This window comes from Curtobacterium sp. PhB170 (assembly GCF_003752345.1).
Lineage (GTDB): Bacteria > Actinomycetota > Actinomycetes > Actinomycetales > Microbacteriaceae > Curtobacterium.
In genome coordinates, this window is sequence record NZ_RJUM01000012.1 from 323,613 (window position 1) to 380,128 (window position 56,516).

A 56,516-nucleotide genomic window follows, 5' to 3' on the forward strand; every position below is an offset into this window, starting at 1 on the left:
ACTCGGTGTTCGACGAGGGCCTCGCACTCCTCGACCCGGTGCGCGCCCGCATCGTGCGCCAGGAGTTCCACGCGATGCGCCTCGACGTCACCGCGGGCCAGTACCTCGACGTGCACGAAGAGACCGCCTGGCCCGTCATCGACGAGTCCGAGCACCTGCTCCGCGCCCAGCGCGTCATCGTCTTCAAGTCCGCGAAGTACTCGATCGAGGCACCGCTCGTCATCGGCGCGCTGGTGGCCGGCGCGAGCGACTCGCAGCTCGAGGGCCTCCGCGCCTTCGGGCTCCCCCTCGGCGTCGCCTACCAGCTGCGCGACGACATGCTCGGCGTGTTCGGCGACCCCGAGGTCACCGGCAAGCCCGCCGGCGACGACCTGCGCGAGGGCAAGCGGACCGTGCTCATCGCCTCGGCCCGCAAGGCGCTGGCCAGTGGCCCGCGACAGCTGCTCGACGAGCTCCTCGGCGACCCCGACCTCGACGAGGAGCAGGTGCAGATGCTCCGCGCCACCCTCACCGAATCCGGTGCGGTCGCCGCGGTCGAGCGTTCCATCGACCGGCACGTGCAGCGTGCGAAGGCGGCGCTCGACGCGTCGCCGTTGACACCGTCGGCACGGGAGCAGCTCGCGTCGCTGGCCGACACGGTCAGCCGCCGGTCGTCGTAGACGCGACACCAGGACAGACGGGAGGCCCGGTGCCAGCTGGCACCGGGCCTCCCGTCTGCTCGGAACGCGTCTAGAGCAGCGACTGGGCCACGCGACGCACCTCGGCCTTGCGACCGGCGCGCAGCGCCGCGATGGGCGAGACGCCCATCGAGTCGTCGACGGTGAGCATCCAGCGGACGGCTTCGTCGTCGGTGAAGCCGTTGTCGCTGAGCACGGTCAGGGTGCCACGCAGCTCGGGCATGGGCTCGCGGTCCTCGAGGAACTCGCTCGGCACGCGCAGGACGCCGCCGACGCGGGCCGCCAGCAGGGTCTTCTCCTCGAACAGGCGGTGGATCCGGCCGGGGCTGGTGCTGAACAGGTCCACCAGTTCGGGGACGGTCAGCCAGCGCTCGGAGAGGGAGAGGTCGTCGACGGGTGCAGCACTCACACGCCCATGGTGCCAGAGCGAGGCACCGAGTGAGTACGTACCGTTCGTCACATTCGTCACACGCACCACATCCGGCTCTCTGGTTGACTTGGGAATCACACCATGCCAGCGTTGTGCCACCTGTGAGTGCGCGCATGCACGCGCACGGGACAGTCGAGATCAGGAGAAACCGTGGACAACGCTGCAGACGAAGCCGCCCGGCGCGCACGATCCGCCCGGTTCGCGACCATGCCCATCGTCCTCGCGGGCACGATCGCGGTGACCGCCGGCCTGACCGGCCCCATCGCGCACGCCGAACCGCGACACGACGACGCGGACTCGAACCACAAGCGCCACGTCGACCAGGACCGCAACGTCGGCAACCGTCCGGTCTTCGGCACCGCGGTCGCACGTCCGTCGCAGACCGTCGTCACGACGGTCGCCGCGACGACGACGGCAGCCGCCCCCACGACGTACACCGTCCGTCAGGGCGACACGGTCTCGGGCATCGCCGCCCGCTTCGGCCTGTCGGCGCAGGAGGTCCTGGTACGGAACGGCCTCGGCTGGAACACGATCATCCACCCCGGGCAGACGCTGCACCTGGCGTCGACGCCCGCGGTGACGACGGCGCGCACGACCACGAGCGCCGGATCGACGTCCGGGTCGGGGTCGGGGTCGGGGTCGAGTACCTCGAGCTACCACGTGAAGTCGGGCGACACCGTGTCCGGCATCGCGTCGCGGGTCGGCGTGTCGACGACAGCGCTCCTCAGCGCCAACAAGCTCTCGCAGCGCAGCGTGATCTACCCCGGTCAGACGCTCCGGGTGCCGCACGGCTCGTCCGGTGGCGGCTCGGTGTCCACGGCCGCAGCGTCGTCGGGTTCGTCCGGTTCGTCGAAGTCGAGTGTGAAGATCTCCTCGGGCGACACGATCGGCTCGATCGCTGCGTCCCACCACGTCTCCGTCGCCTCGCTGCTGTCGGCGAACGGCCTGACGTACACGAGCACGATCTACGCGGGCAAGACCCTCGTCATCCCGTCGTCGAGCACTGCTGCGACGACCGCTGCGGCGCCGTCGCGTGCCGCGGTGAGCGCCGCCGTCGGACTGAGTGCCGAGCAGCGCCAGAACGCGGCCACCATCGTCGCCGTCGGCCGCTCCCTCGGGGTGTCCGACCGCGGCATCGTGGTGGCCCTGGCCGCCGCGATGCAGGAGTCGAGCCTGCGCAACCTGCCCCACGGCGACCGCGACTCGGTCGGCCTGTTCCAGCAGCGGCCGAGCCAGGGCTGGGGCAGCGCGGCGAAGCTGCAGGACCCCGCGTACGCGACGAAGCTGTTCTTCGGTGGTCGCAGCAACCCGAACGTCGGCAAGACCCGCGGGCTGCTCGACGTGCCCGGGTGGTCGTCGATGAGCATCACCGACGCCGCCCAGGCCGTGCAGCTCTCCGCCTACCCCAAGGCCTACGCCAACTGGGCGAGCGCCGCCCAGGGCTGGCTGGCCACCCTCTGAGTCTCATCCGGAAGATCGAGATTGGGTCACGACCGGTGCGCCGGTGCGGTCCCGTGCAGTCTCGATTCGTAGAATGCCGCCGATGACCACCAACGCCGCCACGGATCCGATGATCGGTCGCATGATCGATCAGCGGTACCGCGTCCGCTCCCGCATCGCGCGCGGGGGCATGGCGACCGTCTACCTCGCGACCGACGTCCGCCTCGAGCGACGCGTCGCGATCAAGATCATGCACGGGCACCTGGCCGACGACCAGGCCTTCCGTGAGCGTTTCATCCAAGAGGCGAGGTCCGCCGCGCGGCTGTCCCACCCGAACCTGGTCGGCGTCTACGACCAGGGCGCCGAGGACGACACCGCGTACATCGTCATGGAGTACATCCCGGGCATCACGCTGCGGGACCTGCTGCAGGAGCACCACGCCCTGACGCCGGAGCAGGCGACCGACATCCTGCGCGCCGTGCTGGCGGGCCTCGCGTCGGCCCACCGCGCCGGCATCGTGCACCGCGACCTGAAGCCCGAGAACGTCCTGCTCGCCGACGACGGCCGCATCAAGCTCGGCGACTTCGGCCTGGCCCGGGCGACGACGGCGAACACCGCGACCGGGGCCGCCCTGCTCGGCACGATCGCGTACCTCTCCCCCGAGCTCGTCACCCGTGGCGCCGCCGACTCGCGCAGCGACATCTACGCGCTCGGCATCATGCTCTACGAGATGCTCACCGGCGAACAGCCCTACAAGGGCGAGCAGCCGATGCAGATCGCCTACCAGCACGCGAACGACACGGTGCCCGTCCCGAGTGCCGCGGTGTCCGGCGTCCCGCCCGAGCTCGACGAGCTCGTCGCCTGGTCGACCGCCCGCGACCCCGAGGACCGCCCGCGCGACGCGCGCGAGATGCTCGACCACATGGCGGGCAACCAGCAGCGCGCCACGGGCCAGTACCGGACCGCCGTGCTGCGGCCCGAGAACGCGACCGCCATCCTGCCGTCCGGCGGCGGGACCGCTGCCGGTGTCGGCGCTGCTGCCGCTGGTGCCCATGCTGCCGCCGACGCACCGGCGGCCACCGATGCCACGGCGATCATCGACAGCCCCGACCGCGGGCTTCCCACGACTCGAAACCGCAACACCGGTCCGGGCCCGCGCCGCACGGGCGCGCAGCCCGGGGTGCTCTCACCCGCGGGACAGCGCCTGGCCGACCTCTCCGCGAAGCGTCGCAAGCGCGGCTGGATCGCTCTGTCTGTCTTCGTCGTGCTCCTGCTCATCGGCGCGGGCTTCGGCTGGTACTTCGGGCCGGGGCCGGGTGGCAACGTGCGCATCCCCGAAGTGACGGGCAAGTCGGTCTCGCAGGCCCGGCAGCTGCTCGAAGCCCAGGGCCTGCACGCGGCGTCGAAGACCGGAACCCGGTTCGACGCCGTCGTCGCGAAGGGACAGGTGTCCATCACCAAGCCGGCCGCGAAGCGCGAGGTGCAGAAGGGCACGTCGGTGCAGCTCGTCGTGTCGAACGGGCCGAAGATGATCGCGCTGCCGGCCATCGTCGGGCAGCCGATCTCGACCGTCACCGCGGCGCTCGACGACGACTTCGAGCTGCAGGACAACCGGTACGAGTTCTCGGCCGACGCCGCGAAGGACACCGTCATCGCGGCGACCGGCCGGGCGTCCGGCGGCAAGGCGCTCGACCTGACGTCGGTCAAGGCCTACGGCGAGACCGGCCCGGTCACGCTCACGGTGTCCCTCGGCGCCGTGCCGGACGTCGTCGGGAAGACCGTCGACCAGGCCTCCACGGAGCTCGACGCGGTCGGCCTCATCCTCGGAGCCCGCACCGAGGAGTTCAGCGAGGACGTCCCCACCGGACAGATCGTCTCCGCGAAGGTGCAGGACTCCCCCGCCGTGCGCGGCAGCGCGATCGACGTCGTCGTCTCGAAGGGCCCGACGCCGATCACCCTGCCCGAGGACGGCGTCGTCGGCTCGACCATCAACGAGGCCACCGCGACACTCGAGGGCCTCGGGCTCAAGGTCGCCGTGCCCGACTGCACGAACATCCTGTGCGGGTTCTACGACTGGAAGTCGTCGCTGCCGGTGACCGGCACCGACCCGGGCGCCGGAGCCACGGTGTACCGCGGCGACACGGTGACGCTCTCCTACGACCAGTAGGCGCGCCCGCCCGACCGGTCCGGTCCGGTCCGCCGAAGCGACACCTGTCCGCTCGGCGTCGCCGAAGGCACCGCGAAAGCGACAGTGTGCCGTCGAACATCGGCGGCACACTGTCGCTTTCGCGAACCGGCGCGGGAAACGCGTCGCGGGGCGCGAAGTGGACGCAACCGGCACGCCGGACGGGAGGCGCGGGGCGGGGCCGCCACGGGCCTCCCGTCCGGTACGCGGAAGCGACAGAACCCCGCGAACAGTTCGCGGGGTTCTGTCGCTCTGGCGGGACTGATCCGACCCGCTGCGCGCTACGCGCGCACGTGCGGGTGCGCGCCGAGCTCCTCGGCCACGAGGAACGCGAGCTCGAGCGACTGCATGTGGTTCAGCCGCGGGTCGCACAGCGACTCGTAGCGGGTGGCGAGGGTGGCCTCGTCGATGTGCTCCGACCCGCCGAGGCACTCCGTGACGTCGTCACCGGTGAGCTCGACGTGCATGCCACCCGGGTAGGTGCCGACCTGCCGGTGCGCCTCGAAGAAGCCGAGGACCTCGTCCACGACGTCGTCGAACCGACGGGTCTTGTAGCCGGTGGGCGTGGTCAGGCCGTTGCCGTGCATCGGGTCGGTGACCCACAGCGGGTTGGCGTCCATCCCCTTGATCGCCTCGAGCAGCTTGGGCAGCTCGTCGCGGATCTTGCCGGCACCCATGCGCGTGATGAACGTCAGACGGCCGGGCTCGCGGTTCGGGTCGAGCTTATCGACCAGGGCCTTCATGTCGTCGACGCTCGTGGTCGGGCCGAGCTTCACGCCGATCGGGTTCCGCACCCGCGACAGGAAGTCCACGTGGGCACCGTCGAGATCACGCGTGCGCTCACCGATCCAGATGAAGTGGCCGGAGGTGTCGTACGCCAGACCGGACCGCGAGTCGATGCGGGTCATCGGGCGCTCGTAGTCCATGAGCAGACCCTCGTGCGACGCGTAGAACTCGACGTGCTTGAGCGCCTCGAAGTCGGCACCGCAGGCGTCCATGAAGCGGATCGCGCGGTCGATCTCCTTGGCGAGGTGCTCGTAGCGGGCGTTCGCCGGGTTCGACGCGAAGCCCTTGTTCCACGAGTGCACCTGGCGCAGGTCGGCGAAGCCACCCTGCGTGAAGGCGCGGACGAGGTTCAGCGTCGACGCGGCCGTGTGGTACCCCTGCACCAGGCGGCGCGGGTCGGCCGTCCGGCTCTCCGGCGTGAAGTCGTAGCCGTTCACGATGTCGCCGCGGTAGGCGGGCAGCGTGACGTCGCCGCGGGTCTCGAAGTCGCTCGAGCGCGGCTTGGCGAACTGCCCGGCCATGCGACCCATCTTGATGACGGGCATCGACGCGCCGTAGGTCAGGACGACGGCCATCTGCAGGATCGTCTTGACGCGGTCGCGGATGGAGTCGGCGGTCGCGCCGGCGAAGGTCTCGGCGCAGTCACCGCCCTGCAGCAGGAACGCCTTGCCCTGTGCGGCGGCGGCGAGCCGCTCGCGGAGCTTGTCGACCTCGCCCGCGAAGACGAGGGGCGGCAGCGTGGCGATCTCGGCCGAGGCAGCCTCGGCCGCTGCGGCGTCGGGCCACGTGGGCTGCTGCTTGATGGGGAGGGTGCGCCAATAGTCGAGGCCCTCGATGACGTCCGGATCCTGCAGGGCGACGAAGTCGGTCGACTCGAACAAGGGCGTTACCTCGGTGTTCTGTGCGGGCGGCCCGCCTGGCCGCCGGAAGGCGGCAGAACGGGCGTCCTGGCGGAGTGCCGGGACCATCAGAGCCTAACGTGCGGGCGACGACTTCCGTTCCCGCATGACTGCCTCGCGTGCGGAGCTCGCGCGTTCCTTGACGCTCGTCGCGTACACGTCGACGTACTCCTGACGGCTCAGCCCCGCGAGCTCGTGCATGACCTCGTCGGTGACGCTGCGCAGGATGAACCGGTCGGTCTCGAAGCCCTGGAAGCGCGAGAAGTCGAGCGGCTTGCCGAACACCACGCCGACGCGCTTGATCTTCGGGAAGCGCTGCCCGATCTGCTGCACTTCACGCGTGCCGACCATGGCGACGGGGACGACGAGCACCCGGCCCTCGAGGATCATCCGCGCGATGCCGGTGCGACCGCGGTAGAGCTTGCCGTCGGGGCTGCGCGTGCCCTCCGGGTAGATGCCGAGCTGCTCGCCGCGGGCCAGGACCTGCAGGCCGGTGCGGAGCGAGGCCTCGGACGCCTTGCCGCCGGAGCGGTCGATCGGCAGCTGGCCGATGGCGTTGAAGAACGTCTTCGTCGCCCAGCCCTTGAGCCCCCGCCCGGTGAAGTAGTCGCTCTTCGCCAGGAAGGACAGCCGCCGGTCGAGCACGGCCGGCAGGATCACCGAGTCGATGAAGGAGATGTGGTTGGACGCGAAGATGACCGGGCCCTTGGCGGGGACGTTCTCACGGCCGACCACCCACGGGCGGAACAGGGTGAGGATGAGCGGGCCGAGCAGGAAGTTCTTCAGCAGCCAGTAGGTCATCGACGACTCCAGGTGGTGGGGTGGGCCTGAGCGACCCTACGCCGTGCGGGCCGGTACGCGGTTACGCCGTGCGGGCGTGGATGCGGGCCAGGTCGGCGGCGCCGACGACTCCGGCGTCGTTCACCAGCTCGGCGATCACGAAGTCCGGCTCGGGGTGGTAGCCACGCGCCGGCAGGTTGTTGAGGTACGCCTGCTTGATCGGGTCGAGCAGCCGGTCCCCCGCGCTGGCGACCCCGCCGCCGAACACGAACAGCTGCGGGTCGAGCACCGCGGACAGCGAGGCGCAGGCCTCACCGAGGTGACGGCCGAGGCGGCGGAGCGCCGCGAGGGCACCCGGGTCGTCGGCCAGGATCAGGTCGCCCACGATGTGTCCGTCGAGCTCGCCGCCGTTGGCTTCGCGCGCGTCGGCCAGCGCGGATCCGATGCCGCCGGCGTCGGCGACGTCGTTCGCCATCCGCTGCAGGGCACGGCCGGAACCGTACTGCTCGATGCAGCCACGCGCGCCACAGCCGCACGGCAGGCCGTTCGGCACGATGCGCAGGTGGCCGATCTCGCCGCCAGTTCCGAACCCGCCACGGAACAGGCGGTCCTCGGTCACGATGGCGCCGCCCACACCGGTACCGATGGTGAGCATCGTCATGTCGGAGACGAGCCGGCCGGCGCCGAAGCGGAACTCGGCCCACCCGGCGGCGTTGGCGTCGTTGTCCACCGTGATGTGCAGGTCGCCGAGGCGCTGCTGCAGCTTCTGGCGCAGGGGCTCGTTCCGCCACCGGATGTTCGGCGTGTAGTAGACGATCGACTGCGAGGCGTCGATGAAGCCCGGGGCCGCGACGCCGACCGCGCCGACCTCGTGGCCGGAGCTGAGTCGCTCGACCATCGAGACGACGTCGTCGAGCATGGCGTTCGGGTCCGCAGCGTTGGTGGCCACGCGGTCCTCGGCGATGATCTCGCCGAGTTCCGTCACGACCGCTCCCGCGATCTTGGTGCCCCCGATGTCGATTCCGATGGCGTGCACGGTCCAAGAGCCTACCGGTTCACCGCGAACTCACGGAACGCCCGGTGACGCGTCCTATGCTGACTGTGTCGCCTCGCAGGATGAGGCGCCCTCGAATCGAACCGGCAGACAAGGGAGTCACCGTGAACGATCAGCGACCCGAACGCGCCAGTCAGGTCCCGACCGGGAGGCACGCCTCGCGTCCGACGAGCGGCCCCGTCGCTCCTGACCACGGCTCCGCAGCGCGGCTGCTCGGCGACCGCGCCCGTCTGACGCCGTCGCGTCCGATCCTGGCCCAGCGCCACGGCGACACGTGGACGACGATCACCGCCGGCGAGGTGCTCGCACGGGTCCGCGGCATCGCGAAGGGCTTCGTCGCCGCCGGCCTCGAGCCCGGCGCCCACGTCGCGATCCTGTCCCGCACCCGCCTGGAGTGGACCCTCGTCGACTTCGCGGTGTGGACGGCGGGCCTGGTCTCCGTGCCCGTCTACGAGACGAGCTCCCCCGACCAGGTCCGGTGGATCCTCTCCGACTCCGAGGCCGTCGCGATCGTCGTCGAGCAGGAGGAGCACGCGCGTCGGGTCGCCTCGATCGCCCCGGACCTGCCGCACCTCGGGCAGCACTGGACGATCGACGGCGGCGGGCTCGACGACCTGACCCGGCTCGGCGAGGACGTCACCGACGACGAACTCGACGCGCGGACGGCATCGGTGCACGGCCACGACGACGCGACGATCATCTACACCTCCGGTTCGACCGGACGCCCGAAGGGGTGCGTCCTGCGGCACGACAACTTCACCGCGACGGTCGAGAACGCCAGTGTCGCGATGCCCGAGGTCGTCGCGGACGGCGCCTCGACCCTGCTCTTCATCCCGATGGCCCACGTGTTCGCCCGCTTCATCGCGGCGATGTCCGTGTCGGCCGGGGTGCTGGTCGGCCACGAGCCGGACACGAAGGACCTCATGCACGCCGTGTCGTCGTTCAAGCCGTCCTTCCTGCTGGCGGTCCCCCGGGTGTTCGAGAAGATCTACAACGCCTCCGAGCAGAAGGCCGACCTCGGCGGCAAGGGGAAGGTCTTCCGGGCCGCTGCGGACACCGCGGTCGCCCACTCCGAGGCCTTGGCCGCCGGTCGGGTCCCGCTCGTGCTCGGCCTGAAGTTCAAGCTGTTCGACAAGCTCGTCTACGCGAAGCTCCGGAACGCCCTCGGTGGCCGCACCGAGTACGCGGTCAGTGGCTCGGCGCCGCTCTCACCGCGGCTCTCGCACTTCTTCCGCTCGATCGGCGTGCTCATCCTCGAGGGCTACGGACTCACCGAGACGACCGCGCCCGCCACCGTGAACCGCGCGGCGGACCTGCGCATCGGGACGGTCGGACCGGCACTCCCCGGGGTCGAGATCCGGATCGCCGACGACCAGGAGATCCTGATCCGCGGCGTCGACGTGTTCGACCGCTACTGGCGGAACGACGAGGCCACCGAGCGGGCGTTCACCGACGACGGCTGGTTCCGCACGGGCGACCTCGGACGGCTCGACGACGACGGCGTCCTGACGGTGACCGGACGCGCCAAGGAACTCATCGTCACCGCGAGCGGCAAGAACGTCGCACCGGCACCGCTCGAGGACGGCGTCCGCGAACACCCGCTCATCGGGCAGGTCGTGGTCGTCGGCGAGGGCAAACCCTTCATCGCCGCCCTCGTCACGCTCGACCGCGAGATGCTCCCGGGGTGGTGCGAGAGCCGCGGGATCACCCCGGCGCTCTCCGCGCACGAGGCCGCGTACGACGAACGCGTGCTCACCGCCGTGCAAGAGGCGATCGACGCCGCGAACGGCCGGGTCTCACGAGCCGAGTCGGTCCGGTCGTTCACGATCCTGGACACCGAGCTGACGGAGGGCTCCGGACACCTGACGCCGAAGCTGACGATCAAGCGGTCGGTCATCCTGCGTGACTTCGCGGCCGACATCGACCACATCTACTCGGGGTCGAAGATGCAGACGACTGCGACGCCCGTCATCGAGGAGCGTCGCGCGCGCCGCGCGTAGCGCGTAGCACCCCATCGTCTCGGCGTACCGGGACCGATCGGGCGTACCAGGTCGGTTATTCCGACCAGGTATGCCCGATTCCGCCAGGTGCGCGCGGGGTGCAGGCGCAACGGCCTGGAGGCCCGGTGCCGGTCCACGGGACCGGCACCGGGCCTCCAGGCGGTTGCGGTGCGCGCGGGGCGCGACCCCGTCGTCTCGGCGTACCGGGACCGATCGGGCGTACCAGGTCGGTTCTTCCGACCAGGTATGCCCGATTCCGCCAGGTGCGCGCGGGGTGCAGGAGCGCGCGGGGTGCAGGAGCGCGCGAGGCTCAGGCCTCCGGCGACTGCTCCGTCGCGGGGGCGTCGAGGACGGCGATCGAACCGGTGGCGACCGTGGTGTCGGCCGGACGACGGTTGGTGCGGGTGCGGTGCGAGCTCAGCTCGTCAGTCTGACTGGTCATGCGGGAGTCCTGGGGGGATGGGATGGTCGTCGGTGGGAGGCCGACGCCGATACGGTACCTCTTCGTCAGGACAAAGCGACAATCCCCCGTGGGGGTGTCATGAGCAGGCACTCATGACCGGCGGATCAGTGGAACCACTCCTGCGCCCGGATGTCCCGAAGCGCCTGCCGTCGGACCTCTGGTTCGAGGGTCATCACGTAGACGGTGCCGTCCAGGTGGTCGACCTCGTGCTGCAGCGCCTCTGCCATCAGCCCGGTGCCCTCGAGCACCACCTGGGCGCCGTCGACGTCGACGCCACGGACCTTGGCGTACGGGTGCCGCCGGGTCGGGTAGCCGAGCCCGGGGACGGACAGGCACCCTTCCTCCATGAGTTCGGGCTCCCCCGAGACCTCGACGACCTCGGGGTTCAGCACGTACCCGACCTCGCCGTCGACGTTGTACGAGAACGCGCGGAGTCCGACACCGATCTGCGGCGCGGCCACACCGGCGCGGCCAGGCTCCTTGACGGTGTCGATCAGGTCCTGCACCAGGTCGCGGACCCCGCTCGACCCGAGTGCCGCCGGAGCGATCGGGTCCGCAGGCGAACGGAGGACGGGGTCGCCGAACAGTCGGATGGGACGGACGGTCAATTTACTGCAGCACCACCAGGAGGTCGCCGGCGTCCACCTGCTGGGTCGCCGGGATCGCGAGACGGCCGACGGTGCCCGCCACGGGCGCCGTGATGGCCGCTTCCATCTTCATCGCCTCGATGCTCGCCACGGCCGCTCCGGCCTCGACGACGTCACCGACGGCGACCTTGAGCGTCACCACACCGGAGAACGGCGCGGCGACGTGCTTCGGGTCGGACTTGTCGGCCTGCTCGGCGACCTTCGTCTCGACCTCGATCGACCGGTCACGGACCGAGACCGGGCGGAGCTGCCCGTTCATCGTGGCCATGACCGTTCGGATGCCCTTGTCGTCGACCTCGCCGATCGCCTCGAGCCCGACGAACAGGTTGACGCCCTTGCCGAGCGGCACGACGTGCTCCTGCCCGGGGTGCAGCCCGTACAGGTAGTCGACGGTCGGCACCACGGACAGGTCACCGTACTGCTCGCGCACCCGCTCGAACTGGGCCGTGGGCTGCGGGAACAGCAGTCGGTTCAACGCCTGCTGGCGCTCTGGCCCCGCGGCGTCGAGGTGCGCGCGCTCGGCGTCCGGCACCGGGGTGATCTCGAGGCGGACGTCGCGGCCCGCCAGGACCTTCGTCCGGAACGGCTCCGGCCAGCCACCCGGCAGGTCACCGAGCTCGCCGGCCATGAACCCGACGACGGAGTCCGGGATGTCGTACTTGTCCGGGTTCTGCTCGAAGTCGGCCGGGTCGGCGTTCACCGCGGCGAGCTGCAGCGCGAGGTCGCCGACCACCTTCGACGACGGCGTGACCTTGGTCGGGCGTCCGAGGATCCGGTTCGCCGCGGCGTACCAGTCCTCGACCTGCTCGAACCGGTCGCCCAGGCCGAGCGCGATCGCCTGCTGGCGGAGGTTCGACAGCTGACCACCGGGGATCTCGTGCTTGTAGACCCGACCCGTCGGACCGGGGAGCCCGGACTCGAACGGGGCGTAGGCCCGACGGACCGCCTCCCAGTAGGGCTCGAGGTCGCCGACCGCGTCGAGGGACAGTCCGGTGTCGCGCTCCGTGTGGGCCAGGGCGGCGACCAGCGCGGACATGCTCGGCTGGCTCGTCGTGCCGGCCATCGGCGCCGAGGCGACGTCCACCGCGTCCGCACCGGCACGCGCGGCGGCGAGGAGCGTCGCGAGCTGCCCACCGGCGGTGTCGTGCGTGTGCACGTGCACGGGCTGGTCGAAGCGCTCGCGCAGGGCGCCGACGAGCTTCTCGGCGGCGCCGGCGCGGAGCAGGCCGGCCATGTCCTTGATGCCGATGACGTGCGCGCCGGCCTCGACCATCTGCTCCGCCAGGCGGAGGTAGTAGTCCAACGTGTACAGGTCCTCGGCAGGATCGAGGAGGTCGGCGGTGTAGCAGAGCGCCGCTTCGGCGACGGCTGTGCCGGTCGCGAGCACTGCCTCCAGGGCCGGTCGCAATTGGCTGACGTCGTTGAGCGCGTCGAATACGCGGAAGACGTCGACGCCCGTGGCGGCGGCCTCGGCGACGAACGCGTCCGTCACCTCGGTCGGGTACGGGGTGTAGCCGACCGTGTTGCGGCCGCGCAGCAGCATCTGGATCGGGATGTTCGGCATCGCCTCGCGTAGCGAGGCCAGGCGCTCCCACGGGTCCTCGCCGAGGAACCGGAGGGCGACGTCGTACGTCGCACCGCCCCAGGCCTCGACGCTCAGCAGCTGCGGCGTCAGCCGCGCGACGTACGGTGCGACGGCGACGAGGTCCTTCGTGCGGACGCGGGTGGCGAGCAGCGACTGGTGCGCGTCCCGCATCGTCGTCTCCGTCACGGCGAGCCGGGTCTGAGCACGGAGCGCCTTCGCCCACTCGGCCGGACCCTGCGCCAGCAGCAGGTCGCGCTGGCCCTCGGGCACCGGGGCGCTGAGGTCGAGGGCGGGGAGCTTGGCGCTCGGGTCGGTGACCAGCGGCGACCGGTCGCCGTTCGGCTTGTTCACCGTGACGTCGGCCAGCCAGTTGAGGACCTTGGTGCCGCGGTCCTTCGACACGTGGCCGCTGAACAGCTGCGGACGCTCCTCGATGAACTTCGTCGAGACGTCGCCGCGGGCGAAGTCGGGGTCCTCGAGCACGGCCTGCAGGAACGGGATGTTCGTGCTCACGCCGCGGATGCGGAACTCGGCGAGGGCCCGTTTCGCACGGGCGACGGCCGTCGGGAAGTCGCGTCCGCGGCACGTCATCTTGGCGAGCATCGAGTCGAAGTGCGGGCTGATCTGCGCACCGGTGGCGACCGTGCCACCGTCCAGACGCACGCCGGCACCGCCGGGGCTGCGGTACGTGGTGATGCGGCCGGTGTCCGGCCGGAAGCCCTGCGTGGGGTCCTCGGTCGTGATGCGGGTCTGCAGCGCGGCCCCGTGCACGGCGACGGTGTCCTGCGACAGGCCGAGGTCGGCCAGCGACTCGCCCGAGGCGATCCGCATCTGCGACTGCACGAGGTCGACGTCGGTGACCTCTTCGGTGACGGTGTGCTCGACCTGGATGCGCGGGTTCATCTCGATGAAGACGTGCTGACCCTCGCGCTCGCCCTCGGTGTCGAGCAGGAACTCGACGGTGCCGGCGTTCACGTAGCCGATCGAGCGGGCGAAGGCGACCGCGTCGCGGTGCAGAGCCCGGGCGATGGCGGGGTCGAGGTTCGGCGCCGGGGCGATCTCGACGACCTTCTGGTTGCGGCGCTGCACGGAGCAGTCCCGCTCGAACAGGTGGATCGTCCCCGCGTCGGTGCCCGTCGCGTCGGCGAGGATCTGCACCTCGATGTGCCGCGGCCGGATCACCGCCTGCTCGAGGAACATGGTCGGGTCGCCGAACGCACTGTCGGCCTCGCGCATCGCTGCTTCGAGCGCTGCACGGAGTTCGGGCTTGGTCTCGACCCGGCGCATGCCACGGCCGCCACCGCCGGCGACGGCTTTGGCGAACACCGGGAACCCGATGGCGTCGGAGCCGGCGATGAGCTCCTCGATGTCGCGACTCGCCGGGGTGCTCGCGAGGACCGGGACGCCGGCCGCGATCGCGTGCTCCTTCGCGGTCACCTTGTTGCCGGCCATCTCGAGCACGTGTTCGCCCGGACCGATGAAGGTGATGCCGGCTGCGGCGGCCGCGGCGGCGAGCTCCGGGTTCTCGGACAGGAAGCCGTATCCGGGGTAGATCGCGTCCGCGCCCGACTCGCGCGCCACGCGGATGATCTCGGAGACGTCCAGGTACGCCCGGACCGGGTGGCCCCGCTCACCGATCAGGTAGGCCTCGTCGGCCTTCAGACGGTGCAGGGAGTTCCGGTCTTCGTAGGGGTAGACGGCGACGGTGCGCGCCCCCAGTTCGTACGCGGCACGGAATGCGCGGATGGCGATCTCACCACGGTTCGCCACGAGGATCTTGCTGAACACGACGTCCCTTTCAGCCCGGGTTGAGGTGAGACAACCCTAGTGGCGGTAACGTTGCTGATCGTGCATGTACTCAGCGTGAGCTCCCTCAAGGGCGGTGTCGGCAAGACGACGGTGACGCTCGGCCTGACTTCGGCCGCCTTCGCCAAGGGACTGCGCACGCTGGTGGTGGATCTCGACCCGCAGTCCGACGTCTCCACCGGCCTCGACATCAACCTCGCCGGACACCTCAACGTGGCCGATGTCCTCGAGAACCCGAAGGAGAAGATCGTCCGTCAGGCGATCGCCCCCTCCGGGTGGACGAAGGGCTCGCAGGGCAAGATCGACGTCATGGTCGGGTCGCCCTCCGCGATCAACTTCGACGGGCCGCACCCCTCCATCCGCGACATCTGGAAGCTCGAAGAGGCCCTGGCCAACGTCGAGCAGGACTACGAGCTCGTGCTCATCGACTGCGCGCCGTCGCTGAACGCCCTCACGCGCACCGCGTGGGCAGCGTCCGACCGCGTCACCGTCGTCACCGAGCCCGGCCTGTTCTCCGTCGCCGCAGCCGACCGTGCGCTGCGGGCCATCGAGGAGATCCGCCGCGGTCTCTCCCCCCGCCTGCAGCCGCTCGGCATCATCGTGAACCGTGCCCGCGTCCAGTCGCTCGAGCACCAGTTCCGCATCAAGGAACTCCGCGACATGTTCGGGCCGCTCGTCCTGTCGCCGCAGCTGCCCGAGCGCACCTCGCTGCAGCAGGCGCAGGGTGCTGCGAAGCCCCTGCACGTGTGGCCCGGCGAGTCCGCGCAGGAGATGGCGAAGAACTTCGACCAGCTGCTCGAGCGCATCATGCGGACCGGCAAGATCGGGCCCTACGCCGACGGTTCGGGTGCCGTAGGCGCGTAGGCGCGTCGTTCGTAGGGCGTAGGCGCGTAGGCGGTCGTCGGGCGTTCGTGCGTCCCTGGCGTCGGGTTCTTCGGCGCTGGTCGTCGTCGATTCGCTGTCGTCGAGGTTCCAGGACTCGCCGCTCAGGTTTGCCGAGGTTCCACGTCGGAGGCCTGAGCGCGCCGAGGTTCCGAGATTTCGGAACCTCGGGGGCGGGACGACACGGTGCTCGCGTTCGAGTGCTGCATCCACCGAGGTCCGCCTCAGGTTGCCCGCCGTCGTCAAGGTTCCAGGACTCGCCGCTCAGGTTCGCCGAGGTTCCACGTCGGAGGCCTGAGCGCGCCGAGGTTCCGAGATTTCGGAACCTCAGGGGCAGACGGACGACCGCGAGGCCGTCCGGACGAGGGCGAGCGGCGCGGTCAGGAAGCGCGGGAAGCGCGGCGCGCGGCGAGCTCGTCGGACGGGTCGGCCGCTGCAGAGGCGTCGAGCTCGACCAGGGAGGTCTCGACCTCACGCAGGACCTTGCCGACCGCGATGCCGAAGACACCCTGACCGCGGGACACCAGGTCGATGACCTCGTCGTCCGAGGTGCACAGGTACACCGAGGCGCCGTCGGACATCAGGGTGGTCTGGGCGAGGTCGGACACGCCCGACTCGCGGAGCTGGTTCACAGCGGTGCGGATCTGCTGCAACGAGATGCCGGTGTCGAGCAGGCGCTTCACGAGCTTGAGCACGAGGATGTCGCGGAAGCCGTACAGGCGTTGGGACCCGGAGCCGGCAGCGCCGCGGATGGTGGGCTGCACGAGTTCGGTGCGTGCCCAGTAGTCGAGCTGGCGGTACGAGATGCCGGCTGCACGTGCGGCGACGGTGCCGCGGTAGCCGTTCTGCTCGTCGTGCTCGGGGAGGCCGTCGGTGAAGAGCAGCCCGAGGTCGTACCGCGTCGTGTCCGACTCGGTGCCTGGGGTGTCGTTCCCACTCATGCGCTTGCCTTCCACGACGATCGAGCTCCCACCCGAAGGTTCAACGACGGGTTGAGAGTTGTTCCGAGGTCAACGGTAGCGACTCCGACCGCTCCCGCGCGGGACATCCGACTCGGCGCGTCCGGCGTGTCGAGGATACGCCCCACCCACTGACGCACAAGCCCCCGCGGAGCACCGGAACGGATCATGCGTCGAGACGACCGATCGCCGCGCGGATGAGGCTCGAGCGGATGACCTCGAGCTGGACGGCGATCTCGCGTGCGAGTTCCGTAGCCTTCGCCCGTGACGTCGCATCGCCCCGGCGGGACACGGGCATGAGCGCGGATTCGATGAGTCCGACCTCGCGCTCGGCGGTGCTGCGGAGCGTGCGCAGGTGCCGCGGCTCGATGCCGGTCCGCTGCAGCTCGACGAGTGCCTTGAGGACCGACACGCTGTCCTCGCCGTAGGTCTCGGTGGCGGGGAGCAGTGATGCGGAGACCGCGTCGGCCAGGAGCATCGGGGACGCGCCGGCCGCTCGGGCCGTCTCGTCGCGGGTGTACCGGCGTTCGCGCCCGAGGATCGAGGGACGTGGGGCGTCCCCACCGCCCGGCAGTACGGGCTCGCGCCCGGCGTCGAGGTCGGCGAGGTAGTCCTTGATGACCTTAAGTGGCAGGTAGTGGTCGCGCTGCAGGCCGAGGATCACCCGGAGGCGGTCGACGTCGGCCGCCGAGAACTTGCGGTACCCGCTGGCCGTGCGGATCGGCGTCACGAGCTCGCGCTCTTCGAGGAAGCGCAGCTTGGAACTCGACAGGTCCGCGAACTCGGGCTTGAGGCGAGCGAGGACCTGCCCGATCGTGAGCAGGTCCGGTGCCGCTGACCCCGCCCGGGCCGCAGCGGACCGTGCGGCCACTACGCGTTCGCCAGGCGCGCCAGGTCGACCCGGGACGCGTAGAACGTCAGACGGAACTTGCCGACCTGGACCTCTGCCCCGTCGGTGAGCGGTGCTTCGTCGATGCGGTCACCGTCGAAGTACGTGCCGTTGAGCGAACCGTTGTCCTTGACGGTGAACGCCGTGCCGTGCCGCAGGAACTGCGCGTGCTTGCGCGACACCGTGACGTCGTCGAGGAAGATGTCGGCGTCGGGGTGTCGACCCGCCGTCGTGACGTCGGAGTCGAGGAGGAACCGCGCACCCACGTTCGGACCGCGGCGCACGACGAGCAGCGCCGATCCGGACGGCAGGGCGTTGACCGCCTCGCGCTCTTCCGCTGAGACACCGGACTCGGCGGTGAGCGCCGCGCCCATGTCCATGCTGAAGGTCAACGTGGTGTCGACCAGCCGCTGCTCCGGGGTCTTCTGACCGTCCGGCTGCGGGACCACTGGATCTGGCATCGGTGGACCTCCTCCTCTTGGCCCACCAGCGTATCGGAAAGGAGGGCTCCAGCGGCAGCCCCGAACTGGGCCTGTGGACGATCGTCCGCGGTGCGCGAACGCGCGGTCCGGGTTCAGCGACCGCGCGCGAGCAACCAGAGCAGGTACGGGGCGCCGACGACACCCGTCACGACGCCGACGGGCAGGGCGTTGCCGGGGATCGCGAACTGGGCGATGAGGTCGCTGCCGAGGGTGATCGCCGCTCCCACCGCGGCGGCCGGCCCGAGGGCGACGCGGCCGCCGCCGACGAGCCGACGCGCGATCGGCGCCGCCATCAACGCGATGAACGACACCGGCCCCGCCGTGGCGACCGCAGCTGCGGTCAGGCACACCGCAGTGAGGAGCAGCAGCACCTTCGCGCGGTCCGGCCGGAGCCCGAGGGCCGCCGAGACCTCGTCGCCGAGCGTCAGGACGGTCAGGCGCGACGACTGCAGCAGGGCGAGCAGGAACAGCACGACGAACGCGACGCCGAGCACGCCGACCAGGTTCCGGTCGACGGCGTTCAGGCTGCCGGACAACCACAGCAACGCGGTGCCGGCCTGGGTGACGGTGCCGCTGGTGAGCATCCAGCCCGTGATGCTCAGGCAGATCGCCGAGACGCCGATCCCGACGAGCACGACCCGGTTGCCGGTGATCCCCCGCCGCCAGGCCAGTCCGGCGATCACGATCGACACCACGACCGCGCCGACGAGCACGACCGAGAACAGGGTGCCGCCGGACGCCCCGAACAGCACGATCGCGGTGAGACCCGCAGCACTGGCACCCGAGGTGATGCCGATGACGTCCGGGCTCGCGATCGGGTTGCGGACGACGCTCTGCACGATGGCGCCCGCGACCCCCAGGCTGGCGCCGACCAGGACCGCACCGAGCACCCGGGGGCCGCGCAGCTGTCCGATGACGAAGTCCGAGATGCGGTCGCCCTGGCCGAACAGCGCGCCGACCACCTGCGCCGGGGTGAGCGGGATTGAGCCGACCCCGAGACCGATGAGCACCAGCGCGACGAGCACGACGACGACGGCCGCCAGGACCACGAGCTCGCGCCGGGCACCGACGAGCTCGTGCCGGACACCGACCGACCGGCGGACACGACTCACAGGCCCCGCACCGCCCTCGACCGCACGAGCGCGATGAACACCGGCGCACCGATGAGGGCCGTGACGATGCCGACCTGCAGCTCCCCCGGGTACGCCACGACGCGACCGATGACGTCGGCCACCAGCAGCAGCGCCGGCGCGACGATCGCGGACAGCAGGATGGTCCACCGGTGGTCGGGGCCGCTCAGCCGACGGACGGCGTGCGGCACGGCGAGCCCGACGAAGGCGATCGGCCCCGCTGCGGCCACGGCCGAGCCGGCGAGCAGCACGGTCACGAGCCCGCCGACGGCCCGGACGAGCACCACGCGTTGCCCGAGCGACGCCGCGAGCTCGTCGCCGAGGGCGAGGGTGTTGAGCGAGCGGCCCAGGCCGAACGCGATCGCGAGACCGATCAGCACCGGCGCCGTGATGATGCCGGCGGTGCCGAGGTCCTTGCCGGCGAGGGCGCCCACCTGCCAGAACCGCAGCTGGTCGAGCAGGCTCGCGTTCGTGACGAGCACCGCCGTCGTGATCGACGACAGCGCGGCGGCGACCACGGCACCGGACAGCGCGAGGCCGACCGGCGACAGTCCGCGCCGGGCGACGGCGGCGATCCCGTAGACGAGCAGTGCGGCCAGGGCAGCACCGAGGAACGCGAACGGCAGGTAGGCGGCCGTGCCGCTCACCCCGAAGAGCGCGATGCCGGCGACCACGGCGAGGGCCGCCCCGGAGTTGATGCCGAGGACGCTCGGGTCGGCGAGCGGGTTGCGGGTCACGCCCTGCATCACCGCGCCGGCGACACCGAGGGCGGCACCTGCGAGGAGCCCGACGACGGTGCGCGGGACGCGGTTGCCGAGCACGATCAGCCCGACCTCGTCGTTCCGCCCCGGGTGCAGGACGGTGTCGAGCACGGTGTGGAGCGGGATCGGCCGGGATCCGTAGGCGATCGACAGCGCGCACGCTACGGCAAGGACGACGACGGCCAGCACGGTCGCCCCGACCAGACGGGAGACGGAGGCGGGCGCCGGTGGCGCGGACGTGGAGGAGCGCATGGGAAGTAAGGCAACCCTAACGCCCGAACCCCACTCGGCGTCCCCCGAGCAAGCCCGGAGCAGTCGCTGGGTCCGTTCATAGGCTCGTCATTGGATCGCCGCCTGTACTGGTCTCCATCGACACCCGCCCGGGTCGTCGAGGGACGACCGGAGAGCACCGATGAACGAGACCCCGAACCCCGCCGCCGACGCCGACCGCGAGCACGACGAGCAGGGCACCGCCCGGACCGACGGCACGCAGCAGCAGCGGCAGCAGCAGGCGTACGGGATGAGCTGGGAGGCACCCCACGCCGACCCCGCCACCCTCCGTCCGGCCTACGCCTTCGACGGCTCCGGCCCGTACCTGTACGGCCCGGACGGCTCCGGCCCCTACGCGTACTCCCCCGACGGCCGCGGCCCGTACCTGATCGGCAGCCCGGCGCTCACCGGCACCCACCACGCCTGGGCGCACACCGCGGCGACGGCGAACCACCCGGGAGCGAGCACGAAGCGCCCACGTCGCCTCGGGCTGATGATCGGCTCCGGCATCGCGGCCCTCGCGATCGTCGGTGCCGCCGGCGGCACGGCCCTCGGCCTGTCCTCGCAGAGCACGACCACGACGTCGAGCCAGTCGCAGGGCACCACGACGCTGCCCGACACCGGCAACAGCGACGGGACGAACGGCTTCACCGTCCCCGGAGACGGCACCGGCAGCGGCACCGGCAACGGCACCGACGGCAGCGGCACCACGGGCAACGGCAGCACCGGCACGAGCACCGAGTCCGCCGCCACCGCAGCGACCGCCGCCCAGAAGAAGGGCGTCGTGACGATCAACACCGTCCTGAACTACGACGAGTCCTCGCAGGCAGCCGGCACCGGCATGATCCTCAGCTCGAACGGCACGGTCCTGACGAACAACCACGTCATCCAGGGCGCCACGAGCATCACCGTCACCGACGAGACCACCGGCAAGGAGTACAAGGCGGACGTGGTCGGCACCGACGCCACGAACGACGTCGCCGTCCTGAAGCTCGAGGACGCCTCCGGCCTGTCCACCGTCACGCTCGACGACGACGGCGAGCCGAGCACCGGTGACACCGTCACCGACGTCGGCAACGCCGAGGGCACGGGCAACCTCGTCGCCGCCGAGGGCACCGTCACGGCCACCGACCAGGACATCCAGGTGCAGAGCGAGTCCGGCACCGGGACCGAGTCGCTGTCCGGTCTGATCGAGATCGCCGCGAACATCGTCTCCGGCGACTCCGGCGGCCCCGTCGTCGACAGCGAGGGCGAGGTCGTCGGCATGGCGACCGCAGCGTCCTCGGGTACCGCGGACGTCACCGGCTACGCCATCCCGATCACCACCGCGAAGGCGATCGCCGAGAAGATCCTGGCCGGGGAGTCCTCGAGCACGATCACCATCGGCCTGCCCGCGTTCCTCGGCGTCCAGGTCAGCAGCACCGCGAGCACCACGGGCGGCGTGGCCGTCGCCGGCACGGTCGAGGGGTCCGGTGCCGCGAGCGCCGGTCTGGCCGAGGGCGACACGATCACGAGCCTCGGCGGCAAGACGGTCACGACGTCGGACGAGCTCACCGCGGCCGTGCAGTCGCACTCCGTCGGCGACAAGGTCGTGGTCGGCTACACCGACAGCACCGGCGCCGCCAAGACCGTCACCGTCACCCTGACCGCCGGCCCGGCCGCCTGAGCGGAAGCAGAAGCGCGAGCGAGCGTCACCCCGGCCGCCTGAGCGGAAGGAAGCAGCGCCCGCACCACCGACCGGTACACGTTGGCCCAGCGGGCACAGTGTCTGGAATCCGTTCAGCCGAGCAGCGCCCGCACCACCGACCGGTACACGTTGGCCCAGCGGGCGCAGTGTCTGGAATCCGTTCAGCCGAGCAGCGCCCGCACCACCGACCGGTACACGTTGGCCGGGGAGTCCGTCTGGAAGACGGTCTCCCCGGCTTCCGTCTTGCCCACGCGGGCGAAGCCGATCCCCTCGGCGCGCACGATCGTCACGGGCTTCGGCTTGCCCGCTCGACGCAGGTACGACACCGTCCACGGCGCGGCCCAGAAGCGCGCGAGCCGCGGGTCCGCCTCGACGAGGGCCTCCGGCAGGTCCGGTGCGTCGGAGCCGCCGGCCAGCCGGCGGCCGAGCAGGTGCCCTGGGAGCGACCCCGTGCGGAACGGGAAGGTCCACGTCGGGCCGATGCCGAGCCTCCCGGCCGTCAGCGCGACCGCGCGGTCCGGCGTGACGGACGCGACCACCGCGCCCGCCTCGGCGGTCCCGTCCACGACGGTCTTCGACCAGGCCTGGAGGCGCGACTCGCCACCATCGGGCAGGTGCTGTTCCAGCGTGACCGGCTGGGCATCGCCCTGCCACGGCTCGAGCAGGGTCTGGGTCGACTCGGGCAGCGTGCCGAGTCGGCCGACGAGGCCCGCTTCGATGAGTTCGCGGCCCGCCGCGGTGCGGAGGAGCGTCGGGTTCCACCGGCGTCCGGCGAGGCTCTTGAGCGTGCCGACCGCGTCGGCGCTCAGGCGGGGGCCGTCGAGCTCCGGGCCGGGCGCCGGGGTGGGCAGTGGCTCGAGGTCACGCTCGGGGCGGACCGGGGACGGCTCGGTGGCGCGGACGCTCTCGAGGACCGCGAACACGAGCTCGTCGGTCTCGAGCAGGCGTGCCAGGGGGCGTTCGATCGTCAGGTCGACGCGGTGCCGCCCGGTGACGAAGAGCAGGTGCGCGCCCGCGACGTCGCCGTGTTCGTCGGGACGGACGTACTCGACCAGGCGCGCGGGAGCCCCGGCGGCGGTCCAGGTGTCGCAGCCGACGAGCAGCAGTCCCTCGACGGAACCGGGCAGTCTTGCGAGGAGGCCCGTGTTCTCGTCGCCGATCGCGCGGTCGCTGGGTCGGGATCGGACGGTGAGGACGATGTCGTCTCCGGTGACGCGCAGGTCCGCCTGGGCAGAGTCCTCGCGGCGCCACTGGTCGGGGCGGCGGAGGGTGAGGCGGGCGGTGCGGTCCTCGGTGCCGAGCGGGACGGGGACTGCCATGGGTCGAGGCTACGTCGGGTGCGGGGTGCGGAGGGGCGCGGCTCGCCGTGCGCGCGCGGTGCGGGCGCGGTGCGGGCGCGGCGTGCGCGGCAGGCGGCGGCGCGGGCGACGCACGGTGCACGTCTCGTCGCCGGGAGCGAGGTTGGCGGCTCCGTGCCCCGATACAACGCCGCACGGAGCTGTCTCGCCCGCACGGGCCGAGGAAGTCCGCACCGTGCGGGCGCGACGACGCGAAACGTACACGGTGCGTCGGCCGTCACCCGGTGCAGGTTTGACCGCCCCGTGCAGCGCAGCAAGCTCGCACCGAGCGGCCACGCCCGCACGGCCCGACCAACTCTGCACCGTGCGGCCACGACCAGCGCCGCACGAACCTCGCACGGTGCGAACCTCGCACGGTGCGAACCTCGCACGGTGCGAGGTCAGCGGCGGGGCGCGCGCGGGGCCGGGGGCTGCGGGACGGGCTTCGCAGCGACGACGTCGGCGAGCCGGACCTCGACCGGGCCGCGGCGGGTGGCGATCGTCACGGTGTCGGGGGTGCGAGCGACGAGGTCCCCCAGGGCGTCCTGTGCACCGTCGCCGTGGTGTGCCCGGACCACGAGCCGGTCACCGATCGCGGCACCGTGGAGCACGCCGAGCGCACGGGCCCGCGCGATCGCTGCCTGTTCCCCGGTGCTCACCCGCCCAGCGTAGGGGCCGCCTAGAGTGAGGGGATGGCCAAGGCTCGCGTGGACAGCTGGATCTGGGCGGTGCGGATCACCAAGACCCGCTCCGCTGCGACCGCCGCGTGCAAGGCCGGGCACGTCCGGGTGAACGGGGAGCGCGCGAAGCCCGCGCAGCCGATCGGCCCCGGCGACGAGGTCCGGGTCCGCCAGAACGGCTTCGACCGGATCGTCGTCGTCACCGGCATCATCCTGAAGCGGACGAGCGCTCCCGAGGCCGCGAAGCACTTCGAGGACAAGACCCCGCCGCGGCTGTCCAAGGAAGAGGCGGGGTTCGTGCCGATGCGCGACCGCGGCGCCGGACGCCCGAGCAAGCGGGAGCGCCGCGACCTCGAGAAGCTCCGCGGCTACTGACGCCGGCCCCCGACGCCGTGCGGGCCGGACGTCAGACGAAACGGACGGTCTGCTGCAGTCGGTCGCGGATCTCGAACACGTCGACCGATCCGGGCGGAGACCACACGCCGTTCAGCACCTGCCCGAGCGCGCTGCGGCGGACGACGAGTGCGGTCGGCTTCTTCGGGGAGCCGACGAGCTGCACGTCGACCTCGACCGCGGAGTCCGGCACGACGAGCAACCGGCCGGTGAACCGCACCCGGGTCTGCTTCTGCACGGCACGGGCGGCGCGGACGAGTTCCTTCACCGGACGCTCGCCGGGCGCCAGGGTCTCCCCGACGATGTCGCCGTGCTCGACCCGGACGGGGGCTCCCCAGTCGATCGACTCCACGGCCCAGAGCCCGCTCGGGGTCAGGACGGCATGGTCGAGCTTGCCCTCGGCCCCGGCGTCGAGGTCGTGCCAGACGGTGACGCCGATGCCCATGTCCGAGACGATCGAGGCGGTGGCCTCTTCGGCGAGCGCTTCACCGAGCAGCCGTCGGATGTGCCGGGGCGCGGAACGGATGAGGGTGGGGTCGTAGGGGTCCTCGATGGGGTCGCCGAGTCCGACCCATTCGCGTTCTGCCTGCAGGAAGACCTCGCGGGAGCGTCCGCCGGGGTGTCCGTGGGACCGGGCGCGGGGGCGGGTGTCGCGACGGGCTGACGGGGGTGCGTAGGCGTCGCGACCGGTGTCGGGCCTCCCGGTCGACGAACCGGACGCACCGGGCGCGCTGAACGGTCCGGCACCGCTGCTGCTGAACGCGCCGCGGGAGCCCGCGTCGTAGGCGCGGCGTGCTGCGGGCGTGCCGATGCGTTCCCAGGCGAGCTGGACGCGGCGGAAGTGCTGGGCGTCGCCGCCGAGGTCGGGGTGGGATTCGCGGGCCGCGCGGCGGTAGGCGCGGCGGAGCGCGTCGTCGTCGGCGGTCGCGGGGACGCCGAGGACTTCGTACGGGGTGGCGTCGGCCGGGCTGTCGGTCATGGCCCTGCGACATTACCCGAGGCAGGGTACGAGTCCGCCGCGTGGTTGCTGGGGACGGCCTGGAGGCTGGGATGGACTCGACCTCACCGCCTACCGTCAGCGGCTGGTCGCCTCCACCACCCCGAACGCGACGGGCGCGTCGAGGAACCGCGCGTACCGGGCGGCGGCCGCCTCGAGCGCGCGCACCGAGGTGTCGTCGAGTTCCGCGAACGGTGTGACGGTGACGGCCGCCCCGCTGGCGCGCTCGGTCCGCTTCCAGGTGCCGACGACCCGACCGCGGACGACGGCCATCGGCAGGAACATGCCGTTGGCGCCCGGGACGACCCGGTCGGCGTGTTCGGGGTCGAGCTGGGCGGAGCGGTCGGCGTACCCGAGCAGGTACTCGTCGAACCCGGGCAGCAGGTGGCCGGTGGGTGTGCCGCCGGTGGTGGGACGGTCGGCGAGCGCGAGGAGTCCGCCGCCGAGGTCCTCGACGGTGTCGCCGGCGGCGGCTCGGGCACGGCGGAGGTCGCCGAGCGGGAGCTTCGTCCAGCTGGCGGCGTCGGCCTCGGTGGCGGGGCCCCGGCCGCGGAGGTACCCGAGCAGGACCCGGCGGAGTGCTTCGTCGCGGTCGGGGACCTCGGTGAGCGCCGGTGCCCACTCGTCGAGGAGCACGAGTCCCTGGCCGACGCGGGCGGTGGGCCCCCAGGCGACGAGTCCCTCTTGCGAGAGCTGCAGCAGCAGGTGGTAGCCGCGGCCGGCGGTGGGGTCGATGCCGGCGGCGCGGTACTCGTCGAAGAGTTCGTCGCGGACGAGGGCGCGGCCGCCGGACAGTGCGGCGACGGTGGTGTCCCGTGCTCGGTCGAGCAGGGGCTGGTCGATGCCGAGTTCGGTGGCGCGTCGGGCGATGCTGCGCAGGGTCCGTTCGGCGGTCAGGGAGAGCAGGAGCCGCAGGTCGTCGGGTCGCACGGCGTGCAGGGTGCCCCGCATCGGCCAGGAGCGGACGAGCTCGCCGCGGTCGAAGGCGGCGCAGACGTCGTCACGGGTGGCCCCGGGTGTGCGGACCCCGATGGCCCAGAGGACCTGGCCGAGGTCCTGCCCCTGCACGGCGGTCATCCGTTCGACCGCACCGGTGGGGCTGGTGCCGGGGACGGCGATCCCCTGCGCGGCGAGCCGCAGGGTGCGGAGCTGCGCAGGGGTCGGGGTCACGCGACGGCGGCGGCGATGGCGTCGGCGTGCTGCTCGATGTAGGCGACGTCGGCCCGGTACAGGTCGGCGTGCCCGTGCGCCAGGTCGCTGACGAACTTCGGGTTGCCGGCGGCGGCCTCGGTCTCCATGGTGGTGACCATCGCGACGAGGGACGCGGCCATCGCCTCGGCGAGGACGCTGCGGGAGCGGTCGTCGAGGTCGTAGGCGCGGCAGAACTCGGCTGCGCGGGCGAGCCGGTCGTCGAGGTCCGGGGCGGTCATGCCCTCGACGGCGCCGGTGGTGAACGGGGCGAACCGGTACACGGCACTCGCGACGTCCCAGACCCGTGGCCCGGGGTGTGCGGTGTCGAAGTCGATGAGCCCCACGGCCTGGATGCCGTCGTAGACGCAGTTGTAGGGGGCGAAGTCGCCGTGCACGATCGTCTCGACGGGGGTGCGTTCGGCCTGTGACCAGCAGTCGCGTGCCCCGTCACGCGGGAACGTGGTCGCGGCGTCGTGGAAGTGCCGGAGCAGTCGTGCGCTCGTGACGAGTGCGGCTTCGCTCGCGACGTCCTCGGTCCAGGGGTACTCCCCCGCGACCCCGGGGACGAACGACACCGTCTCGAGGGTGTCGCCGTGCTCGATCGGTTCCGGTGCCGCGACGAACCCCTGTTCGTGCAGGTGTGCGAGCAGCCGGTGGACGGTCGGTGTCCACGGTCCGGCCGGGCGGTGGACTCGGTCGTCGGCCCTGGTGATCCGCTCCATGGGGAACCTCCTGTGTGTGCGTCTCCGTTGACGTCCGGCCAGCGTATCGACGTGTGCCGCCGTGTGTGACGCGGTGGTGTGAACAACACATCACGTGACGGCATGCAGCGTTGCATGCAAGGGCGTACGATCGTTCACCGTGGAGCAGCACACGACGACCCAGGCCGCATCCGAGCGCGCGTACGAGCACGTCAAGCGGGCGATCATCCGCGGCGACCTCCCGGGTGGGACCGCGATCAGCGAGAACGCCCTGTGCCAGGAGATCGGGGTGTCCCGCACCCCCGTGCACGAGGCCTTCCTGCGCCTGGCCGCCGAGGACCTGCTCACCCTGGAGTCCCGCAAGGGTGCGGTGGTGCGCCCGATGTCCCCGAACGAGGCGGCGGACGTGCTCGAGATGCGCGAGGCGATCGAGGCCACGGCGGCGACCCGCGTCGTGACCGACGGCCGCGTGGCGGACGTCACCCCGGGCCTCCAGGCCATGCTGACGGAGCAGGAGCGGGCCGTGGCGACGGGCGACGTCGACCGGTTCATCGAGGTCGACGCAGCGTTCCACGGCGCGGTGATCGGCGCTTCGCGGAACGCGATCGCGGTGCGCTTCGCCCAGACGCTCCGCGACCGGCAGAACCGGCTCCGACACCAGCTGATGCGGGTGCAGCCGTCGCAGCTGCAGGCCTCGCTCGACGACCACCGAGCCCTCGCGGCAGCCCTGGCAGCGGGCGACGCGGCCCGCTACGCCGAGGTCCTGCACGCCCACGTCGCCTCGCACCGGGGCGCCCTGTGAGCGCGACGGGGAGCATCCCCACCACCGGCTCGCTGTCCGTCCCCTCGGCGCGCGTCATGCCCTGGGTCGCCGTGTGGGGCGCGGTGTTCGTCTGCTCGTGGGGCGGCAACCAGTTCTCGCCCCTGCTGCTCATGTACGAGGGCCGCGAGCACTACTCGTCGGTCGTCGTCAACGTCTTCCTGGGCGTCTACGTGCTCGGCCTCGCGCCGGCGCTGCTCGTCGCCGGGTCGCTGTCCGACCGGCACGGCCGCAAGCCCCTCATGCTCGCCGCCATCGTGTCCGCCGTCGTCGGCAGCGGACTGCTCGCGCTCGGACCGCTCGGCCCCGGTTTCCTGGCGGCCGGGCGGCTGTTCTCCGGCATCACCGTCGGCATCGCGATGGCCGTCGGCAACAGTTGGGTCAAGGAGCTGTCACAGGGACGCTTCGACCCATCCGCCGACGCCGGGTCCGGTGCCCGCCGGGCCTCGCTGGCGTTCACGCTCGGTTCGGCCTCCGGCGCGCTGGTGGCCGGACTCATCGCACAGTGGGGCCCCATCCCCGAGGTGCTGCCCTTCCTGGTCCACATCGTCGTCGCACTGCCCTTCGCCTTGGTCGTCTGGCGCACCCCCGAGACCAACCGCTCCGGCGGGGTCCCCGGTCCGTGGTGGCGCCAGCTGCGGGTGCCGAGCGCCGGGCACCGACGGTTCACCCGCGTGGTGCTCGTCACCGCCCCGTGGATCTTCGGCTCGGCGGCGATCGGGTACGGCTACCTGCCGACCCAGCTCACCGGGGCCACCGGCGCGTGGGGCCTGGTGTTCGCCACCGCCGCGACCGTCGTCGCCCTCGGAGTGTCCAGCGCGGTCCAACCGCTCGCGCGGCGCGTGCACTCGCTGACCTCGGCCCGCGGGCTCACGACGGCCCTCGCGTGCATGACCGCCGGCATCGCCGTGGTCGTCGTCGCGATCGAGCTGCAGTCCGTCGTGGTCGGACTCGTCGCGAACGTCGTCATCGGCGTCGGGATCGGGCTCGCCCTGGTGTCGTCGCTGCTCGAGGTGCAGCGGATCGCGGGGTCCCGCGACCTGGCCGGACTGACCGGGGTGTTCTACGCGGCGGCGTACGCGGGGTTCCTGGCGCCGGCCGTGATCGCGGCGATCGCGAACGTCGTGGCGCTGCCCGTCGTCCTCTGGGTGATCGTCGGACTCGGTGTCGTGTCGTGGTGCGCGGTGCTCGTGTCGTCGCGGCGGTACCTGCCGACGGCGTAGGCGCGCGGGGGCGCGGGCGGCGCAGGGGCGCGGGGGCGCGGGGGTGCGGCAGTGCGGGGGCGCGGGCGCGGGCGGGCGTGCGGGGGCGCCGCACCGTGCGCGGTGCGTCGGTCCGTGCGACACCTGCCGCTCGGTGCGAGGTTGATGCGGCGCACGGAGCGATCAAGCCAGCACCGAACGAACGACCTCGCACCGTGCGCCGGACGCCGGACGCCGGACGCCATGCACTGTGCGCCGAACGACCTCGCACCGTGCGCCGGACGCCATGCACTGTGCGCCGTGCGACCTCGCACCGTGCGCCAACGGCGTACCGCCCGCTAGAACTGGTCGCGCAACCATGACGGCCCGTGCACCACGGCACCGAGCGCCTCGACGCGGGCACGGAGCTCGCGGTCAGCCGTGACGACCACGACGGGACCGTCTCCGGCCTCGACCGCGGCACGAGCGGCGTCCACGATGGCGTCGTCCCCCGAACCCGGCGCTGCGACGACGTCGAGTGCACGGGGCAGTGCACGGGGCAGTGCGCCGTCCGACGCCCCGGAGGCACCCCGGGCTTCCCGGGCCTCACCCTCGAGCACCACGGTCCACCGCGGCCACCACCGGGCGAACGGCAGCGCCAGCACGTCGGCCGTCACCCCGGACGCGGCGAGCGCCGTCACCGACGACAGCAGGCGTGCGGCGGCTCCCGTCCGGTCCTTCCACCAGCCGTCGGGCACGCTGCCGACGACGTTCGCCGCGTCGACGACGACGTGCGGGGTGGTGGTGAGGGACGCACGGAGCGCCGGCCACGACCTCCCGAACCCGGGGTGGAGCGGCAGGTCGTCGACCTCGTCGACGGGGATCCAGGACAGGGCGAGGCTCTCGCGGTCCGCGATCACCGGTTCGAACGGCCGAGCGGCACGCCCCACCACGGTCGTGTAGGTCCAGAACCCCAGGTCGAGCAGTGCCGTGTGGCGGAGGTCGACGCCGTCGTGCGGCACACCGGCTTCCTCGGCGGACTCGCGGAGCGCACCGGTGACGGCGTCCTCGCCCTGGTGGCGTGCGCCGCCGGGGATGCCCCACGTGCCGCCGTGGTGACTCCACTCGACGCGGTGCTGCAGGAGCACGCGTCCGGCGCCGTCGTCGACGAGCAGTCCTGCGGCGCCGAAGAGTCCCCAGGCCTTGGTGCCGTCGGGGCCGACCGCCCAGGCGTCGCCGGGGTCGCGGGGGCCTGGTGGCGGTCCGGGAGGCGTGGAGTCTGGCACACACCAACCCTGTCACACGGTGCAGGGCATGTGACCGGAGACGACGGGGCCGAAGACGACGAGCCGTCGCCCGGCGCAGCTGCTCGTGTACGGTGTCGATCGAGACACGGGGTGCCGCAACCAGCGGCTGAGATCACACCCGTCGAACCTGCTCGAGCTCGTACTCGCGAAGGGATCGTCCATGGAATCCGCTGCGCCCTCCCCTGCCTGGGCCCACCGAACCGCTGAACTGCTCGAGGCCGTCCGGGCCCGGAGCCCGTTGGTGCAGTGCATCACGAACACCGTGGTGCAGAACGTCACCGCGAACGTGCTGCTCGCCCTCGGGGCCTCGCCCGCGATGGTCGACGTGGCGACCGAGGCGGGACCGTTCGCCCGGGTCGCCGACGCCCTGCTGGTGAACACCGGCACCCCGCACGCCGAACCCCGGGTCGCGGCGCTCGAGGCCGCGCACGCCGCCCGCGACACCGGTACCCCCTGGGTGCTCGACCCCGTCGCGGTCGGCTCGCTGCCGGTGCGCACCGCCCTGGCCCGCGACCTGCTGGCGCTGCACCCGACGGTGCTGCGCGGCAATGCCTCCGAGGTCCTCGCCCTGCTCGGCACGTCGGCCGGTGGCCGCGGTGTCGACAGCACGGTGGGCACCGAGGACGCCCGTGCGGCTGCGGTCGACGCCGTGTCCGGTCAGGCGGCCGGGAGGCTCGTGGCCGCGGTGGCCGTGTCGGGTCCCGTCGACCTGTTGGTCGCGCCGGGCACCGGCGTGGTGCGGGTCGCGAACGGCACCGAGCTGTTGACGCGGATCACCGGGGGCGGGTGCGCCCTCGGTGCGGTCGTCGCCGCGTTCACGTCGGTCGCGCCCGACGACGCCGGTGCCGCCGCCGTCGCGGCGACCGCGGTGCACACGATCGCCGCGGAGCTCGCCGCCCGTGAGGCCGGCGGCCCCGGCACCTTCCAGCCGCTGTTCCTCGACCGGTTGGCGTCGCTCACCCCCGAGGACGTCGTCCGCGAGGCCCGGATAACGGTCGAGGCAGCGCCTGCGTCCCTGGTGGTGCCGGCGTGAGCGGGCTGCGGGAGGACTTCGGCGTGTACCTGGTCACCGACGGCGCCCTGGCCGACCGGCATGGTGTCGGTGTGCTCGGGGTGGTCCGCGCCGCGGTGCACGCCGGGGTCCGGATCGTGCAGGTGCGGGACAAGGACGCCTCGGCTCGGGACCTGTTGGCCCTGACCGCTGCCGTGGCCGACGCCGTGGGCGACCGCGCCGCCGTGGTGGTCGACGACCGGCTCGACGTCGCCCTCGCCGCTCGGCACGCGGGACACCGGGTCGCCGGGGTGCACCTCGGCCAGTCGGACGTCCCGGTGACCGCTGCTCGTGCCTTGCTCGGGCCGGAAGCGCACGTCGGGTTGACCGCGAACACCCCGGAGCACCTGGCGGTCGTCGCCCGGCTGCCCCGCGGCACCGTGGACCTGCTCGGCGTCGGGGTCGTGCACCCCACCACGACGAAGGCCGACCACCCGCCGGCGCTCGGGCACGACGGGTTCGCCCGGCTCGCGGCTGCGACGGACGTGCCGTGCGTGGCGATCGGCGGGGTGACGCTCGACGACGTCGAGCCGCTCCGGGCAGCGGGCGCCGCCGGGGTCGCGATCGTCTCGGGCATCTGCGCCGCGGCCGATCCCGGGTCCGCAGCGGCCGCGTACGTGGCCGCGTGGGGCCCTGGACCCGGCCACGGGGCGGAGCCGGGGCGGCTCGCGGCGGGCGATCCGTTCCTCCCGTCGGGGGCTTCGTCGCACCACGGGGCGGAGTCGTGAGCGTCCCGCGCGTCCTGGCCATCGCCGGGACCGACCCGACGGGCGGCGCCGGGCTGCAGGCCGACCTCAAGGCGATCGCGGCGCACGACGGGTACGGCATGGGCGTGGTCACCGCCCTCGTCGCGCAGAACACGCACGGGGTGCGGTCGGTGCACGTGCCGGACGTCGCATTCCTGCGGGAGCAGCTCGACGCAGTGTCGGACGACGTCACGATCGACGCCGTGAAGATCGGGATGCTCGGCACAGCACCGGTCGTCCGCGTCGTGACGGACTGGTTGCGGGAGCACCGGCCGCCCGTGGTCGTCGTGGACCCGGTGATGGTGGCGACGAGTGGTGACCGGTTGCTCGACGAGGACGCCGCATCGGCGATGGGTGCGCTGTTCGGACTGGCCGACCTGGTGACGCCGAACCGGGCCGAGTTGCAGGTGTTGGCGGAGCTGGCTGGTGCTGGGGCTGTTGCTGGTGCTGCCGGTTCTGCGGCTGGTGCGGCGCCCGCGTCGTTGTCGGAGCTCGATGCTGCGCGGCTCGTGGCGTCGACGTGGGACGTGCTCGTGCTGGCGAAGGGCGGGCACGACGAGGGGCCGACCTCCGACGACGTGCTCGTGTCGCCGTCGGGTTCCGCTCGACGGTTCACCGGTCCCCGCGTCGCGACGGCCAACACGCACGGCACCGGGTGCTCCCTGTCGAGCGCCATCGCGACGCTCGCTGCCCGGCACGGGGACTGGGAACTCGCGGTCGGGGTGGCGAAGCCCTGGCTGACGGCTGCGCTGCGGGCAGCCGATGCCCTGGAGGTCGGGTCCGGCAACGGACCGATCGACCACGGCGCCGTGATCCGAGCGTTGCTGCCCGTGGTCCCCTTCACCGACGTGTGGTGGTCCGACGTCAGCGCCGTGCTGCAGGCCACGATCGAGTGCGGGTTCCTGGTCGGGCTGCGCGACGGGACGCTCGACGCGGACGTGTTCGCCGGGTACCTCGCGCAGGACGTGCACTACCTGCGGGCCTACGAGCAGCACCTGGCGGCGTTGGCGGCGAGCGCTGCCGGCGCTGGTGCCGGCGCTGCAGCTGCTGGCGCTGGCGCCGGCGCTGCGGATGCCGGCGCTGGTCGTGGTCCTGTGGCTGCCGCCTTCTGGACGGCGGCGTCCGAGGGCTGCGCCGCCGAGGCCCGCGACCTGCACCACCGACGCCTCGCCGGCACCCACGCCGACGACCCCGTCCACCCGACGTGCGCCGGGTACCTCGCACACCTGCAGGAGGCGGCGGACTCCGGGTCGGCGGCCGTGCTCACCGCGGCGGTGCTCCCCTGCTTCCGGGTCTACGCCTGGGTGGGGGCGCAGCTCGGCGCGGCGCCGGACGGGCACGCGTTCGCGGACTGGATCACGGCCTACGGCGACCCGGGCTTCGCGGCGTCGAGTGCCGAGGCGACCCGGCTGGTCGAGGAGATGGCGGCAGCAGCTACCCCGTCCGAGCGAGGCCGGATGGCGCGGGCGTTCCGCCGCTCGACCGAGTGGGAGCTGGCGTTCTTCGCGATGCCGCTGGCGCTCGGTGCCACTGGTACCGGGGTCACCGCTGGTACCGGGGTCGCGGCTGCTGCGGGCGTCGCGGTCAGTGCCGCGGAAGCGACACTTCTGCGCTGACGGCCGTCGAGCACCCCGCGAAAGCGACAGATGTCCGCCGATGTTCCGCGGGGGTCTGTCGCTTTCGCGGACGGCGCACGCGGCGGCACCGGCGCACGCAGCGGCACCGGCGCTCGCGGCGGCACCGGCGCGCGCGGCGGCACGGGGCGCGCGGGCGGCCTCAGCGCGGGGGCGGCGGCAGCCGCACCAGCTCGACGACCAGGTCGGCGCCGGTCACGGTGCCGCGCATCCACGTGAAGTCCGGCTGCCGACGGCGATCGGTCGGCGAACCGGGGTTGAGCAGCCGCAACCCGGACGGTGCGACGGTGTCCCACGGGATGTGGGAGTGCCCGAAGACGAGCACGTCGACGTCCGGGTACTCGGCGGCCATCCGGCGCTCACGGCCCGTTGCGGCACCGGTCTCGTGCACGAGCGCGAACCGCAGGTCCTCGACCGCGAAGTGCGCGACGAGCGGCAGCCGGTCGTCGAACTCGGGGCCGTCGTTGTTGCCGCGCACCCCCTCGAACCGGTGGGATCGGGCCTGCACGGCGTCGAGGGTGGCGAGGTCGACCCAGTCCCCCGCGTGCACCACCAGGTCGGCGGCGTCGACGTCCGCCCAGAGCGCCGCGGGCAGGTCCTTCGCCCGCTTCGGCAGGTGCGTGTCGGAGAGCAGGACGAACGACGTGGTCACGTCGGGGTGCGTCCGGGCATCGGCAGCCCGGCCTCGTCCGAGGCGCCGAGCCGTTCGAGCAGTCCGGCGAGCAGGGCGATGTCGTCGTCGGACCAGCCGGCGAGCCGTTCCTCCAGCGCATCCCGGTGCAGCTGCACGGAGCGCTCGAGCGCGGTGCGACCGGCATCCGTCGCCACGAGGGGCTTCGCGTTGCCGGTGCCGCCGTCGGTCGTCTCGATCAGCTTCGTGGCGAGGAGCCCGGACAGCTGCCGCGAGATCGTCGAGCGGTTCAGGCGCAGGTACCGGGCGATGTCGATGGCCATGCAGCCGGGGTGCTGCACCACGAAGTCGACGAGGGACTGGTCGACCACGCTCAGTGCCTGGTCAGATCCGCGGGCTCGGATGCTCGCACGTCGGGTGATCCGGGCGAGCTCGGTGTACGCCCGGCCGATCTCGCTGTTCCGGATCCCGGAGCTCGGGTGGTCCATCGTGGCTCCAGCCTTTCGGTGCCGGCGCCGGCCGGCGGTCTTCTGTGCCGACACCATACCGGTCGGTACGCGAGATTCGGGCTCAGTGACCTGCAGCTGCGGCCCGGAGCGCGGGGATGTCGAGCTTCTGCATCGTCATCATCGCCTGGAAGACCCGGGCGTTCGCCTCGGGGTCGCCCGACCCGGTCATGAGCTCGCCCATCATCGACGGGGTCACCTGCCAGGCGACGCCCCAGCGGTCGAACAACCAGCCGCACATGCTCGGCTTCCCGCCGTCGGCGAGCAGGGCGTCCCAGATGCGGTCGAGTTCGTCCTGCGTGTCGACGTCGACCTGGAACGAGACGGCATCGGTGTGCGGGTGTCCGGGGCCGCCGTTCATCGCCCGGTACGGCTGCCCGAGCAACGTGAACTCGACGACCAGGGTCGCGCCGTCCGGGGTCTTCGCCACGCTGTCGATCGAACTGCCGGGGAACAGGTCGACGTAGTACCGGGCGGCCTGCTCGGCTTGGTCGTCGTACCAGAGGAAGGGGGTGATGGTGGGCATGGGGCGCTCTTCTCGCGTCGGCTCAGTCCGCGGCACTGCGGATGAGCAGGTCTGACTTCTCGGGGTGCTCGTCGAACCACTTGCCGACGAACCAGCACATCGGTACGACCCGCTTCGTCGAGTTCGTCTCGACGTCGGCGACCGCGTACTCGACGAGCTCGGCCGCGTAGCCGTGCCCGCGGTGCTTCGGCACCGTGTACGTGTGCGGGAACGCGATCGCGTCGCCGTTCTCGCGGTAGTCGAGCACGCTCACGAGCTCGCCGCCGACGTACATCGCGTAGCGGTCCTGGTCGGTCTCGTCGCGGAACTCGTGGTCCATGCCGCCATCATGCTCCGCCCGGGGCGCACGTGCCCCACCGGGAATGCTCGTGGCCACCGAGCGTTGGATGGACACCATGACAACGATCGGCATCATCGGCGCAGGCAACATCGGATCCCAACTGGCACGACTCGCGGTGCAGCACGGCCACCAGGTCGTGATCGCGAACTCCCGCGGCCCCGAAACCCTGGCCGACCTCGTGGCCGAACTCGGCGACCAGGCCCGTGCGGCCACCCGTGACGAAGCAGCCGCCGCGGGCGAGGTCGTCGTCGTGACGGTGCCGCTCGCCGCCATCGAGACGATCCCGGCGGAGCCCCTCGTCGGCAAGGTCGTCATCGACACGAACAACTACTACTGGGAGCGCGACGGCCACATCGCCGCGCTCGACGACGAGTCGACGACGACGGCCGAGCTGCTGCAGGACCACCTGCCCGGCGCCCGGGTCGTCAAGGCGTTCAACCACATCGGCGCCGCGGACCTGACCGGCCACGCCACCCCGGCCGGCACCCCGGACCGCCGCGCCCTCGTGGTCGCGGGCGACGATGCCGAGGCGAAGCAGGTCACCGCGGACCTCATCGACGAGTTCGGCTTCGACGTCGTCGACGCCGGCCCCCTCGCCGAGGGCTGGCGCATCCAGCGGGACACCCCCGGCTACGGCCCGCGCCTGACCGCCGACCAGCTGCGCGACGCACTGCAGGCAGCCACCCGCTGACGCCCCCGAGTCTCGGCCCCGCCGCCGCGAGACTCGGGCTGGGCGACAGTCCTCGGGCCGACAGCCACGAGAACTGTCGCTCACGCCGAGACTCGGCCCCACGGCCCGCGGCCGGCGGGCGGCCGGCGGCCGCGGGCCGCCGCCCGCCTACGCCCGGTCGAAGATCACCGTCATGTCGGCGATGTTGTCCTCGGTCGGCTCCCACGTGGTGCCGGCCTCGACGTTCTGCGTGATCTGCTCCGGCTTCGTCGCCCCCGCGATGACACTCGACAGCCCGGGCTGCGCCAGCAACCACGCGAACGTCGCCTGCAGCATCGTGACGCCGCGGTGGTCGCAGAACCGCTGGTAGTCGTCGAGCACGTCCCACGGGGCGTCCTCGAGCAACTGCGGCTTCGACGTCGACAGCCGCCCGTCGGCCGGACCCCCGGCCTTCGTGTACTTGCCGGTCAGCAGCCCGTTGTACAGCGGGAAGAACGGCAGGAACCCGAGGGCGTACGCGCGGACGGCCGGCAGCACCTCGGCCTCGGCGGCACGGGCGAGCGGGCTGTACTCGTTCTGCGCGGACACGAACGCCGTGGTGCCGGCGATCGACGCGGTCAGTTCGGCCTCGGCGACCTGCCAGCCCGCGAAGTTCGAGTGGCCGACGTAGCGGATCTTGCCCTCGCGGACCAGGTCGTCGAGGACCGACAGCGTCTCCTCGATCGGCGTCACGTCGTCGGGACGGTGCATCTGATACAGGTCGATCCAGTCCGTGCCGAGGCGACGGAGCGACGACTCGACGGCCAACCGGACGTACCGTCGCGACCCGCGCACACCCCAGTCCGGGCCGTTCGCGCCCTGCATGTCCATGCCGAACTTCGTCGCGAGCACGATCTCGTCACGCCGTCCCGCGATCGACCGGCCGAGCATCTCCTCGGACATGCCGGGTCGGCCGCCGTAGATGTCGGCCGTGTCGAAGAGCGTGACCCCGGCGTCGAGTGCCGCGCGCACGACGGCGTCCGTGCCCTCCTGCGACTCGGAGGCGGTCCCCGGCCGCCCGAAGTTGTTGCAGCCGAGGCCGACGGTGGAAACGACGAGCCCCGAGGGACCCAGTGGACGGTGTTCGATTCCGGTCATGCCCCGAACGTACCGGCGACCCCGGAACTGGGGCTGCGACATCCGCGACCGTTGCCACTAGAACTGACGATGGATCAGTCGACGAAGGGAGCACCGCAGTGGCGTCGCATCGCATGCAGGATTCGGAACGGCCGCGCCGTCCCGTCCCGTCCTGGGTGACCGCACCGGTCGTCGAACCGGCCGAGTCCGCCCGGCGGGTCGCCGCCGACTCCGCAGCGAGCACCGGCCAGGAGGCCCGTCCCACCCCCGCCACGTCGCGCACCACCCACGGTGCGCCGGCTCCCACCGCCGTGGTCGGCTCCGCCCCGCAGCCGACGGCCACGCTCGACCCGACAGCAGCGCCGACGCCGGAGCCCGCGTCCATCGCCACCCTGGTCGAGGACGACGTCACGGTCCCCGACTACCCGCCGCAGCAGGACCTCCTGCCGCCGGCCCCGACCTCTCCGACCGTGCACACCGTGCCGTTCGACACCGCAGCCGTGGCCTCCGCACCGGCTCCGGTCTCACCGATCGACGCCGCTCCGCGCACCGCACCGGCCCCCGCACCGTCGCCCGTGCCCGCCGCCGGACAGCCCCGGTTCTCGGTGCCCGGCCTGGAGCACGTCGTCGTCGAGGGCACCGAGCCCGAACCCGTGGGCCCGATCGGCTTCCGCACGCCCCGCCGCTTCGCCCACCAGCAGGCCGCCGCCACCGTGGCACCGGCACCGGCACCGACGCCGGCGTCCGCCCACGTGCGTTCCTTCGACGCGGTCCTGCAGGCGCCGTCGGTGCCGACCGCCTCGTCGACCGCACCGATGGCGCCGAACCCGGTCGTGCCCGTGACCGCCCCCCGTGCCGAGGCGAGTGCGTCCGTCGGGGCCGAGCCGGGCCTCCCGACCGAACTGCTCGACCAGCCCGTGGCCGCAGCCGCCCAGCCGGAGCCGCGCCGTGCACTCGGTGCGACGCCCGGGGCGATCCTGGGGGCCGTGGCGGGCATCGCGACGCTCGGACTCGCGGCGTGGTGGTTCACCGCGCCGGCGACCGTGCACGGTGTCGGTGTCGTGCTCGGACTCCTCGCGCTGGTGGTGTCGCTCGTGACGCTGCGCGACCGCGCGGCGACGTGGCAGCGGCCGGTCGCGCTGCTCGGCGTCGTGCTCGGTGGCGTCGGAACACTCGTGCTGCTGTGGGCCGTCGCGTCGGCGCTGCTGCCGCTCGCCGGGGTGACGCTGCCCGACCTGACCGGGACCGGGACGACCCCGACCCTCGCGCCGTAGCGGTCTCTGCGCTCGACGCCGTCGTCTGCGCACGACGCCGTCAGGCCAGCGAGACGCCCCCGAATCCGGCGGCGTCTCACGAGCAGCGAGGCGTTTCGGCAACACGCCGGCGTCTCCTGGAGCCGTCTGCCGAGCCGCACCCCGACGGTCAGACCGCGCGGACGACCCCGCGCGACAGGATCGCGTTCGTCAGGGCGTCGATCGGCTCGCGCTGCACCGTCGGGTTCGCGATGAGGACGTAGTCGACCGCCGGCAGGTCCGGCAGCCCGAGCCGCTGCGACACCTTCACCAGGTCCGCCGGGATGAGCGAGTGCGGGAACACCGCCACGCCGATCCCCGCGCGCACCGCCGCCAGCACGCCGTTCACGTCGCGGGTGTTGCAGGTGATCCGCCAGGTGCGGCCGGCGGCCTCGAGGGCGTCGATCGCCATCTGCCGGCTGATGCTCGGCGCCTGGTACGCGATCAGCGGCACGGGCTCGTCGCGTTCGACCGCGATGCCGTCCTGCGCCATCCACACCATCTGGTCGGTCGCGACCCGGGTGCCCTCGGCGGACTCCCCCGCGGTCTGCTTGATGAACACCAGGTCGAGCTGCCCGGCGTGCACCCGGCGCAGGAGCGGTGACGACTGGTTCACCGTCAGCTCGAGGTTCACCTGTGGGTGCAGCCGCCGGAAGTCGCGGAGGATGCGCGGCAACTGCGTGATCGCGAGGTCGTCGGCCGCGCCGAACCGGAGGCGCCCACGCGTCGCCGACCCCGAGAAGTACGCGTCCGCGGTGGCGTGCGCCGCGAGGATCGTCCGGGCGAAGCCGGCCATCGCGTCGCCGTTGTCCGTGAGGGTGACGCCACGGGTGTCGCGGGCGACGAGGGTGCGGGACACCGCGGTCTCGAGCCGCCGGACGTGCTGGGAGACGGTGGGCTGGCTGATGCCGAGGCGGGCTCCGGCCTGCGTGAAGCTCTGTGTCTCGGCGACGGCCAGGAAGGTCTGCAGCAGGACCGGATCGAGCACGGTGCACCTCGTTCGTTCGCGCGGTCATTCGACATCGCAATGGATTGATAGCCACCATAGGGGTGTCGAATGGCCCGCGGCCACGTAGTTTCGATGGGGTACCAGATCCGCAACGACGTCCGGAGAACCCCTCACCGTGAGTGCGTCATCGACGACCCTCCCCCCGCCCACCGAACCACTCCCGATCCAGGCCACCCGCCCGCCCTGGCGGCACACCCTGATCGCCCTGTCCGTGCCGAACTTCCGGCTGTTCACGGCCACCAACCTCGTCGCGATGACCGCCGGGTGGATGCAGCGCATCGCCCAGGACTGGCTCGTCCTGCAGCTGACCGGCTCGGTCGCGCAGGTCGGCATCACCGTTGCCTGCCAGTTCGCGCCGATGCTGCTGTTCGGGCTGCTCGGCGGCGTGCTCGTCGACCGGTTCTCGAAGCGTGCGCTGATGATGATCACGCAGGGCGCCTTCGCGGTGCTGTCCGCGCTGCTCGCCGTGCTGACGCTCGCCGGTGTGGTCGAGGCCTGGCACATCTGGGTGATCGCGTTCCTGGTCGGCATGGTCACCGTGATCGACAACCCGGCTCGCCAGGTGTTCGTCACCGAGATCGTCGGGCACCAGCACCTCCGCAACGCGATCAGCGTGAACTCGTCGGTGTTCCAGCTCGGCGGCATGATCGGCCCGGCGCTGTCCGGCGCACTGCTCGTCGCGGTCGGGGCCGGCTGGTCGTTCGGCGTGAACGCGATCGCCTGCGTCGCCGTCGTCGTGACGCTCGGGTTCCTGAAGGTCTCGGAGCTGCACCGGACGCCCCCGGCACCCCGCGGCAAGGGGCAGCTGATCGAGGGGCTCCGCTACGCCGTGAACAAGCCGACGATCATCGTGCCGGTGATCCTCGTCGCGTTCTTCTCGGTGTTCGCCCTGACGATGCCCGTGCTGCTGTCGGCCTTCGCGTCACAGGTGTACGACGTCGGCGCCGCCGGGTACGGCGTGTTCAACTCGGCCGTGGCGATCGGTGCACTCGTCGGCGCCCTGCTCTCCACGCGGCGGGCGGTCGTGCGGCTCCGGACCATCGTCGGCGGGGTGTTCTGGACCGGGGTGCTGCTCGTGGTCTCCGGCTCCATCCCCGTGATCGCGCCGTTCACCGTGGCGCTCGTCGCCGTCGGGATGTCGCAGCTGCTGTTCCAGACCGCGTCGAACTCACTCGTGCAGCTGTCGTCGAACGTGGCGATCCGCGGTCGGGTGATGTCGCTCTACGTGCTCGTGCTGCTCGGCGGCCAGGCGATCGGTGGGCCGCTCATGGGCCAGGTCGTCGACCACTTCGGGGCGCACGTCGGGATGATGGTCGCCGGAGGCGCGCCTGCTGCTGCCGCCGCCGTGATCGCGCTCGTCCTCGCCCGCCGAGGCGGCCTGCACCTCGCCGTGCGCATGCGCCACCACGTTCCGCTGCCGGCCATCGTCGCCCGCTGAGCGGGGCGGTGGGCGCACCGGCACGCCGGACGGGAGGCCCGTGGCGGCGTCGCCACGGGCCTCCCGTCCGGTGCGCGCCAAGGCGTTGCGCCCTGTTGCGGGCGTCGCGCCCTGACACACAGGGGCGCATTGCCCGCAACAGGGCGCGGACGCGGTCCGGGGCGGACGGGAGGCACGGGGCGGCCCCGCCACGCGCCTCCCGTCCGCCTGGTCGCACCGGACGCATGCCGCACCGGCGCGCCAAGGCATTGCGCCCTGTTGCGGGCGTCGCGCCCTGACACACAGGGGCGCAATGCCCGCAAAAGGGCGCGGACGCGGTCCGGGACGGACGGGAGGCACGTGGCGGCCCCGCCACGCGCCTCCCGTCCGGTGAGCGGTTGCCTCAGTACGCCACGCCGAAACGCGCCTGGTGGTGCGCCGGGTTCGCGATCTCGTCGACGAAGGCCAGGCCGAAGTCGTCGCCGGAGATGTTCGAGTTGCCCTCGGCGTCGGTCAGCAGGACCTCGTCAGTCGTGCGGTAGGTGCCACGACGCTCGCCCGGGTTGTAGCTGCCGTAACCGGCGGCCGGGCTGACGTAGAACCAGTCGACGTCGGTGTCCGAGGCCCGGAGCGCGTCGAGGATCTGCGCGTGGCTCTTCGCCTCACCCTTGAACGCGTCCGGGAACTCGGCCGAGTCGAACAGGCGCGGTCCACCGTCGGCGACGAGCAGCGAACCGGCGCCGCCGACGATGCCGAGACGCGCACCGGCGCTGGCCGCGGCGTCGACGAAGTGCTGGAACTTGTCCTTGAGCTCACTGCCGTCCGCCTGGACCGCGTGCAGTGCGACGACGATGACGTCGGCGTCCTTCGTGACCTCGGCCACGAAGTTCGCGTCGAAGGCGTCGCCCTGCGCCAGGGTCAGGCCCTCGGCGGCGTCGAGCTTGCTCGTGTCGCGCGCAACGGCGGTGACGGCGATGCCACGGGAGAGGGCTTCGCGGGTGATGGCGGAGCCGGCGTAGCCGGTGCCTCCGAAGACGACGATGCTGGTCATGCTGTTCCTTTCGTGGGGCTGGTGCTGCTCACCGTACAAGAGTTACTCTCCTTGAGTAAGTAGGCACCTCACGGTGCGTAACGAAGCTCGTTCGTCACGGAGGCCAGGCCAGATGTCAGCACTCGAGTACAGCCCCTACGCGGCGGACTGCCCCAGCCGACAGCTGCTCGACCGCATCGGCGACCGGTGGAGTGTGCTGACGATCGGTACCCTCGCCGACGGGCCGCAACGGTACTCGGCGATCGCGAACCGGGTGCAGGGCGTGTCGCAGAAGATGCTCACGCAGACCCTCCGGGCACTGGAGCGGGACGGGCTCGTCACCCGCACGGTCTTCCCCGAGATCCCGCCGCACGTCGAGTACGAGCTCACCGATCGCGGGCGGTCGCTCCGCCGGGTGCTCGAGCCGCTCGAGGCGTGGGCGACGTCCCACATGGACGACGTCGCGGTGTCGCGCGTGGAGTACGACGCGCGCTGACTCGGCGGGGGTGCGGGGCGGGCGGGTGCGGGGGCGGGGGCGGGGGCGCTTCGTGAGTAGAAATGGTCGGGTCGGCAGCGCACACCCGACCATTTCTGCTCACGAAGTGCCGCCACGCGCACACTCGGAATCCCCGACGGCGGCGAGTGGTTGCCTGGGGACATGCGATCGATCGTCTACACGAAGCCCGGTGACAGCAGCGTCCTCGAACTCGTCGAGCGGGACGTCCCCGAACCCGGCGCCGGCGAGGTCCGCGTCCGCGTCGTCGTCTCCGGCGTGAACCCGACGGACTGGAAGGCCCGGGCGGGCGGTACCTACGGCGACGGCCTGCCCTTCCCCGAGGTCACCCCGAACCAGGACGGCGCCGGTGTCGTCGACGCGGTCGGCCAGGGTGTCGAGGACCTCGCCGTCGGTGACCGCGTGTGGCTCTTCATGGCCGCCGCCTCGCGCCCGACCGGCACCGCGCAGGAGTACACCGTCGTGCCGGAGACCCGAGCGGTCCGCCTGCCCGACGAGACCAGCTTCGACATCGGCGCCTCGCTCGGTGTCCCGGCGATGACCGCGCACCGCGCCCTCACGACGCACGAGGACGGCCCCGCACGGCTCGGCGCCGGTGCGCTCGACGGCGTCACGGTGCTCGTCGCCGGTGGCGCCGGAGCGGTGGGGCACGCGGCGATCCAGCTCGCCCGGTGGGCCGGCGCGACGGTGATCACGACGATCAGCTCGGACGACAAGGCCGCCCTCGCCACCGCGGCGGGAGCCCACCACGTCGTGAACTACCGGCAGGACGACGCCTCGGCTCGCATCCGCGAGATCGCGCCGGACGGCGTCGACATCGTCGTCGAGGTGTCGATCCCCCAGAACGCCGAGCTGGTCGCCGACGTCCTGGCGAACCACGGCGTCGTGTCGATCTACGCGAACAACGGTGGCGACGAGGCCACGTTGCCGATCCGCCCGAACATGAGCGTGAATGCGCGCTACCAGTTCCTGCTGCTCTACACGATCGGCGACGAGGCCCTGGCCGCCGCTGCCGAGGACGTCACCGAGGCGCTGCACGACGGCGTGCTGGCGGTCGGCGCGGACGCGGGTCTGCCGCTCACCCGCTTCGACCTCGCCCACACCGCTGCCGCCCACGACGCCGTCGAGCACGACACCGTCGGCAAGGTGCTGATCGACGTGCCAGAGGCGCAGTAGCCTCGACGCCCAGACGACGAACGGCTCCCACACCCGTGGGAGCCGTTCGTCGTGGACGATGCGGGAAGGGTCAGCGACCCAGGCGCGCGGCGATGGCTGCGGCGACCCGGGACCGGGCTGCTTCGCGCTCGCGCTCGATGTTGGCGGCGATGACGTCGAGGTCTTCGTAGTCGGCGTCGGTGGTGGTGTCGTTCCAGTTGGGCGATGAGATCCGGGCACGCCCGAACGACGGCGGAGCAGGGTTCACGGTCGTCATGAGGGCATCGTACGTCGAGCGTCCGACAGAGCGTGTGAGCATCACGGGCCTTTCCTTGGATTGCGGTCGCGCTCGGGGAACGAGTAGGTCAACGAGAACGCCACGGCCATGAACGACGCCATCATCGCGATGTTCTTGGCGTCGAGTTCGGTGAAGGCGTCGGGGACCGGGGAGTCGACGGTGAGCATGCCGAACGAGTACTGGTCGGACCGGATCACCACCGAGACGTACGACGAGTAGCGCGGTTCGAAACCCGGCACGTCCTGGTCCACGTCGACGTCGGCCGAGCGGTCGCCGACGATCCGGGGCGATCCCCCGACCAGCACCCACTCGAGGTTGCGGTCGCCGTAGGGCGTGCCCGCGCGGAAGACCCCGGCGGTGTCGCCGGCACCCCCGTGACCGATCGGCTCGAGCGCTCGCAGATCGGTGGACAGCTGGTACACGTTGGCGCGGACGTCGGGCACCTTCGGCAGCAGGTAGAACGCCAGGGCCACGGCGACCCGGTCGGCGACGACGGAGAGTTCACCGTGGCGCTCGGAACGGGGCAGTTCGGTGAACCGGACGAGCCGGGTGGCGATCTGGCCGAACGCGTACCGGACCGCTGTCGACTGTTCGAGTTCGGCCCCGGTCGCGTTCTCCTCGGCCACCGCCCGCGCAGCGTCGCTGCGTCGGATCCGGACCACCTGCACCGCCACGGCACCGGCCAGCACGACGAGCCCGAACACGACGAGCGACAGTCGGACCGCCGGGGTGACGAACAGGTTCGGCAGCTGGAACGCCGCAGTGGGCGCGGCCGCCACCACGATCGGCCACCCGACCGTGCCGACCCGTCCTGAACGCTGTTGCCCCATGACCACGACGCTAGGTCACGCCACCGACGCAGACGGAGTTGTCCACAGGTCGGTTCTCCACAGGATCTGTCGGCCTCCACCAGCCCGTCGCACGCAGCTGGTAAGCAAGACCCATGACCGATGCCAGCACGCCCGTTCCCGGATCCAGAGCCCTCGTCCTGGGCGGCGGAGGTGTCGCCGGCATCGCCTGGGAGGTCGGTGTCCTCACCGCTCTGCAGGACGCCGGCGTCGACCTCGATGCCGCAGACCTGGTCGTCGGCACGAGCGCCGGCAGCGTCGTCGGCGCCTTCGTCCGGAACGGCGCGGTGCAGCAGGCGTACGACCAGCAGCACACCCCCGCGCCGACGACCTACGTCGAGCCGCCGGCCATCGACACCGACGCCGTCCAGCAGCGGATCGGTGCCGCGCTCGAGGGCGCGACCGGCGAGCAGGACGCCCGCGCCCGCCTCGGCCTCGCCGCCCAGCAGGTCACCGACGGACAGTCCGACGACGAGCGCGTGGCGACCTTCACCGAGACCCTGCCGTCCACCGACTGGCCGGCGAAGCCGCTCGCGATCACCGCGGTCGACGCCACCGACGGCACGTTCCGACTGCTGACCGCAGCCGACGGCGTCCCGCTCCCCCGCGCGGTCGCCGCGAGCTGCTCCGTGCCCTTCGTGTGGTCGCCCGTCGGCATCGAGGGCCGACCGTACGTCGACGGCGGGGTCCGCTCCGGCACGAACGCCGATGCCGCCGCCGGACACGAGCGTGTCCTCGTCATCGCCTGCGGTGCCGAGGGTCCGTCGCCGGTCGGCCCGTGGCTCGACGTCGCGGTCGAGTCGCTCCGCGCCGGCGGCAGCTCGGTCGAGGTCGTCGTGGCGGACAGCGCCGCGCAGGAAGCCTTCGGCACGAACTCGCTCTCGCTGGCCACTCAGGCGCCCTCGGCCGAAGCCGGCCGCGCCCAGGGCACGGCGGTCGCCGAGCAGATCGCCGCCTTCTGGGCCGATGACCTGGTGAGCGTGGTCGCATGACGACGCCGTTCTCCGACCTCGACCAGTACATCGCGCTCCCCCGGGTCGACGAGATCGCGATCAGCCCCGACGGTCAGCGCGTCGCCCTGACGGTCAGTGCGCTCGACCCGGACCGCACCGGGTACCGGCGCTCGATCTGGCAGGTGCCCGCGACCCCGACCGTCGACGCGGACGGACCCACCGCCGGCCCGGTCCGCCTCACCCGTTCTGCCAAGGGCGAGGGCGGCATCGCCTTCACCCGCACCGGCGACCTGCTCTTCGTCTCCGCCCGCCCCGACGCCGACGCCACCGACGTCGACGCCGCCCAGCTCTGGGTGCTCCCGGCGGCCGGCGGTGAAGCCCGCCCCCTCACGCGGCTCACCGGCGGGGTCGGCGGCGTCCTGGCGACCGCTGCGGCCGCCGACACCGTCGCGCTCACCGCCGACCTGCTGCCGGGTGCCGGCTCTGACCCGGCGACCGTGATCGACACCGACGCCGAGCTCCGGAAGGCCCGCACGGACAAGAAGGTCCGCGCGATCCTGCACGAGACCTACCCGGTCCGGTACTGGGACCACGACCTCGGCCCGGACCAGACCCACGTCCTGACGCTCGACACGGCCGGCGGACCAGACGAAATCGCGCAGCCCGTCGACCGCACGCCGGCTCCCGACCGGTCGCTGGACCACGTCGCCGGGGCGCTCACGCCCGACGGTTCCGTCCTGTTGGCAGCCGTGGGTGTCCGGGAGGCCCGTGGGGACCGCTCGACGCTCGTCACGATCGACTGCACCAGCGGCCACCGCACGGTGCTGTTCGACGACGGCGACGTCGACCACGAGATGCCCGCACTGAGCCACGACGGTCGCACGATCGCGTGGGTCCGGACGGTGCGCTCCACCCCCGCCGGTGCGCACCAGCAAGAGGTCTGGACCGCCGGCATCGACGGGTCGGACCCACGCCGTATCGCCACCGACTGGGACCGCTGGCCGAGCGAGCTCGTGTTCGAGCACGGCGACGGGGCACTGCTCGCCGTGGCCGACCAGGACGGCCGGGCACCCGTGTTCCGCATCCCGCTCGACGGCGCAGCCGTCGAACAGCTGACCCACGACGACTGGGCGTACTCGAGCCTGCGCGTGGCGGAGGCGACCGGCGCGGTCGTGGCGCTCCGGGCCTCCTGGGCGGCACCGCTGCACCCCGTGCGGATCGCGACGGACGGGGTGGTGACCCCGCTCGCGACGCCCGCACCCCTGCCCGAGGTCCCCGCGCACCTGGACGAGGTCGAGACGACCGCGGCCGACGGCGCGCGCGTGCGCGGCTGGCTGGTCGTGCCGGAGGGTGACGGGCCGCACCCGCTGCTGCTCTGGATCCACGGCGGACCGCTCAACTCGTGGAACCAGTGGTCGTGGCGGTGGAACCCGATGCTCCTCGCGGCGCGCGGGTACGCCGTGCTGCTGCCGGACCCGGCACTGTCGACCGGCTACGGGCTCGACTTCGTGAACCGCGGGTGGAACGCGTGGGGGCAGGCGCCGTACACCGACCTGCTGGCGATCACGGACGCGGTCGAGGCCCGAGCGGACATCGACGAGACCCGCACGGCGGCGATGGGCGGCTCGTTCGGCGGGTACATGGCGAACTGGGTTGCCGGGCACACCGACCGGTTCCGCGCGATCGTCACGCACGCGAGCCTGTGGGCGCTTGACCAGTTCAACGGCACGACGGACGCGTCGCAGTACTGGTCGTCGATCTTCGACGCCGCTGGCATCGAGGCCAACGACCCGCACCGGTTCGTGGCCGACATCACGTCACCGATGCTCGTGGTCCACGGCGACAAGGACTACCGCGTGCCGATCGGCGAGGGGCTGCGGCTGTGGTCCGAGCTCGCCGAGCACCACGCGGCCGACGACGGCACGATGCCGCACCGGTTCCTGTACTTCCCGGACGAGAACCACTGGGTGCTCTCGCCGCAGCACGCCGTGGTCTGGTACGAGACGGTGTTCGCGTTCCTCGGGCAGCACGTGCTCGACCAGGAGTGGGAGCGGCCGGAGCTGCTCGGGTAGCGGCGGCCGTGATCGACTCGGAACGACATGATCGACGTCGCACGACATCGAGAACGTCGTTCCGGGTCGGATCCACCCGGCCCGGCCCGATCCACCCGGCCCGACCCGACCGACCCGACCCGACCCGGCCCGCTACACGAACGCGGCCTGCCCGGTGATCGCACGACCGACGATCAGCGTGTTCACCTCGCGCGTGCCCTCGTACGAGTAGATCGCCTCGGCGTCCGCGAAGAACCGGGCGACGCCCTTGTCGAGCACGATGCCGTTGCCGCCCTGCACCTCGCGGCACCAGCCGACGGTCTCGCGCATCTTCGCGGTCGCGAACGCCTTCGCCAGGGCGGAGTGCTCGTCGCCCCCGACGCCGGCGTCCTGCATGGCCGAGGCCTGCGTGCAGAGCGCGATCGAGGCCGTGATGTTCGACAGCGACTTCACGAGCAGGTCCTGCACGAGCTGGTGCGCGGCGATGGGTTTGCCGAACTGGATCCGCTCGCGGGCGTACGCGAGCGCCGCGTCGTAGGCGCCGACCGCGATACCGACGGCCTGCCAGGCCACCTCGGTGCGGGTCAGGCGGAGCACCTCGGCGGTCGACCGGAACGAGTCGGCGCGCTGGAGCCGACGCGATTCCGGCACGCGTACCCCCTGCATGACGATGTCGGCGTTCTGCACCCCACGCAGCGCGATCTTGTCCTCGATCTTGGTGGCGGTGAAGCCGGGGCTGTCCGTGGTGACCAGGAAGCCCTTCACCTGCTCGTCCGCGACGTCCTTCGCCCAGATGACGACGACGTCGGCGAAGGTGGCGTTGCCGATCCAGCGCTTCTCACCGTCGAGCACCCACGTGTCGCCGTCGCGGCGGGCAGTGGTGCGCAGGCCACGGGCGGAGTCGCTGCCGGACAGCGGTTCGGTCAGGCCGAACGCCCCGATGAGCTCGCCGGCGGCCATGCGCGGCAGCCACTCGCGCTGCTGTTCCTCGCTGCCGGCGACGGCGATCGAGTTCATCGCCAGACCCGACTGCACGCCGATGAACGTCGCGACGCTGGCGTCGACGCGTCCGAGCTCGAGCGCCGCCCACCCGCGGTACACGGCCGAGTTCTCGAACTGGCGCACGAGCGGGATCCCCGGCCCGTACATCCCGAGCTCGGCGAGCGGGGCGATCACCTGCATCGGGAACTCGGCGCGTGCCCAGTACCCGTCGGCGATGGGCGCGACCTCGCGCTCGAGGTACTCGCGGAGTCGCCCGATCGACGCGCGCTCCGGCTCGGTCAGCTGCTGTTGGAAGCCGTAGAAGTCCGATTCGAGGAGGCCCGTCGTGGGCGTCAGCGTTGACATGGAACCAACGATGCATCATTCTCGAAAACGTTGCAAGGGAGGACCGCGTGTACACATCGGATTCTGCGCTGCGCGCCTTCCGGGAGGCCCGCCACACGTTCATCGACGGCTCGCGGATCGACATGGGCGCGTTGGCTGCCGCGCTCGGCGTGGACCGCACGTCGCTGTTCCGGTGGGTGGGCAACCGTGACCGGTTGCTGTCCGAGATCCTGTGGTCCCTCGCAGTCCCGACGCTCGACCGGGCGTCCCGTGCTGCCGACACGATCGGGTCGTCCGGAGCGGCGCGCATCGTCGACGTGCTCGACCGGTTCACCGCCGACCTCATCGAGGCCACCTACTTCCGCGCCTTCCTGACCCGCGAACCCGCGCGGGCGATGCGCCTGCTGACCACCTCGGAGAGTGACGTGCAGAGCCGGTTCGTCGAACGGGTCACCGCGCTCGTGGTCGAGGAGCAGTCGTCCGGCGAGTTCGATCCGGCCCCGCTGTCCGCCGAGGAGCTCGCCCGGCTGCTCGTCCGGATCTCAGAGTCGTTCACCTACGCTGAGTTCATCTCCGGTGAGGCCCCCGACCCCGTCCGGGCACGCGCCGCGTTCGAGTACGTGCTGCGCCCCGCCGCCGATCACGCCACACCCGCACCTCCGATCGGAGACCGATGACCATCGACGAGTACCCGTTCCGCCGCCACTACCCCACACGGTGGAACGACAACGACATGTTCGGGCACGTCAACAACACGATCTACTACTCGGCGATGGACAACGCATCGACGTACTGGTTCCGCGAGGAAGCGGGTCTCGACCCCTTCACGTCGGAGTGGATCGCAGTGCTGGTGTCGTCGAGCTGCCGCTTCGTCGAGTCCGCCGTGTGGCCGGACGTCATCGAGGTCGGGATGCGGTCCAAGCACCTCGGCAACACGAGCCTGTCGTGGGAGTTCGGCCTGTTCCGGCAGTCCGACGGCGCACTGCTCGCCACCGGCGAGTTCGCGCACGTCATCATCGACCGCGAGGGTGCCCGCCGACCGATCCCCCTGCCGGAGTCGCTGCGCGCGCTCGTGACGGGCACGATGGTCGCCCAGGAGCCCGCCGTCGCCGACTGATCCCGCGCGCCGTCGCCCGTCGTCGTCCCGCAACCGAGAACAGGTCAGGGGCGGTAGTCGTCGCGACGGGGCTGGTTCAGCCGCGCAGCGAGATCGTCGCCCGCGGGCTTAGCGCCGTTCAGGGTCCCGAGCACCTTCGCCACGGTCGACAACACGAAGCCGATCCCCCGGCCGATGGCTTGCACGAACCTCATGACGTCCCCTCTCGTCACCCCATGCTAGCCCGCGGCCCGAGGACTGCTCAGGACTGCTCAGGACTTGAGGGCAGCGAGCTCGAGGTTGATGTCGTCGGGGTCCTGCACGGACAGGATCACCATGCCAGCGTCACCGAGGTCGGTGACCTCGCCGTGCTCGACCCCTGCGGCGTCGAGGCGTGCAGCCGCCTGGTGCAGCTCGTCGACCGACCCCACGACGAAGCTCACGTGGTCGAGGCCGACGGTGTCCGGGTCGAACGTCTGCCCCGCCGGAGCGACCGGGCGGAGACCGAAGACCTGGTCGCCGAGCCGGAACACGGAGCCGCCGTAGAAGCGCTCACGATCCTCGCGCACGCCGGGCTCGTCGACCTGGTCGCTGAAGTCGATCGCCGGGTCGGTGCCGAGCAGCTGCTGGTAGAACGCCTTGCTGCGGTGGATGTCGGTCACGGTGACGCGGACGTGGGCGAGGGCGGTCGGGCGTGCGAACGGTTCGGTCATGGTGGAGCTCCTCCGGGTTCGACCCGACGCAGGGCCGTCGGGTGCGCGCCGTGGTTGCGACGCGCACCCGAGGCAACCCCTGCCGCCTCGGTGCAGCCCGACAGCGTGCGGCGACCGGACAGCGGCGCTGGACCCGAACGCCAGCGCCGCGGTCCGGTCAGATGAGGTCGTCGGTCAGGTGGTTCGGCGTGCCGAAGCGGTGCGCCGTGATCGAGACCGCCTGCTCTCGGACGAACGGCAGGATCTCGAGCCGACCGGCTTCGGTCACCGGGCCGCCGTACACCGCGACGTCGGGACGCCCGCCGATCGCCGAGGACAGCGCCGAGGTGTCGCCGCCGATGAGCCGGACCCGGGTCGACGGGCCCGACGTGATCGACGACGCGAAGGACTCGTCGGAGACCGACTGCGACACGGAGCGCACGTTGGGCAACGACCGGATAGCGGAGGCGACGGACGAAGGCAGCCCGGCTGCCGTCGACACCTCGATCGTGGTGCCGGCCCGGAGCGCAGCCGCGACGACGCGCACGAGCTCGACCACCGAGGCGTCAGCGTCAGCGTCTGCAACCGCAGCGAGCCGCACCTGCACCGACGGGAACGGCAGGTACCGCGCGATGTTCCGCTCGGCGCTGAGAGCCGAGACGTCGGTCGCGGTGCCGAACAGCGTCGACCAGGCCTGCTCGTCCGACGCCAGCGACCGGTCGAGCACCGGCGAGGTGACCCCGGCCGCACGGACGAAGGCGCTGACCGGAGCAGAAGGAACGGACGCAGCGGTCGACGCAGCAGGCGCCCACGACCCCAGCCCGAGCAGGTAGTTCAGCCCGCCAGCCTTCGTGCCCGCGCCGACGGCCGACTTCTTCCAGCCACCGAACGGCTGCCGACGGACGATGGCGCCCGTGATGCCGCGGTTGACGTAGAGGTTGCCCGACTGGATCCGCCCGAGCCAGGTGCCGATCTCGGCCGGGTCGAGCGAGTGCAGGCCCGAGGTCAGGCCGTAGTCGACCTCGTTGACGATGTCGATCGCTTCGTCGAGGGTGTCGGCGGTCATCATGCCGAGGATCGGACCGAAGTACTCGGTGCGGTGGAACTCCGAGCCGCGGCGGACGCCCTGGCGGACACCGGGGCTCCAGAGCTTGCCGGTCTCGTCGAGCTGCTTCGGCTCGACGGCCCAGGACTCCCCCGCGCCGAGCGTCGTCAGGCCGGCGAGCAGCTTGCCCGAGGCCGGCTCGATGATCGGGCCCATCTGGGTGGTGGGGTCGGTCGGGGAGCCGACGGTGAGCGAGGACACGGCGTCGAGGAGCTGGTTGCGGAAGCGCTTCGACTTCGCGACCGAGCCGACCATGACCACGAGCGACGCGGCCGAGCACTTCTGGCCGGCGTGCCCGAAGGCCGAGGCGACGACGTCCTTCACCGCGAGGTCTAGGTCCGATGACGGGGTGACGATCACGGCGTTCTTGCCCGAGGTCTCGGCGAGCAGCGGCAGGTCCGAGCGGAACGAGCGGAACAGCTCGGCGGTCTCGTAGGCACCGGTGAGGATCACCTGGTCGACCATCGGCGAGGCGATGAGCTGCTGGCCGAGCTCGTTCTCGGACACCTGCAGGAACGCGAGCACGTCGGCCGGGGCCCCGTGGGCGTCGAGCGCGGTCTCGATGATCGAGGCGAGGACGGCCCCGGAGCGCTCGGCGGGCGGTGCCGGCTTGAGGACGACGGCGGACCCGGCAGCGAGTGCGGCCAGGGTCGAGCCGGCGGGGATCGCGACCGGGAAGTTCCACGGCGGTGCGACGAGGGTCAGCGTGGCCGGGGTGAAGGTCGCACCGTCGAGGTCGTCGAGCTGCGACGCGAGCGAGCCGTAGAAGTGCGCGAAGTCGATCGCCTCGGACACCTCGGGGTCGGCCTGGTCGATGGCCTTGCCGGTCTCCGCGGCCATAACCTCGATGAGTGCTGCGCGGTTCGCCTCGAGTGCGTCGCCGACGGCGTGCAGCACGGCGCCACGAGCGGCACCGGACCAGGTCCCCCAGACCGCACCGGCGGCCTGGACGCGAGCCAGCGCCGAGTCGAGCGACGCGGCGGAGTCGACCCGGGCCTCCTGGACGGCGCGGACGCCGAGCGTCGACGACGCGATCCGGCCCGTGATGGCCGACCCCCACTGGCGCACCGACGCGACCGACGGGTCGCTGTCCGGCGTGTTCTCGAACCGGCCGGGCCCGGGGCGTCCGACGGCCGCGTAGCGGTCGGCGACGCGGTGGGACGCGGGAGCGGCGAGGCCCTCGGGCGTGGCGAGCGGGACGAGCGAGGCGCGGAACCGCTCTTCCTCGCGGGCGAACAGCGGCGGCGACGACACCAGCGAGAAGACCGCGGACATGAAGTTGTCCTGCGAGGCGCCTTCTTCGAGGCGACGGATCAGGTACGCGATCGCGACGTCGAACTCGCCGGGGTGGACGACCGGCGTGTAGAGCAGGAGGGAACCGACCGTGTTCTTCACTGCCGACGCCTGGCCCTGCGCCATACCGAGCAGCATCTCGAACTCGATGCCGTCCCGAACGCCTCGTTCGCCGGCGAGCAGCCAGGCGTGCGCGACGTCGAACAGGTTGTGCCCGGCGACACCGACGCGGACGTTCTCGACGCGCGACGGGGTGAGTGCCCAGTCGAGCACGCGCTTGTAGTTGGTGTCGGAGTCCTGCTTGGTGTGCCAGGTGGCGAGCGGCCAGCCGTGCACCGAGGCCTCGACCTGCTCCATCGGCAGGTTCGCGCCCTTGACCAGGCGGACCTTGATGCCGGCACCACCGCGGGCGCGGCGGGCGGCGGACCACTCCTGCAGCTGCTCCATCGCGGCGAGCGCGTCGGGCAGGTACGCCTGCAGCACGATGCCGGCTTCGAGCCCGAGGAACGCGGGCTCGTCGAGGAGCTTGGTGAAGACCGCGATCGTCAGGTCGAGGTCCTTGTACTCCTCCATGTCGAGGTTGATGAACTTGGCCGGGGTCGAGGCCGCGGCGCGCTCGAACAGCGGGCGGAGCTGCTCGACGATGTCGTCGACGGCGTGGTCGAACGCCCACGGCGAGTGCGGGTGCACCGTCGAGGACACCTTGATGGAGACGTAGTCGACGTCGTCGCGCGCCAGGAGCTTGTGCGTGCCCTCGAGCCGGCGCGCGGCTTCGCGCTCGCCCAGCACGGCCTCGCCGAGCAGGTTCACGTTGAGCCGGACGCCGTCCCGCTTGATCTTCGCGATCGCCGGGCCGAGCTTCGAGTCGGTCGCGTCGACGATGAGGTGGCCGACCATGCCCCGGAGCACCCGGCGGGCGACGGGCACGACGACGCCCGGCAGCACCGGTGCCATACCACCACCGAGGCGCACGAGTCCGCGCATCGCAGCGGGCAGGAACCCGGGGGCACCGGGCGCGATCTGCCGGAGCTTGCGGGCGGCGACGGCCAGGTCTTCCGGGCGGACGACGCCGTCCACGAAGCCGACCGCGAAGTCGAGACCGGCGGGGTCGGCGAGCACCCCGGCGAGCTGCTTGGCGGAGCCGTCCACCGGGAACGACTCGGCCTCGGCCAGCCACTGTCGGACGAGTGCGACGGACTGGTCCGCCAAGGCGTCGTGGTCGGTGGCGGGGTGCTCGTGCAGGGTCGTCATGGGTTCAGTGTGGAGCGCCCGACTCATCAGCGGAAGCAACGGTTCGTGATGGGTACCCGTAAGTTCCGCTACCGTGAGCACGTGCTCGATGTCCGCCGTCTCGTCCTGCTCCGTGAGCTCTCCATCCGGGGCACGATCGCCGCGGTCGCCGAGGCCGTGAACTTCACCCCGTCGGCCGTCTCGCAGCAGCTCAGCACCCTGGAGCGCGAGGCCGGCGTGCCCCTGCTCAGGAAGGCCGGCCGGCGCCTGCAGCTCACCCCGCAGGCCGAGGTCCTGGTGCAGGCGGCCGGGCACGTGCTGGACGTCCTCGAGCTGGCGCAGTCGCAGGTCGAGGAGACCATGCCGACCGTGCAGGGCCGGATCCGTGTCGCGGTGTTCCAGTCCGCGGCCCTCGCCCTCATGCCGAACGCCCTGCACGCCATGGCCACCGAGCACCCGGACGTCCGCATCGAGATGGTGCAGCGGGAACCGGAGACGGCCCTGCACGAGACCTGGGCTCGCGACTTCGACGTGGTCATCGCGGAGCAGTACCCCGCGCACGCGGCTCCGCACCTTCCCGGGCTGGACCGGTCGGATCTGACCACCGACGCGGTCCGGCTCGCACTGCCCCCGGTGGACACCGCGCTCGTACCGGTGTCGTCGATCGAGGACGCAGGCGCGCTGCCCTGGGTGATGGAGCCCCGCGGGACCGCGTCGCGGCACTTCGCCGAGCAGGTCTGCCGACGCTGGGGGTTCGAGCCCGACGTCCGGTACGAGACCGCGGACCTGCAGACGCAGATCCGGCTCGTGGAGTCCGGGAACGCCGTCAGCCTGATGCCCGACCTGATGTGGACCGGGCGGACGACCACCTGCCGCCTGCTCGAGCTGCCCGAGCACCCGCGCCGGACCATCTTCACGGTGGTCCGGTCGGCCGGGTCGTCCTCCCCTGCGGTCCGCGCACTCCGCCACGCCCTGGAGCGCGCGGCTGCGGTCGTCGGAGACTGAGCGGACTGGAGGCGCGGCTCGGCCCCGCCACGTCGGTCGCCGCCGTGACGCACCAGGTCGTGACCGATCTGTGACACAACGGCTGTCAGGACTCGTCACGCCCGGACATTCCCTTTGTAGAGGACGCTGATCGAGCGTCCCACCCAGGCATCCGAGGGGGATCCCATGAACCAGTCCTGCAAGTACACGTTCCGCCGCAGCGCGGCGATCGGAGCGGCGATCGCGATCGTCACCGCCTCGTCGGCGTTCGGCATCGGCGCGAGCGCCGCCTCCGCGGCGACCGGCGAGACTGCTGCACCGAGCACCTCCGCGACGTCCGCACCGCAGGACGCGACCACCGCGACCACCGCACCCGACACCACGGCGGCCGGCACCGACACCGACACCGACACCGAGCAAGGCGCACCGGACGACGCGCCCGCCGACCCGGCACCGACGACCGACCCGGGGCCGACCACCGAGACGGTGGCGCCGGACAACACGCCGGCACCCACCCCGGCCGCGACCGAGACGCCCACCGCGGACCCGGGGACGACGACCCCCGCCGCCGAACAACCCGCCGC

General features: G+C 72.0%; 54 protein-coding genes and 1 riboswitch (2 of these 55 cut by a window edge). Of the genes, 23 read left to right on the forward strand and 31 right to left on the reverse strand.

Annotation, left to right across the window (positions count from 1 at the left end):
* Positions 1–659, forward strand: the 3' portion of a protein-coding gene (locus EDF40_RS14920; RefSeq protein WP_111085795.1) for a polyprenyl synthetase family protein. It extends 460 nt beyond the left edge of the window; 659 of the gene's 1,119 nt are visible here — the last part of the coding sequence; its start codon lies off the left edge, out of view; the stop codon is at positions 657–659.
* Positions 660–729: 70 nt separating this feature from the next.
* Here the strand turns inward: EDF40_RS14920 and EDF40_RS14925 are convergent, their stop codons facing one another.
* The gene (locus EDF40_RS14925) at positions 730–1,086 is read right to left on the reverse strand and encodes an Rv2175c family DNA-binding protein (protein ID WP_111085815.1); all 357 of its coding nucleotides are present in this window, start codon (positions 1,084–1,086) and stop codon (positions 730–732) included.
* Positions 1,087–1,257: 171 nt separating this feature from the next.
* Here EDF40_RS14925 and EDF40_RS14930 point away from each other — a divergent pair, with 171 nt between their 5' ends.
* Together EDF40_RS14930 and pknB are read left to right on the forward strand one after the other, a co-directional pair.
* Positions 1,258–2,568, forward strand: coding sequence for a LysM peptidoglycan-binding domain-containing protein (locus EDF40_RS14930; RefSeq protein ID WP_260213427.1), 1,311 nt, complete (start codon positions 1,258–1,260; stop codon positions 2,566–2,568).
* Between the two features lie 82 nt (positions 2,569–2,650).
* On the forward strand, positions 2,651–4,714 hold the full coding sequence (pknB, locus tag EDF40_RS14935; RefSeq protein ID WP_123340539.1) for a Stk1 family PASTA domain-containing Ser/Thr kinase: 2,064 nt from the start codon (positions 2,651–2,653) through the stop codon (positions 4,712–4,714).
* 299 nt (positions 4,715–5,013) lie between these two features.
* On the opposite strand, the gene EDF40_RS14940 is transcribed toward pknB, so the two are convergent.
* From EDF40_RS14940 to EDF40_RS14950, 3 genes are all read right to left on the reverse strand, one after another.
* The gene (locus tag EDF40_RS14940) at positions 5,014–6,399 is read right to left on the reverse strand and encodes a class II 3-deoxy-7-phosphoheptulonate synthase (RefSeq protein WP_123340362.1); all 1,386 of its coding nucleotides are present in this window, start codon (positions 6,397–6,399) and stop codon (positions 5,014–5,016) included.
* A 93-nt stretch (positions 6,400–6,492) separates the two neighbouring features.
* Positions 6,493–7,218, reverse strand: a complete 726-nt coding sequence (locus EDF40_RS14945) for a 1-acyl-sn-glycerol-3-phosphate acyltransferase (RefSeq protein ID WP_123292455.1) — start codon at positions 7,216–7,218, stop codon at positions 6,493–6,495.
* Between the two features lie 61 nt (positions 7,219–7,279).
* Positions 7,280–8,233, reverse strand: a complete 954-nt coding sequence (locus tag EDF40_RS14950) for an ROK family glucokinase (protein ID WP_111085799.1) — start codon at positions 8,231–8,233, stop codon at positions 7,280–7,282.
* A 122-nt stretch (positions 8,234–8,355) separates the two neighbouring features.
* Here EDF40_RS14950 and EDF40_RS14955 point away from each other — a divergent pair, with 122 nt between their 5' ends.
* Positions 8,356–10,251 (forward strand): long-chain fatty acid--CoA ligase, encoded by a 1,896-nt coding sequence (locus tag EDF40_RS14955; protein ID WP_260213426.1) that lies wholly within the window; start codon positions 8,356–8,358, stop codon positions 10,249–10,251.
* A gap of 310 nt (positions 10,252–10,561) precedes the next feature.
* On the opposite strand, the gene EDF40_RS19545 is transcribed toward EDF40_RS14955, so the two are convergent.
* From EDF40_RS19545 to EDF40_RS14965, 3 genes are all read right to left on the reverse strand, one after another.
* A complete protein-coding gene (locus EDF40_RS19545) occupies positions 10,562–10,693 on the reverse strand; it encodes a hypothetical protein (protein WP_260213425.1) in 132 nt (43 codons plus the stop codon).
* Between the two features lie 125 nt (positions 10,694–10,818).
* The gene (locus tag EDF40_RS14960; protein ID WP_123340361.1) at positions 10,819–11,322 is read right to left on the reverse strand and encodes a peptide deformylase; all 504 of its coding nucleotides are present in this window, start codon (positions 11,320–11,322) and stop codon (positions 10,819–10,821) included.
* Between the two features lies 1 nt (position 11,323).
* On the reverse strand, positions 11,324–14,734 hold the full coding sequence (locus EDF40_RS14965; RefSeq protein ID WP_123340360.1) for a pyruvate carboxylase: 3,411 nt from the start codon (positions 14,732–14,734) through the stop codon (positions 11,324–11,326).
* Between the two features lie 60 nt (positions 14,735–14,794).
* Between EDF40_RS14965 and EDF40_RS14970 the strand changes: the two genes are divergently transcribed.
* The gene (locus tag EDF40_RS14970) at positions 14,795–15,616 is read left to right on the forward strand and encodes a ParA family protein (RefSeq protein ID WP_123292451.1); all 822 of its coding nucleotides are present in this window, start codon (positions 14,795–14,797) and stop codon (positions 15,614–15,616) included.
* A gap of 398 nt (positions 15,617–16,014) precedes the next feature.
* Here the strand turns inward: EDF40_RS14970 and EDF40_RS14975 are convergent, their stop codons facing one another.
* From EDF40_RS14975 to EDF40_RS14995, 5 genes are all read right to left on the reverse strand, one after another.
* Positions 16,015–16,575 carry a MerR family transcriptional regulator gene (locus EDF40_RS14975; protein WP_111085817.1) on the reverse strand — a complete coding sequence of 187 codons (561 nt, stop codon included), beginning with the start codon at positions 16,573–16,575 and terminating at the stop codon, positions 16,015–16,017.
* A gap of 184 nt (positions 16,576–16,759) precedes the next feature.
* The gene (locus EDF40_RS14980) at positions 16,760–17,464 is read right to left on the reverse strand and encodes a MerR family transcriptional regulator (RefSeq protein ID WP_123312968.1); all 705 of its coding nucleotides are present in this window, start codon (positions 17,462–17,464) and stop codon (positions 16,760–16,762) included.
* Positions 17,464–17,943 carry an FHA domain-containing protein gene (locus EDF40_RS14985; protein WP_123292449.1) on the reverse strand — a complete coding sequence of 160 codons (480 nt, stop codon included), beginning with the start codon at positions 17,941–17,943 and terminating at the stop codon, positions 17,464–17,466. Before EDF40_RS14985 ends, EDF40_RS14980 begins: the two co-directional genes overlap by 1 nt.
* 113 nt (positions 17,944–18,056) lie before the next feature.
* Positions 18,057–19,076: an iron chelate uptake ABC transporter family permease subunit gene (locus tag EDF40_RS14990; protein ID WP_235036034.1), complete on the reverse strand. Its 1,020-nt coding sequence runs from the start codon at positions 19,074–19,076 to the stop codon at positions 18,057–18,059.
* On the reverse strand, positions 19,073–20,107 hold the full coding sequence (locus EDF40_RS14995) for an iron ABC transporter permease (RefSeq protein ID WP_123340359.1): 1,035 nt from the start codon (positions 20,105–20,107) through the stop codon (positions 19,073–19,075). The genes EDF40_RS14990 and EDF40_RS14995 overlap by 4 nt, the downstream gene beginning before the upstream one ends.
* 160 nt (positions 20,108–20,267) lie before the next feature.
* Between EDF40_RS14995 and EDF40_RS15000 the strand changes: the two genes are divergently transcribed.
* Positions 20,268–21,791, forward strand: coding sequence for a S1C family serine protease (locus tag EDF40_RS15000; RefSeq protein ID WP_260213424.1), 1,524 nt, complete (start codon positions 20,268–20,270; stop codon positions 21,789–21,791).
* Between the two features lie 182 nt (positions 21,792–21,973).
* Here EDF40_RS15000 and EDF40_RS15005 read toward each other — a convergent pair whose 3' ends face one another.
* Together EDF40_RS15005 and EDF40_RS15010 are read right to left on the reverse strand one after the other, a co-directional pair.
* A complete protein-coding gene (locus EDF40_RS15005; protein ID WP_123340358.1) occupies positions 21,974–23,131 on the reverse strand; it encodes a hypothetical protein in 1,158 nt (385 codons plus the stop codon).
* A 419-nt stretch (positions 23,132–23,550) separates the two neighbouring features.
* The gene (locus EDF40_RS15010; protein ID WP_260213423.1) at positions 23,551–23,808 is read right to left on the reverse strand and encodes a hypothetical protein; all 258 of its coding nucleotides are present in this window, start codon (positions 23,806–23,808) and stop codon (positions 23,551–23,553) included.
* A gap of 33 nt (positions 23,809–23,841) precedes the next feature.
* Here EDF40_RS15010 and EDF40_RS15015 point away from each other — a divergent pair, with 33 nt between their 5' ends.
* Positions 23,842–24,204, forward strand: coding sequence for an RNA-binding S4 domain-containing protein (locus EDF40_RS15015; RefSeq protein ID WP_123292446.1), 363 nt, complete (start codon positions 23,842–23,844; stop codon positions 24,202–24,204).
* Between the two features lie 31 nt (positions 24,205–24,235).
* On the opposite strand, the gene EDF40_RS15020 is transcribed toward EDF40_RS15015, so the two are convergent.
* The 3 genes from EDF40_RS15020 to EDF40_RS15030 form a co-directional block, all read right to left on the reverse strand.
* Complete coding sequence (locus EDF40_RS15020) at positions 24,236–25,201, reverse strand: DnaJ domain-containing protein (RefSeq protein ID WP_123340357.1); 966 nt, start codon at positions 25,199–25,201, stop codon at positions 24,236–24,238.
* A 96-nt stretch (positions 25,202–25,297) separates the two neighbouring features.
* A complete protein-coding gene (locus tag EDF40_RS15025; protein ID WP_123340356.1) occupies positions 25,298–26,389 on the reverse strand; it encodes a winged helix DNA-binding domain-containing protein in 1,092 nt (363 codons plus the stop codon).
* The gene (locus EDF40_RS15030; RefSeq protein WP_123340355.1) at positions 26,386–27,132 is read right to left on the reverse strand and encodes a phosphotransferase enzyme family protein; all 747 of its coding nucleotides are present in this window, start codon (positions 27,130–27,132) and stop codon (positions 26,386–26,388) included. Before EDF40_RS15030 ends, EDF40_RS15025 begins: the two co-directional genes overlap by 4 nt.
* A gap of 139 nt (positions 27,133–27,271) precedes the next feature.
* Here EDF40_RS15030 and EDF40_RS15035 point away from each other — a divergent pair, with 139 nt between their 5' ends.
* A complete protein-coding gene (locus EDF40_RS15035; protein ID WP_123340354.1) occupies positions 27,272–27,913 on the forward strand; it encodes a GntR family transcriptional regulator in 642 nt (213 codons plus the stop codon).
* Positions 27,910–29,154 carry an MFS transporter gene (locus EDF40_RS15040; protein WP_221180487.1) on the forward strand — a complete coding sequence of 415 codons (1,245 nt, stop codon included), beginning with the start codon at positions 27,910–27,912 and terminating at the stop codon, positions 29,152–29,154. Before EDF40_RS15035 ends, EDF40_RS15040 begins: the two co-directional genes overlap by 4 nt.
* A 317-nt stretch (positions 29,155–29,471) precedes the next feature.
* Here the strand turns inward: EDF40_RS15040 and EDF40_RS15045 are convergent, their stop codons facing one another.
* A complete protein-coding gene (locus tag EDF40_RS15045) occupies positions 29,472–30,398 on the reverse strand; it encodes an NUDIX hydrolase (RefSeq protein WP_123340353.1) in 927 nt (308 codons plus the stop codon).
* Positions 30,399–30,495: 97 nt separating this feature from the next.
* A riboswitch (TPP riboswitch) is annotated at positions 30,496–30,591 on the forward strand.
* On the opposite strand from EDF40_RS15045, the gene thiM reads away from it, so the two are divergent.
* The 3 genes from thiM to thiD all read left to right on the forward strand — a co-directional run bounded on the left by thiM (position 30,580) and on the right by thiD (position 33,832).
* Complete coding sequence (gene thiM / locus EDF40_RS15050) at positions 30,580–31,452, forward strand: hydroxyethylthiazole kinase (protein ID WP_185003113.1); 873 nt, start codon at positions 30,580–30,582, stop codon at positions 31,450–31,452. (Overlaps the previous riboswitch by 12 nt.)
* Complete coding sequence (thiE, locus tag EDF40_RS15055; RefSeq protein WP_123340352.1) at positions 31,449–32,198, forward strand: thiamine phosphate synthase; 750 nt, start codon at positions 31,449–31,451, stop codon at positions 32,196–32,198. Before thiM ends, thiE begins: the two co-directional genes overlap by 4 nt.
* A complete protein-coding gene (gene thiD, locus EDF40_RS15060) occupies positions 32,195–33,832 on the forward strand; it encodes a bifunctional hydroxymethylpyrimidine kinase/phosphomethylpyrimidine kinase (protein WP_123340351.1) in 1,638 nt (545 codons plus the stop codon). The genes thiE and thiD overlap by 4 nt, the downstream gene beginning before the upstream one ends.
* Positions 33,833–33,992: 160 nt before the next feature.
* On the opposite strand, the gene EDF40_RS15065 is transcribed toward thiD, so the two are convergent.
* From EDF40_RS15065 to EDF40_RS15080, 4 genes are all read right to left on the reverse strand, one after another.
* Complete coding sequence (locus EDF40_RS15065) at positions 33,993–34,502, reverse strand: metallophosphoesterase (protein WP_123340350.1); 510 nt, start codon at positions 34,500–34,502, stop codon at positions 33,993–33,995.
* Positions 34,499–34,969: a MarR family winged helix-turn-helix transcriptional regulator gene (locus EDF40_RS15070; protein WP_123353928.1), complete on the reverse strand. Its 471-nt coding sequence runs from the start codon at positions 34,967–34,969 to the stop codon at positions 34,499–34,501. Before EDF40_RS15070 ends, EDF40_RS15065 begins: the two co-directional genes overlap by 4 nt.
* Positions 34,970–35,051: 82 nt before the next feature.
* Positions 35,052–35,513, reverse strand: a complete 462-nt coding sequence (locus EDF40_RS15075) for a VOC family protein (RefSeq protein WP_123292436.1) — start codon at positions 35,511–35,513, stop codon at positions 35,052–35,054.
* Positions 35,514–35,535: 22 nt separating this feature from the next.
* A complete protein-coding gene (locus EDF40_RS15080) occupies positions 35,536–35,832 on the reverse strand; it encodes a GNAT family N-acetyltransferase (protein WP_111087034.1) in 297 nt (98 codons plus the stop codon).
* A gap of 76 nt (positions 35,833–35,908) precedes the next feature.
* Here EDF40_RS15080 and EDF40_RS15085 point away from each other — a divergent pair, with 76 nt between their 5' ends.
* Positions 35,909–36,544 (forward strand): NADPH-dependent F420 reductase, encoded by a 636-nt coding sequence (locus tag EDF40_RS15085; RefSeq protein ID WP_123340532.1) that lies wholly within the window; start codon positions 35,909–35,911, stop codon positions 36,542–36,544.
* Between the two features lie 147 nt (positions 36,545–36,691).
* Here EDF40_RS15085 and EDF40_RS15090 read toward each other — a convergent pair whose 3' ends face one another.
* Entirely contained in the window at positions 36,692–37,660 is a 969-nt protein-coding gene (locus EDF40_RS15090; RefSeq protein ID WP_123340348.1) for an aldo/keto reductase, read from the reverse strand.
* A 155-nt stretch (positions 37,661–37,815) separates the two neighbouring features.
* Between EDF40_RS15090 and EDF40_RS15095 the strand changes: the two genes are divergently transcribed.
* The gene (locus EDF40_RS15095) at positions 37,816–38,913 is read left to right on the forward strand and encodes a hypothetical protein (RefSeq protein ID WP_123340347.1); all 1,098 of its coding nucleotides are present in this window, start codon (positions 37,816–37,818) and stop codon (positions 38,911–38,913) included.
* Between the two features lie 148 nt (positions 38,914–39,061).
* Here the strand turns inward: EDF40_RS15095 and EDF40_RS15100 are convergent, their stop codons facing one another.
* On the reverse strand, positions 39,062–39,919 hold the full coding sequence (locus tag EDF40_RS15100; protein WP_123292823.1) for a LysR substrate-binding domain-containing protein: 858 nt from the start codon (positions 39,917–39,919) through the stop codon (positions 39,062–39,064).
* 136 nt (positions 39,920–40,055) lie between these two features.
* Between EDF40_RS15100 and EDF40_RS15105 the strand changes: the two genes are divergently transcribed.
* Positions 40,056–41,378 carry an MFS transporter gene (locus EDF40_RS15105; protein ID WP_123340346.1) on the forward strand — a complete coding sequence of 441 codons (1,323 nt, stop codon included), beginning with the start codon at positions 40,056–40,058 and terminating at the stop codon, positions 41,376–41,378.
* Between the two features lie 382 nt (positions 41,379–41,760).
* Here EDF40_RS15105 and EDF40_RS15110 read toward each other — a convergent pair whose 3' ends face one another.
* Positions 41,761–42,408 (reverse strand): NAD(P)-dependent oxidoreductase, encoded by a 648-nt coding sequence (locus tag EDF40_RS15110; protein WP_123340345.1) that lies wholly within the window; start codon positions 42,406–42,408, stop codon positions 41,761–41,763.
* A 112-nt stretch (positions 42,409–42,520) separates the two neighbouring features.
* Here EDF40_RS15110 and EDF40_RS15115 point away from each other — a divergent pair, with 112 nt between their 5' ends.
* Both EDF40_RS15115 and EDF40_RS15120 read left to right on the forward strand, forming a co-directional pair.
* Positions 42,521–42,883, forward strand: a complete 363-nt coding sequence (locus tag EDF40_RS15115; RefSeq protein ID WP_111086871.1) for a helix-turn-helix domain-containing protein — start codon at positions 42,521–42,523, stop codon at positions 42,881–42,883.
* A gap of 162 nt (positions 42,884–43,045) precedes the next feature.
* On the forward strand, positions 43,046–44,077 hold the full coding sequence (locus EDF40_RS15120; RefSeq protein ID WP_123340344.1) for an NADPH:quinone reductase: 1,032 nt from the start codon (positions 43,046–43,048) through the stop codon (positions 44,075–44,077).
* A 70-nt stretch (positions 44,078–44,147) separates the two neighbouring features.
* Here EDF40_RS15120 and EDF40_RS15125 read toward each other — a convergent pair whose 3' ends face one another.
* Positions 44,148–44,333: a hypothetical protein gene (locus tag EDF40_RS15125; protein WP_148053868.1), complete on the reverse strand. Its 186-nt coding sequence runs from the start codon at positions 44,331–44,333 to the stop codon at positions 44,148–44,150.
* Positions 44,334–44,374: 41 nt separating this feature from the next.
* Positions 44,375–45,184, reverse strand: a complete 810-nt coding sequence (locus EDF40_RS15130) for a GAF domain-containing protein (protein WP_123700735.1) — start codon at positions 45,182–45,184, stop codon at positions 44,375–44,377.
* Positions 45,185–45,297: 113 nt separating this feature from the next.
* Between EDF40_RS15130 and EDF40_RS15135 the strand changes: the two genes are divergently transcribed.
* On the forward strand, positions 45,298–46,194 hold the full coding sequence (locus tag EDF40_RS15135) for a patatin-like phospholipase family protein (RefSeq protein WP_123340341.1): 897 nt from the start codon (positions 45,298–45,300) through the stop codon (positions 46,192–46,194).
* On the forward strand, positions 46,191–48,227 hold the full coding sequence (locus EDF40_RS15140) for an alpha/beta fold hydrolase (RefSeq protein WP_123340340.1): 2,037 nt from the start codon (positions 46,191–46,193) through the stop codon (positions 48,225–48,227). Before EDF40_RS15135 ends, EDF40_RS15140 begins: the two co-directional genes overlap by 4 nt.
* A 132-nt stretch (positions 48,228–48,359) precedes the next feature.
* On the opposite strand, the gene EDF40_RS15145 is transcribed toward EDF40_RS15140, so the two are convergent.
* Positions 48,360–49,553, reverse strand: a complete 1,194-nt coding sequence (locus EDF40_RS15145) for an acyl-CoA dehydrogenase family protein (protein ID WP_123340339.1) — start codon at positions 49,551–49,553, stop codon at positions 48,360–48,362.
* Between the two features lie 47 nt (positions 49,554–49,600).
* On the opposite strand from EDF40_RS15145, the gene EDF40_RS15150 reads away from it, so the two are divergent.
* On the forward strand, positions 49,601–50,209 hold the full coding sequence (locus EDF40_RS15150) for a QsdR family transcriptional regulator (RefSeq protein WP_123292424.1): 609 nt from the start codon (positions 49,601–49,603) through the stop codon (positions 50,207–50,209).
* Positions 50,206–50,649 (forward strand): thioesterase family protein, encoded by a 444-nt coding sequence (locus EDF40_RS15155; RefSeq protein ID WP_123340338.1) that lies wholly within the window; start codon positions 50,206–50,208, stop codon positions 50,647–50,649. Before EDF40_RS15150 ends, EDF40_RS15155 begins: the two co-directional genes overlap by 4 nt.
* 44 nt (positions 50,650–50,693) lie before the next feature.
* Here EDF40_RS15155 and EDF40_RS19275 read toward each other — a convergent pair whose 3' ends face one another.
* The 3 genes from EDF40_RS19275 to EDF40_RS15165 form a co-directional block, all read right to left on the reverse strand.
* Complete coding sequence (locus EDF40_RS19275; RefSeq protein ID WP_185003115.1) at positions 50,694–50,843, reverse strand: hypothetical protein; 150 nt, start codon at positions 50,841–50,843, stop codon at positions 50,694–50,696.
* Between the two features lie 57 nt (positions 50,844–50,900).
* Positions 50,901–51,341: a VOC family protein gene (locus tag EDF40_RS15160; protein WP_123292422.1), complete on the reverse strand. Its 441-nt coding sequence runs from the start codon at positions 51,339–51,341 to the stop codon at positions 50,901–50,903.
* Between the two features lie 157 nt (positions 51,342–51,498).
* Positions 51,499–54,969, reverse strand: coding sequence for a bifunctional proline dehydrogenase/L-glutamate gamma-semialdehyde dehydrogenase (locus tag EDF40_RS15165; protein ID WP_123340337.1), 3,471 nt, complete (start codon positions 54,967–54,969; stop codon positions 51,499–51,501).
* 81 nt (positions 54,970–55,050) lie between these two features.
* Between EDF40_RS15165 and EDF40_RS15170 the strand changes: the two genes are divergently transcribed.
* On the forward strand, positions 55,051–55,953 hold the full coding sequence (locus EDF40_RS15170; RefSeq protein WP_123340531.1) for a LysR family transcriptional regulator: 903 nt from the start codon (positions 55,051–55,053) through the stop codon (positions 55,951–55,953).
* 165 nt (positions 55,954–56,118) lie between these two features.
* Positions 56,119–56,516 carry the start of a hypothetical protein gene (locus EDF40_RS15175; protein ID WP_123340336.1) on the forward strand. Its footprint extends 1,204 nt past the window's final position, so the window shows 398 of its 1,602 coding nt (coding positions 1–398); its start codon is at positions 56,119–56,121; its stop codon lies beyond the right edge, outside the window.

Bases quoted from the DNA above. Each gene is read 5' to 3' on its own strand.
- pknB (WP_123340539.1), top strand. From the start codon at position 2,651: ATGACCACCAACGCCGCCACGGATCCGATGATCGGTCGCATGATCGAT.
- EDF40_RS14945 (WP_123292455.1), bottom strand. From the start codon at position 7,218: ATGACCTACTGGCTGCTGAAGAACTTCCTGCTCGGCCCGCTCATCCTC.
- EDF40_RS19545 (WP_260213425.1), bottom strand. From the start codon at position 10,693: ATGACCAGTCAGACTGACGAGCTGAGCTCGCACCGCACCCGCACCAAC.
- EDF40_RS14975 (WP_111085817.1), bottom strand. From the start codon at position 16,575: ATGAGTGGGAACGACACCCCAGGCACCGAGTCGGACACGACGCGGTAC.
- EDF40_RS14985 (WP_123292449.1), bottom strand. From the start codon at position 17,943: ATGCCAGATCCAGTGGTCCCGCAGCCGGACGGTCAGAAGACCCCGGAG.
- EDF40_RS14995 (WP_123340359.1), bottom strand. From the start codon at position 20,107: ATGCGCTCCTCCACGTCCGCGCCACCGGCGCCCGCCTCCGTCTCCCGT.
- EDF40_RS15000 (WP_260213424.1), top strand. From the start codon at position 20,268: ATGAACGAGACCCCGAACCCCGCCGCCGACGCCGACCGCGAGCACGAC.
- EDF40_RS15005 (WP_123340358.1), bottom strand. From the start codon at position 23,131: ATGGCAGTCCCCGTCCCGCTCGGCACCGAGGACCGCACCGCCCGCCTC.
- EDF40_RS15015 (WP_123292446.1), top strand. From the start codon at position 23,842: ATGGCCAAGGCTCGCGTGGACAGCTGGATCTGGGCGGTGCGGATCACC.
- EDF40_RS15020 (WP_123340357.1), bottom strand. From the start codon at position 25,201: ATGACCGACAGCCCGGCCGACGCCACCCCGTACGAAGTCCTCGGCGTC.
- EDF40_RS15030 (WP_123340355.1), bottom strand. From the start codon at position 27,132: ATGGAGCGGATCACCAGGGCCGACGACCGAGTCCACCGCCCGGCCGGA.
- thiM (WP_185003113.1), top strand. From the start codon at position 30,580: ATGGAATCCGCTGCGCCCTCCCCTGCCTGGGCCCACCGAACCGCTGAA.
- EDF40_RS15070 (WP_123353928.1), bottom strand. From the start codon at position 34,969: ATGGACCACCCGAGCTCCGGGATCCGGAACAGCGAGATCGGCCGGGCG.
- EDF40_RS15075 (WP_123292436.1), bottom strand. From the start codon at position 35,513: ATGCCCACCATCACCCCCTTCCTCTGGTACGACGACCAAGCCGAGCAG.
- EDF40_RS15080 (WP_111087034.1), bottom strand. From the start codon at position 35,832: ATGGACCACGAGTTCCGCGACGAGACCGACCAGGACCGCTACGCGATG.
- EDF40_RS15085 (WP_123340532.1), top strand. From the start codon at position 35,909: ATGACAACGATCGGCATCATCGGCGCAGGCAACATCGGATCCCAACTG.
- EDF40_RS15090 (WP_123340348.1), bottom strand. From the start codon at position 37,660: ATGACCGGAATCGAACACCGTCCACTGGGTCCCTCGGGGCTCGTCGTT.
- EDF40_RS15110 (WP_123340345.1), bottom strand. From the start codon at position 42,408: ATGACCAGCATCGTCGTCTTCGGAGGCACCGGCTACGCCGGCTCCGCC.
- EDF40_RS15115 (WP_111086871.1), top strand. From the start codon at position 42,521: ATGTCAGCACTCGAGTACAGCCCCTACGCGGCGGACTGCCCCAGCCGA.
- EDF40_RS15120 (WP_123340344.1), top strand. From the start codon at position 43,046: ATGCGATCGATCGTCTACACGAAGCCCGGTGACAGCAGCGTCCTCGAA.
- EDF40_RS15125 (WP_148053868.1), bottom strand. From the start codon at position 44,333: ATGACGACCGTGAACCCTGCTCCGCCGTCGTTCGGGCGTGCCCGGATC.
- EDF40_RS15130 (WP_123700735.1), bottom strand. From the start codon at position 45,184: ATGGGGCAACAGCGTTCAGGACGGGTCGGCACGGTCGGGTGGCCGATC.
- EDF40_RS15135 (WP_123340341.1), top strand. From the start codon at position 45,298: ATGACCGATGCCAGCACGCCCGTTCCCGGATCCAGAGCCCTCGTCCTG.
- EDF40_RS15140 (WP_123340340.1), top strand. From the start codon at position 46,191: ATGACGACGCCGTTCTCCGACCTCGACCAGTACATCGCGCTCCCCCGG.
- EDF40_RS15145 (WP_123340339.1), bottom strand. From the start codon at position 49,553: ATGTCAACGCTGACGCCCACGACGGGCCTCCTCGAATCGGACTTCTAC.
- EDF40_RS15155 (WP_123340338.1), top strand. From the start codon at position 50,206: ATGACCATCGACGAGTACCCGTTCCGCCGCCACTACCCCACACGGTGG.
- EDF40_RS19275 (WP_185003115.1), bottom strand. From the start codon at position 50,843: ATGAGGTTCGTGCAAGCCATCGGCCGGGGGATCGGCTTCGTGTTGTCG.
- EDF40_RS15160 (WP_123292422.1), bottom strand. From the start codon at position 51,341: ATGACCGAACCGTTCGCACGCCCGACCGCCCTCGCCCACGTCCGCGTC.
- EDF40_RS15165 (WP_123340337.1), bottom strand. From the start codon at position 54,969: ATGACGACCCTGCACGAGCACCCCGCCACCGACCACGACGCCTTGGCG.